The sequence below is a fragment of the Streptomyces naganishii JCM 4654 genome (genome assembly GCF_014650575.1).
Lineage (GTDB): Bacteria > Actinomycetota > Actinomycetes > Streptomycetales > Streptomycetaceae > Streptomyces > Streptomyces naganishii.
Map to the genome: position 1 here is coordinate 55,404 of NZ_BMVF01000015.1, position 57,451 is coordinate 112,854.

52 protein-coding genes and 1 pseudogene (1 of these 53 running past the window's edge) are annotated in these 57,451 nt (G+C 71.9%); 38 read left to right on the plus strand and 15 right to left on the minus strand.

Annotated features, from left to right (window positions below):
• From ilvA to IE217_RS24965, 3 genes are all read left to right on the plus strand, one after another.
• Positions 1–184, plus strand: the 3' portion of a protein-coding gene (ilvA, locus tag IE217_RS24955) for a threonine ammonia-lyase (protein ID WP_190180187.1). The gene continues 1,046 nt to the left of window position 1, outside the view; only the last 184 of its 1,230 coding nucleotides appear in the window; its start codon lies off the left edge, out of view; it ends in the stop codon at positions 182–184.
• Between the two features lie 236 nt (positions 185–420).
• Positions 421–1,440, plus strand: a complete 1,020-nt coding sequence (locus IE217_RS24960; protein WP_190180188.1) for an ATP-binding cassette domain-containing protein — start codon at positions 421–423, stop codon at positions 1,438–1,440.
• On the plus strand, positions 1,437–2,237 hold the full coding sequence (locus IE217_RS24965; RefSeq protein WP_190180189.1) for an ABC transporter permease: 801 nt from the start codon (positions 1,437–1,439) through the stop codon (positions 2,235–2,237). The genes IE217_RS24960 and IE217_RS24965 overlap by 4 nt, the downstream gene beginning before the upstream one ends.
• Positions 2,238–2,317: 80 nt before the next feature.
• On the opposite strand, the gene greA is transcribed toward IE217_RS24965, so the two are convergent.
• Together greA and IE217_RS24975 are read right to left on the minus strand one after the other, a co-directional pair.
• Positions 2,318–2,818 (minus strand): transcription elongation factor GreA, encoded by a 501-nt coding sequence (gene greA / locus IE217_RS24970; RefSeq protein ID WP_190180190.1) that lies wholly within the window; start codon positions 2,816–2,818, stop codon positions 2,318–2,320.
• A 175-nt stretch (positions 2,819–2,993) separates the two neighbouring features.
• Positions 2,994–3,392: a DUF4307 domain-containing protein gene (locus IE217_RS24975; RefSeq protein WP_190180191.1), complete on the minus strand. Its 399-nt coding sequence runs from the start codon at positions 3,390–3,392 to the stop codon at positions 2,994–2,996.
• A gap of 202 nt (positions 3,393–3,594) precedes the next feature.
• Here IE217_RS24975 and mca point away from each other — a divergent pair, with 202 nt between their 5' ends.
• Together mca and IE217_RS24985 are read left to right on the plus strand one after the other, a co-directional pair.
• The gene (gene mca, locus IE217_RS24980; RefSeq protein ID WP_190180192.1) at positions 3,595–4,473 is read left to right on the plus strand and encodes a mycothiol conjugate amidase Mca; all 879 of its coding nucleotides are present in this window, start codon (positions 3,595–3,597) and stop codon (positions 4,471–4,473) included.
• Between the two features lie 14 nt (positions 4,474–4,487).
• Positions 4,488–4,724, plus strand: coding sequence for a hypothetical protein (locus IE217_RS24985; RefSeq protein WP_190180193.1), 237 nt, complete (start codon positions 4,488–4,490; stop codon positions 4,722–4,724).
• Positions 4,725–4,754: 30 nt separating this feature from the next.
• Here the strand turns inward: IE217_RS24985 and IE217_RS24990 are convergent, their stop codons facing one another.
• The gene (locus tag IE217_RS24990) at positions 4,755–7,955 is read right to left on the minus strand and encodes a tetratricopeptide repeat protein (RefSeq protein WP_190180194.1); all 3,201 of its coding nucleotides are present in this window, start codon (positions 7,953–7,955) and stop codon (positions 4,755–4,757) included.
• Between the two features lie 184 nt (positions 7,956–8,139).
• Here IE217_RS24990 and IE217_RS24995 point away from each other — a divergent pair, with 184 nt between their 5' ends.
• A complete protein-coding gene (locus tag IE217_RS24995) occupies positions 8,140–10,173 on the plus strand; it encodes a thioredoxin domain-containing protein (protein ID WP_190180195.1) in 2,034 nt (677 codons plus the stop codon).
• Between the two features lie 18 nt (positions 10,174–10,191).
• Here the strand turns inward: IE217_RS24995 and IE217_RS25000 are convergent, their stop codons facing one another.
• The 4 genes and pseudogenes from IE217_RS25000 to trhA form a co-directional block, all read right to left on the minus strand.
• Entirely contained in the window at positions 10,192–10,923 is a 732-nt protein-coding gene (locus IE217_RS25000) for a Mut7-C RNAse domain-containing protein (protein ID WP_190180196.1), read from the minus strand.
• A gap of 34 nt (positions 10,924–10,957) precedes the next feature.
• On the minus strand, positions 10,958–11,590 hold the full coding sequence (locus IE217_RS25005) for a TetR/AcrR family transcriptional regulator (protein WP_444545573.1): 633 nt from the start codon (positions 11,588–11,590) through the stop codon (positions 10,958–10,960).
• A 5-nt stretch (positions 11,591–11,595) separates the two neighbouring features.
• A pseudogene (locus IE217_RS25010) lies at positions 11,596–13,191 on the minus strand (DHA2 family efflux MFS transporter permease subunit).
• A 114-nt stretch (positions 13,192–13,305) separates the two neighbouring features.
• The gene (gene trhA, locus IE217_RS25015; protein WP_190180198.1) at positions 13,306–14,019 is read right to left on the minus strand and encodes a PAQR family membrane homeostasis protein TrhA; all 714 of its coding nucleotides are present in this window, start codon (positions 14,017–14,019) and stop codon (positions 13,306–13,308) included.
• A 289-nt stretch (positions 14,020–14,308) separates the two neighbouring features.
• Here trhA and IE217_RS25020 point away from each other — a divergent pair, with 289 nt between their 5' ends.
• Positions 14,309–16,132: a phosphoenolpyruvate carboxykinase (GTP) gene (locus IE217_RS25020; RefSeq protein ID WP_190180199.1), complete on the plus strand. Its 1,824-nt coding sequence runs from the start codon at positions 14,309–14,311 to the stop codon at positions 16,130–16,132.
• A 253-nt stretch (positions 16,133–16,385) separates the two neighbouring features.
• The gene (locus IE217_RS25025; protein ID WP_190180200.1) at positions 16,386–16,562 is read left to right on the plus strand and encodes a hypothetical protein; all 177 of its coding nucleotides are present in this window, start codon (positions 16,386–16,388) and stop codon (positions 16,560–16,562) included.
• A 10-nt stretch (positions 16,563–16,572) separates the two neighbouring features.
• Here IE217_RS25025 and IE217_RS25030 read toward each other — a convergent pair whose 3' ends face one another.
• The 3 genes from IE217_RS25030 to IE217_RS25040 form a co-directional block, all read right to left on the minus strand.
• Positions 16,573–17,166 carry a GNAT family N-acetyltransferase gene (locus tag IE217_RS25030; protein WP_190180201.1) on the minus strand — a complete coding sequence of 198 codons (594 nt, stop codon included), beginning with the start codon at positions 17,164–17,166 and terminating at the stop codon, positions 16,573–16,575.
• Between the two features lie 131 nt (positions 17,167–17,297).
• Positions 17,298–17,726 (minus strand): SCO4983 family protein, encoded by a 429-nt coding sequence (locus IE217_RS25035; protein ID WP_190180202.1) that lies wholly within the window; start codon positions 17,724–17,726, stop codon positions 17,298–17,300.
• Between the two features lie 126 nt (positions 17,727–17,852).
• Entirely contained in the window at positions 17,853–19,064 is a 1,212-nt protein-coding gene (locus IE217_RS25040; protein WP_190180203.1) for a pyridoxal phosphate-dependent aminotransferase, read from the minus strand.
• Positions 19,065–19,189: 125 nt separating this feature from the next.
• Between IE217_RS25040 and IE217_RS25045 the strand changes: the two genes are divergently transcribed.
• A complete protein-coding gene (locus tag IE217_RS25045; protein WP_190180204.1) occupies positions 19,190–20,077 on the plus strand; it encodes a hypothetical protein in 888 nt (295 codons plus the stop codon).
• A 108-nt stretch (positions 20,078–20,185) separates the two neighbouring features.
• Complete coding sequence (locus IE217_RS25050; RefSeq protein ID WP_190180205.1) at positions 20,186–21,082, plus strand: S1 family peptidase; 897 nt, start codon at positions 20,186–20,188, stop codon at positions 21,080–21,082.
• 89 nt (positions 21,083–21,171) lie between these two features.
• Here the strand turns inward: IE217_RS25050 and IE217_RS25055 are convergent, their stop codons facing one another.
• On the minus strand, positions 21,172–22,806 hold the full coding sequence (locus IE217_RS25055; protein WP_190180299.1) for an N-acyl-D-amino-acid deacylase family protein: 1,635 nt from the start codon (positions 22,804–22,806) through the stop codon (positions 21,172–21,174).
• A gap of 17 nt (positions 22,807–22,823) precedes the next feature.
• Positions 22,824–24,089, minus strand: coding sequence for an amino acid deaminase (locus tag IE217_RS25060; RefSeq protein ID WP_190180206.1), 1,266 nt, complete (start codon positions 24,087–24,089; stop codon positions 22,824–22,826).
• Positions 24,090–24,249: 160 nt separating this feature from the next.
• Between IE217_RS25060 and IE217_RS25065 the strand changes: the two genes are divergently transcribed.
• From IE217_RS25065 to IE217_RS25085, 5 genes are all read left to right on the plus strand, one after another.
• Positions 24,250–25,308 carry a sugar kinase gene (locus IE217_RS25065; RefSeq protein ID WP_190180207.1) on the plus strand — a complete coding sequence of 353 codons (1,059 nt, stop codon included), beginning with the start codon at positions 24,250–24,252 and terminating at the stop codon, positions 25,306–25,308.
• A complete protein-coding gene (locus IE217_RS25070) occupies positions 25,305–26,063 on the plus strand; it encodes an IclR family transcriptional regulator (protein WP_190180208.1) in 759 nt (252 codons plus the stop codon). Before IE217_RS25065 ends, IE217_RS25070 begins: the two co-directional genes overlap by 4 nt.
• 31 nt (positions 26,064–26,094) lie before the next feature.
• The gene (locus IE217_RS25075; RefSeq protein ID WP_190180209.1) at positions 26,095–26,532 is read left to right on the plus strand and encodes a RidA family protein; all 438 of its coding nucleotides are present in this window, start codon (positions 26,095–26,097) and stop codon (positions 26,530–26,532) included.
• Between the two features lie 120 nt (positions 26,533–26,652).
• Positions 26,653–28,128 carry a GntP family permease gene (locus IE217_RS25080; protein ID WP_190180210.1) on the plus strand — a complete coding sequence of 492 codons (1,476 nt, stop codon included), beginning with the start codon at positions 26,653–26,655 and terminating at the stop codon, positions 28,126–28,128.
• Between the two features lie 100 nt (positions 28,129–28,228).
• Complete coding sequence (locus IE217_RS25085; protein WP_190180211.1) at positions 28,229–28,795, plus strand: hypothetical protein; 567 nt, start codon at positions 28,229–28,231, stop codon at positions 28,793–28,795.
• An 83-nt stretch (positions 28,796–28,878) separates the two neighbouring features.
• On the opposite strand, the gene IE217_RS25090 is transcribed toward IE217_RS25085, so the two are convergent.
• Together IE217_RS25090 and IE217_RS25095 are read right to left on the minus strand one after the other, a co-directional pair.
• On the minus strand, positions 28,879–29,097 hold the full coding sequence (locus IE217_RS25090) for a hypothetical protein (RefSeq protein WP_190180212.1): 219 nt from the start codon (positions 29,095–29,097) through the stop codon (positions 28,879–28,881).
• A 478-nt stretch (positions 29,098–29,575) separates the two neighbouring features.
• Positions 29,576–31,300 carry a chitinase gene (locus IE217_RS25095; protein ID WP_190180213.1) on the minus strand — a complete coding sequence of 575 codons (1,725 nt, stop codon included), beginning with the start codon at positions 31,298–31,300 and terminating at the stop codon, positions 29,576–29,578.
• A gap of 431 nt (positions 31,301–31,731) precedes the next feature.
• Here IE217_RS25095 and IE217_RS25100 point away from each other — a divergent pair, with 431 nt between their 5' ends.
• The 16 genes from IE217_RS25100 (at position 31,732) to IE217_RS25175 (ending at position 47,814) form a co-directional block, all read left to right on the plus strand.
• A complete protein-coding gene (locus IE217_RS25100) occupies positions 31,732–32,544 on the plus strand; it encodes a hypothetical protein (RefSeq protein WP_190180300.1) in 813 nt (270 codons plus the stop codon).
• An 87-nt stretch (positions 32,545–32,631) separates the two neighbouring features.
• Positions 32,632–33,339 carry a Flp pilus assembly protein CpaB gene (cpaB, locus tag IE217_RS25105; RefSeq protein WP_190180214.1) on the plus strand — a complete coding sequence of 236 codons (708 nt, stop codon included), beginning with the start codon at positions 32,632–32,634 and terminating at the stop codon, positions 33,337–33,339.
• Positions 33,340–33,351: 12 nt separating this feature from the next.
• Positions 33,352–34,614: a CpaE/TadZ family protein gene (locus IE217_RS25110; protein ID WP_190180215.1), complete on the plus strand. Its 1,263-nt coding sequence runs from the start codon at positions 33,352–33,354 to the stop codon at positions 34,612–34,614.
• Positions 34,611–35,057, plus strand: a complete 447-nt coding sequence (locus tag IE217_RS25115; protein WP_190180216.1) for a TadE/TadG family type IV pilus assembly protein — start codon at positions 34,611–34,613, stop codon at positions 35,055–35,057. Before IE217_RS25110 ends, IE217_RS25115 begins: the two co-directional genes overlap by 4 nt.
• Positions 35,058–35,139: 82 nt before the next feature.
• Positions 35,140–35,526 carry a TadE/TadG family type IV pilus assembly protein gene (locus IE217_RS25120; RefSeq protein ID WP_229865609.1) on the plus strand — a complete coding sequence of 129 codons (387 nt, stop codon included), beginning with the start codon at positions 35,140–35,142 and terminating at the stop codon, positions 35,524–35,526.
• A 23-nt stretch (positions 35,527–35,549) separates the two neighbouring features.
• Positions 35,550–36,887: a TadA family conjugal transfer-associated ATPase gene (locus IE217_RS25125; protein WP_190180218.1), complete on the plus strand. Its 1,338-nt coding sequence runs from the start codon at positions 35,550–35,552 to the stop codon at positions 36,885–36,887.
• 35 nt (positions 36,888–36,922) lie between these two features.
• Entirely contained in the window at positions 36,923–37,864 is a 942-nt protein-coding gene (locus tag IE217_RS25130) for a type II secretion system F family protein (protein ID WP_190180219.1), read from the plus strand.
• A 34-nt stretch (positions 37,865–37,898) separates the two neighbouring features.
• Positions 37,899–38,786, plus strand: a complete 888-nt coding sequence (locus IE217_RS25135; RefSeq protein WP_190180220.1) for a DUF5936 domain-containing protein — start codon at positions 37,899–37,901, stop codon at positions 38,784–38,786.
• A 13-nt stretch (positions 38,787–38,799) separates the two neighbouring features.
• Entirely contained in the window at positions 38,800–40,458 is a 1,659-nt protein-coding gene (locus IE217_RS25140) for a sensor histidine kinase (protein ID WP_229865592.1), read from the plus strand.
• A 53-nt stretch (positions 40,459–40,511) separates the two neighbouring features.
• A complete protein-coding gene (locus IE217_RS25145) occupies positions 40,512–41,426 on the plus strand; it encodes a response regulator transcription factor (RefSeq protein ID WP_190180221.1) in 915 nt (304 codons plus the stop codon).
• A 148-nt stretch (positions 41,427–41,574) separates the two neighbouring features.
• The gene (locus tag IE217_RS25150) at positions 41,575–41,808 is read left to right on the plus strand and encodes a Flp family type IVb pilin (RefSeq protein ID WP_190180222.1); all 234 of its coding nucleotides are present in this window, start codon (positions 41,575–41,577) and stop codon (positions 41,806–41,808) included.
• Complete coding sequence (locus tag IE217_RS25155) at positions 41,805–42,407, plus strand: pilus assembly protein TadG-related protein (RefSeq protein ID WP_190180223.1); 603 nt, start codon at positions 41,805–41,807, stop codon at positions 42,405–42,407. Before IE217_RS25150 ends, IE217_RS25155 begins: the two co-directional genes overlap by 4 nt.
• A 31-nt stretch (positions 42,408–42,438) precedes the next feature.
• Positions 42,439–43,020, plus strand: a complete 582-nt coding sequence (locus tag IE217_RS25160) for a hypothetical protein (RefSeq protein ID WP_190180224.1) — start codon at positions 42,439–42,441, stop codon at positions 43,018–43,020.
• A gap of 10 nt (positions 43,021–43,030) precedes the next feature.
• Complete coding sequence (locus IE217_RS25165) at positions 43,031–43,672, plus strand: OmpA family protein (RefSeq protein WP_190180225.1); 642 nt, start codon at positions 43,031–43,033, stop codon at positions 43,670–43,672.
• Positions 43,673–43,991: 319 nt separating this feature from the next.
• Positions 43,992–46,523 carry an AI-2E family transporter gene (locus IE217_RS25170; RefSeq protein ID WP_190180226.1) on the plus strand — a complete coding sequence of 844 codons (2,532 nt, stop codon included), beginning with the start codon at positions 43,992–43,994 and terminating at the stop codon, positions 46,521–46,523.
• Positions 46,513–47,814: a hypothetical protein gene (locus IE217_RS25175; protein ID WP_190180227.1), complete on the plus strand. Its 1,302-nt coding sequence runs from the start codon at positions 46,513–46,515 to the stop codon at positions 47,812–47,814. Before IE217_RS25170 ends, IE217_RS25175 begins: the two co-directional genes overlap by 11 nt.
• Before the next feature lie 448 nt (positions 47,815–48,262).
• Here the strand turns inward: IE217_RS25175 and IE217_RS25180 are convergent, their stop codons facing one another.
• On the minus strand, positions 48,263–48,628 hold the full coding sequence (locus IE217_RS25180) for a DUF192 domain-containing protein (RefSeq protein ID WP_190180228.1): 366 nt from the start codon (positions 48,626–48,628) through the stop codon (positions 48,263–48,265).
• Positions 48,629–48,754: 126 nt separating this feature from the next.
• Between IE217_RS25180 and IE217_RS25185 the strand changes: the two genes are divergently transcribed.
• The 7 genes from IE217_RS25185 to IE217_RS25215 all read left to right on the plus strand — a co-directional run bounded on the left by IE217_RS25185 (position 48,755) and on the right by IE217_RS25215 (position 57,223).
• Complete coding sequence (locus tag IE217_RS25185) at positions 48,755–49,498, plus strand: prepilin peptidase (protein ID WP_190180229.1); 744 nt, start codon at positions 48,755–48,757, stop codon at positions 49,496–49,498.
• A gap of 67 nt (positions 49,499–49,565) precedes the next feature.
• Positions 49,566–50,441: an LLM class flavin-dependent oxidoreductase gene (locus IE217_RS25190; protein ID WP_190180230.1), complete on the plus strand. Its 876-nt coding sequence runs from the start codon at positions 49,566–49,568 to the stop codon at positions 50,439–50,441.
• Between the two features lie 78 nt (positions 50,442–50,519).
• Positions 50,520–51,338, plus strand: a complete 819-nt coding sequence (locus IE217_RS25195) for a methyltransferase domain-containing protein (protein WP_190180231.1) — start codon at positions 50,520–50,522, stop codon at positions 51,336–51,338.
• 842 nt (positions 51,339–52,180) lie between these two features.
• Positions 52,181–52,954, plus strand: coding sequence for an isoprenyl transferase (locus tag IE217_RS25200; RefSeq protein WP_190180232.1), 774 nt, complete (start codon positions 52,181–52,183; stop codon positions 52,952–52,954).
• A gap of 407 nt (positions 52,955–53,361) precedes the next feature.
• Positions 53,362–54,687, plus strand: coding sequence for an RNA 5'-3' helicase PhoH2 (phoH2, locus tag IE217_RS25205; protein WP_190180233.1), 1,326 nt, complete (start codon positions 53,362–53,364; stop codon positions 54,685–54,687).
• 430 nt (positions 54,688–55,117) lie between these two features.
• Positions 55,118–55,813, plus strand: a complete 696-nt coding sequence (locus IE217_RS25210) for an aggregation-promoting factor C-terminal-like domain-containing protein (protein ID WP_190180234.1) — start codon at positions 55,118–55,120, stop codon at positions 55,811–55,813.
• 129 nt (positions 55,814–55,942) lie between these two features.
• On the plus strand, positions 55,943–57,223 hold the full coding sequence (locus IE217_RS25215) for an AI-2E family transporter (RefSeq protein ID WP_229865593.1): 1,281 nt from the start codon (positions 55,943–55,945) through the stop codon (positions 57,221–57,223).
• The last annotated feature ends 228 nt before the right edge of the window (positions 57,224–57,451 follow it).

Here is a 57,451-nt window from a genome sequence, read left to right on the forward strand (position 1 = left end):
CACGCTTCTGGGGGTGTTGTCAGTGGCCGACGCTAACGTCCTCGATGTGAGCCACGTACGGACCGACCCGCGGCTCGGGCTCACGGAGGCGGAGGTGGAGCTGCACCTGGAGACGAAGGGACCGGCGCACTGCGCCGAGGTCGGCCAGGCACTGCGCGACGCCGGCTACACGGTCATCGACTGAGGCGCCGCGGCGCGAGCCGCCGGCGACTCCGGCGGCCCGAGTCGCGGGCCGGAAAGCCCTTCGTCACCCGTTCGGGCAAATCCATTGAGAGACGCGATACATCGCGTTATGGTGTGTCGCGTGGCCGCACCGCTCGCGGTGCACTGCGCGAGCGCTGCCGCAGGCGAAATTCGCAGGCGGAACAGCGCCTGCATACCTAGGCTTTTCCGACAATCCCCGACGACGTGGAGACTCACATGCCAGGCGCCATCTATGCCGAAGGCCTGGTGAAGACCTTCGGTGACGTAAGGGCTCTGGACGGCGTCGACCTCGATGTCCCCGAGGGCACCGTGCTGGGCCTGCTCGGGCCGAACGGCGCGGGCAAGACCACCGCCGTCCGCTGTCTGACCACCCTGCTGCGACCCGACTCCGGCAAGGCCGTGGTCGCCGGCGTCGACGTGCTCAGGCAGCCCGACCAGGTCCGGCGCTCGATCGGCCTGTCCGGCCAGTTCGCCGCGGTCGACGAGTACCTGACCGGACGCGAGAACCTCCAGATGGTCGGCCGGCTGTACCAGATGCCGGGCAGGGCCGCGAAGGCCAGGGCCGCGGAGCTGCTGGAGCAGTTCCACCTCGCGGACGCCGCCGACCGCCCCGCCAAGACCTACTCCGGAGGCATGCGCCGCCGGCTCGACCTGGCGGCGGCGCTCGTCGTCTCGCCGCCGGTGATGTTCATGGACGAGCCGACGACCGGGCTCGACCCCCGCAACCGCCAGCAGCTGTGGGAGGTCATCAAGCAGCTCGTCTCCGGTGGTACGACGCTGCTGCTGACCACGCAGTATCTGGAGGAGGCCGACCATCTCGCGCACGAGATAGCGGTGGTCGACCACGGCCGTGTCATCGCCCGCGGCACCTCCGACCAGCTCAAGGCCCGCACCGGCGGCGAGCGCGTCGAGGTCGTCGTGCACGAGCGCGGCCACATCGCCACCGCCTCCCAGGTGCTGCGCGGCTTCGGCAAGGGCGAGACCACGGTCGAGGACCACACCCGCAAGCTCACCGTGCCCGTCACCGGCGGCGCCAAGCTGCTGGCCGAGGTCATCCGTGAGCTGGACTCCCGCGGCATCGAGATCGACGACATCGGACTGCGCCGCCCGACCCTCGACGACGTGTTCCTGTCCCTGACGGGTCACGCGGCCGAGACCGAGGAGCAGACCGGAGCGGACGGCGAGGGCGACGCCGGCCCCAAGGACCGCAGGCCCAAGAAGGAGACCGTCAAGTGAGTGCCGTGAGCGATTCCCTGGTCATCGCCCAGCGGAACCTGATCCGCATGGGCCGCATCCCCGAGATGATCATCTTCGGGCTGATCCAGCCCATCATGTTCGTGGTGCTGTTCACCTACGTGTTCGGCGGCTCGATCCAGGTCGGCTCGTCCAGCTCCACCCAGGACTACCGCGAGTTCCTGATGGCCGGCATCTTCGCCCAGACGGTCACGTTCGCCACGGCGGGCGCGGGCGCGGGCATAGCCGACGACATGCACAAGGGCCTCATCGACCGGTTCCGCTCGCTGCCCATGGCGCGCGGTGCGGTGCTGACCGGCCGCACCATGGCCGACCTGGTGCAGACGACGCTCACCCTCGTCGTCCTCGCGGTCGTCGCCCTGATCGTCGGCTGGCGCACGCACGAGAACTTCGCCAAGGTCCTCGCCGGGTTCGCCGTGCTCCTGCTGCTCGGGTACGCGTTCTCGTGGATCGGCGCGCTGATCGGCCTCTCCGTGCGCACGCCGGAAGCGGCGACCTCGGGCGGTCTGATCTGGCTCTTCCCGCTGACCTTCATCTCGAACGCGTTCGTGGACGCCAACCAGATGCCCGCCTTCCTCCGTCACATAGCGGAGTGGAACCCGTTCAGCGCCACCGTCCAGGCCTGTCGCGAGCTGTTCGGCAACCTCCCCCCGGGCTTCAAGACCCCCGACGCCTGGCCCATGCAGCACCCGGTGTGGGCGTCGCTGATCTGGTCGGTCCTGATCATCGCGGTCTTCCGCACCCTGGCGGTCCGCAAGTACCGCTCGGCCACCGCGTGAGCGTGAGGGCGGGCGGAACGGCATGAAGAAGCCCCCGGTGCTCGAGGGCGCCGGGGGCTCGTTCGTCGAACGGGGCCGGGTCAGCCCGAGTAGGGCTCGGCCTTGAGGATCTTGACCGAGGCCTTCTTGCCGTTCGGGAGTTCGTACTCCGCGTCCTCGCCGACCTTGTGGCCCATCACGCCGGAGCCCAGGGGGGACTGCGGCGAGTAGGTCTCGATGTCGGCGCTCGCGTACTCACGCGAAGCCAGAAGGAAGCTCAGCGTGTCGTCCTCGTCACCGTCGAAGGCGATCGTCACGACCATGCCGGGGGCCACGGTGCCGTCCGCGGAGGTCGGAGCCTCGCCCACCTGGGCGTTCTCCAGGAGCTGGGTCAGCTGGCGCACACGGAGCTCCTGCTTGCCCTGCTCCTCCTTGGCCGCGTGGTACCCGCCGTTCTCCCGCAGGTCGCCCTCCTCGCGCGCGGCCGCGATCTTGGCGGCGATCTCCGTGCGCGCAGGACCAGTAAGGTACTCAAGCTCGTCCTTGAGCTTGTTGTACGCCTCCTGGGTCAGCCAGGTGACGTTCTCGCTGGTCTGGGTCACAGGTGCTCCTCGTCGGTACTGGGAATACAAAGCATCGCCCTACCCAGAAGAATGGTCCCTCTTGGAAGGGCGAAACCACGAGCCTAACAATTCAGGGCCCAAAGGGGGAGGACATAAGCCGTCACTTTGGCGTCAACGCAGGTCAGGGCCTACGTATTCCGGGCGAAGTGGGCCCTCACCCGGCGTGGCAGCCGAGCAGCTCGGCCGTCGTGCCCCGGGACGTCGTACGCAGCGTGACCACCTTGTCGATACGCGTGGCGTGCTGGTCGAAGCGGAAGTCGGCCCGGCCCACCTCGTCGCCGTTGGCCGCCTGCGAGCGCAGGGTGCAGTAGCCGCGGACCCCGGCGTCCTTGCGGACCTCCAGATGGACCTGCACGGAGTCGTCGGCGGCCTGGAATGCGATGACCTGCCCGCTGATCTCGTTCTGGCCGACGTAGTGGTAGGCGAAGTAGCCGACCAGGGCGAGGAGCACGGCGCCCAGGACACCGCCCGCGACCCTGAGCTTGCGGTCGGCGCGCTCGTCCGCGGAGCGGCCGTAGCGGCCCTCGGGGAGCCGGGTGCTCGCCGTACTCATGATCGTCCTCTCGGCAGGAGCGGGACGGCGGTCCCGCGGGGGGCTCCCAGGGCGGGCCCCGGAATTATTCGTCCCCCGATTCGGTCACTATAGAAGGCCCCGCCCGCAGACCGGCCGCCACCCCGCAGCGACGTCCCCGCGGTACGGCACACGGTGACTGCCCGGGACGCCGGGCACCGACTTGACCAATGAGGATTGAGCCTTGACTGACCAGTTGCGACTGATGGCCGTGCACGCGCATCCCGACGACGAGTCGAGCAAGGGTGCGGCCACCATGGCGAAGTACGTGTCCGAGGGGGTGGACGTGCTGGTGGTGACCTGCACGGGCGGAGAGCGCGGCTCCATCCTCAACCCCAAGCTCCAGGGCGACAAGTACGTCGAGGAGCACATTCACGAGGTCCGCAAGAAGGAGATGGACGAGGCCCGGGAGATCCTCGGCGTCAAGCAGGAGTGGCTCGGCTTCGTCGACTCCGGCCTGCCCGAGGGCGATCCGCTGCCGCCGCTGCCCGAGGGCTGCTTCGCCCTGGAGGACGTGGACAAGGCGGCCGGTGAACTGGTGCGCAAGATCCGCTCCTTCCGTCCCCAGGTGATCACCACCTACGACGAGAACGGCGGCTATCCGCACCCCGACCACATCATGACCCACAAGATCTCGATGGTGGCCTTCGAGGGCGCGGCCGACGCCGAGAAGTACCCGGAGGGCGAGTACGGCCCGGTCCACCAGCCGCTCAAGCTGTACTACAACCAGGGCTTCAACCGGCTGCGCACCGAGGCGCTGCACAAGGCCCTGCTCGACCGCGGCCTCGAGTCGCCCTACGGGGAGTGGCTCAAGCGCTGGGAGAACTCCGGCCGCGAGGAACGCACCCTCACCACGCACGTGCCGTGCGCGGACTTCTTCGAGGTCCGTGACAAGGCGCTGATCGCCCACGCCACGCAGATCGACCCCGACGGCGGCTGGTTCCGGGTGCCGATGGAGATCCAGAAGGAGGTCTGGCCGACCGAGGAGTACGAGCTCGCGAAGTCCCTCGTCGGCACCTCGCTGCCGGAGGACGACCTCTTTGCGGGCGTCCGGCAGGTCTGAGGGACAATGCTGGCATGAGCGCAAGCGCGAGCCTCGCAGTGACGCATCTGGTCCCCCTCGCCGAGGTCGACCAGAACAAGGTCACCCCCGGCGTCCTCGGCTTCATCGTCTTCGCGGTGATGGCCGTGGCGGTGTGGGGTCTGATGAAGTCCATGAGCCGGCACATGGGCAAGGTCGACTTCAAGGAGGCCCCGGACTCCAAGGCGGAGTCCGGCGCCCCCGCAGCCGACCCCAAGCCCCACCACGGCTGACCTCGGGCCCACCCCGGCCGGCCCGGCCGTTCACGGCCGGGCCGGCACCGGCACACCCATGACCTCCCGCGCGTGGCGGTCGGGGACCATGCCCAGGCGCCAGGCCTGCCAGCCCGCCTCCAACTGGACACCGCGTTCGAGCAGCAGCTGGTAGGCCTCGACGTAGTCGTCGAGCTTGCCGTCGCGCAGCGGGTGGCCCGCGCGGGAGAGCGCGGCGAGTTCCTCCTGCGCCACCGCCGTGCCGACCTCCACGCCCCCGGGGGCCGCGTACGGCAGGAGGGTGCAGCGCAGGAAGCGCGCCCAGTCCTCGCCGCGGAGGTCGCCGTAGGAGGCGAACAGGGTCAGCGCCTCGTCGCACAGGGCGAGCGCCTGCTGGGTGCGGGCGTTGCCCGCGTCCACCACGGCCAGCTCCAGGCACGTCCAGGCCTCGCCGTGGGCGACCCCGATGCGCTGGAAGTCCGCGCGGGCGTCCACCAGGAGTTGGCGGGCGAAACCGGAGTTCCTCAGCGAGCCGGTCTGCGCCGCCCGCTGGTCGCGGGTCGCGCGGGCCGAGTGGTGGCGGGCGCAGGCCAGGCCGTAGACGTCCCGCATCCGGGAGAACAGCGTGCGCGCGCGCTCCAGCTCGCGCACCGCCTGGTCGAGGCCGCCGGTCTCCTCCAGCGCCTGCCCGAGGTAGTACAGCGTCCACGCCTCGCCGCGTGCGTCCTCGTTGTCCCGGTGCCGCGCGAACGCCCCGCGCAGCGCCTCCACCGCCTCCGCCGCCTCGCCCGCCACCAGCCGGGCCCGGGCCAGCTGGGTCAGCGCCCACGCCTCGCCGCGGGCGTCGCGGGTACGGCCGTAGCGCTCCAGGGCCTGGCGCAGGTCCGCCTCCGCGCCCTCCACGTCCCCGAGCCGCAGCGCGAGCTGGCCCAGCTGGAAGTGGGCCCACGCCTCGCCGTGCACCGAGTCGCCCCGCCGGTGCAGCACCAGGGAGCCCGTCAGCAGTTCCAGCGCCTCCGCCAGCCGCCCCCGGTCCCGCTCGACGGCCGCGAGCGCGTGCATCGTCCAGGCGCGGTCGGTCTCCAGCTCGGGCACCGACTGGAGCTGGAGCGCCTCCCTCAGCCGGGCCGCCGCCTCGGCGAGGTTGCCCTGGTGGTGGAGGGTGATGCCGAGCGAGTTCAGGGCGCGCGCCGCGCCCGCGTCGTGGTGGGCCTCGCGGTAGAGGTCGACCACCGACGTCAGGGTGGCGCGCGCCTTGTCCAGCTCGCCCAGCTGCCGGGCCGCGATGCCGGTGCGCCACTGCACCGACCGCACCAGCAGGCCCTGGTCCACGGCCTGGGTGAGCTCGCTGATCTCGCCGAGCCGGTACAGGTCGCCGCGCAGCAGGCAGTAGTCGCACAGCGCGCCCAGCAGGTTCAGCACGGCCGCCTGGTCGACGCCCTCCGAGTGCCGCAGGGCGGCGGTGATGAAGCTGGACTCGTCGTCCAGCCAGCGCAGCGCCTCGTCCAGGGAGGTGAAGCCGTGCGGGCTGAAGCGGTCGGAGCGGGTGGAGTTGTTGCCGTCGACGAGCCGCAGCACGGAGTCGGCCAGCTCGGCGTAGTTGACGATCAGCCGCTCCTGGGCGGCCGTCCGCTCGGCCGGGTCCTCCTCGTCGAGCAGGCGGGCGGCCGCGAAGGCGCGCACCAGGTCGTGCATCCGGTAGCGGCTGCCGCGCACGTGGTCGATCAGGCCGGCCCGGGCGAGCGCGTCCAGGTGGCGGCCGGCCTCCGCCTCGTCGGTGGCCAGCAGCGCGGCCGCGGCGGCGGTGCCCAGCGAGGCGCGTCCGGCCAGCGCCAGCCGCCGCAGCAGCCGCCGGGCCGGCTCGGACTGGTCGGTGTAGCGCAGCCACAGCACGCGTTCGACCGGCTCCACCGGGCCGTACGCCCCCAGGTCGGCGGCCAGGGCGCGCGGTGAGCGCGGGCCGAGCGCGGAGCCCGCGATGCGCAGCGCCAGCGGCAGGCCCCCGCACAGTTCGCCGATCCGCTCGGCGGAGTCGGCGTCGTACGGACCGGAGGCGTCCTGGGCGGCCGCGCCCAGCAGCTCCTCGGCGCCCGCCGTGTCCAGCGCCTCCACGGGCAGCTGGTACACCCAGGCCGGCAGGTCGGCGGGCAGTTCGAGCGGCTTGCGGGAGGTGACCAGCACGAGGCTGTCGGACCGCTCGGGCACCAGGGCCCGTACCTGCTCGGGGTCCGAGGCGTCGTCGAGCACGATCGTCACCGGCAGCCCGGTCAGGTGCTGGTGGTACAGCTCGCCGAGCCGTTTGAGCTGCTGGTCGGGGGAGGAGCGCTCACGGAACAGCAGCTGCTCGCGGGGGGCGCCGAGCCGGTTCAGCAGGTGCAGCAGGGCGTCCCGGGTGGGCAGCGGCGGCTCCTCGGGGCTGTCGCCGCGCAGGTCGACCACGACCGCGCCCCGGAACTGGTCCTTCAGATCGTGGGCCGCCCGCACCGCGAGGGTGCTGCGGCCGGAGCCGGGCGGCCCGTGCAGCACGACCACGGTGGGCCGGGTCTGGGTGCTGGCGCGGGCCGCCTGCACCCACTGCCGGATCCGCGCCATCTCCTGCCGTCGCCCCGCGAACACCCCGACGGCCTCGGGCAGTTGCCCGAACGACTGCTCCAGCACGCTGCGTCTGCGGGCCGCCGCGCTCTTGTCCGTGCCGCGCAGCCGGGGGGCCGCCTTCTTCGGCCCGGTGGACGCGCTGAGCACCCGCTGCTGGTCCAGGAAGGGGCGGATGCCCCGCACCTCCAGCGCGGTGAGCCACTGCAGCCGCAGCTGTTCCGTACCGCCCGGCTGGCCGGCCGCGCCCGCGCGGTGGTGGGCCGCGGGCAGATGCGCCGCCGTCACCTTCGCCACGGTCGTGGCGGCGCCCACCGCGCCCACGGTGACGCCTGCCCCGACGGCCGTTCCCGTGCCCGTGCCGAGAGCGATGTCGGCCACCACCGCGGTCAGTGCCGCAACGGCCGCGACCAGCAGGGGAGTTCCGGCGCCCTCACGGGCGTAGCGCTGGGCGAAGGTGAGCTGTCCGGCGGACGCCTCGTCCAGGGCGCGCGTGTACGCCTCGTACTCCTCCGCCGCCGGTGCGGCCAGGGTGTCCAGCGCGCCACGCGCCCGGGACAGCAGCACGGCGCCGTCCACCCGTCCGCCGGAGCGCCGCACCTCCTCCTCCACGGCCCGGGCCAGCAACCGCTCGGCTTCCGCCCGATGCGCGTCCCGCATGTTCCGTCCCCCTCTGACGCCAACTCCGTTGCCTACGAGTGTCCTTCGCCGGGGCCCCGAGCGCGAGGGGGCGACGATCAACGTCCGCGCGCGCCGGGGGCGCGCGGGCCTCCCGGCGAGCCGGCGAGGCGGGCCTGTGGTGACGTTCCGTGCCCGGCCGGAGCGGGTGAGGCAGGATGGGGGTATGCCGAACCGACTGGCTCACGAGACGTCCCCGTACCTGCTCCAGCACGCCGACAACCCGGTCGACTGGTGGCCCTGGTCGGACGAGGCCTTCGCCGAGGCGCGGCGGCGGGACGTGCCGGTGCTGCTGAGCGTCGGGTACAGCAGCTGCCACTGGTGCCACGTCATGGCGCACGAGTCCTTCGAGGACGAGGCGACGGCCCGGTACCTCAACGAGCACTTCGTGAGCGTCAAGGTGGACCGCGAGGAGCGTCCCGACGTGGACGCGGTCTACATGGAGGCCGTGCAGGCGGCCACCGGTCAGGGCGGCTGGCCGATGACCGTGTTCCTGACGGCGGACGCCGAGCCGTTCTACTTCGGTACGTACTTCCCGCCCGCGCCCCGCCACGGCATGCCGTCCTTCCGGCAGGTCCTGGAGGGGGTGCGGCAGGCGTGGGACACGCGGCGCGAGGAGGTCACCGACGTCGCCGGGAAGATCGTGCGCGACCTCGCCCACCGGGAGATCGGCTACGGCGGCACCGAGGTCCCCGGCGAGGAGGAGCTGGCGCAGGCGCTGCTCGGGCTGACCCGGGAGTACGACGCGCAGCGCGGCGGGTTCGGCACGGCGCCCAAGTTCCCCCCGGCCATGGCGATCGAGTTCCTGCTGCGGCACCACGCGCGCACCGGCTCCGAGGGCGCCCTCCAGATGGCGCGGGACACCTGCGAGCGGATGGCCCGCGGCGGCATCTACGACCAGCTCGGCGGCGGCTTCGCCCGCTACTCCGTCGACCGCGACTGGGTGGTGCCGCACTTCGAGAAGATGCTCTACGACAACGCGCTGCTGTGCCGGGTCTACGCCCATCTGTGGCGGGCCACCGGCTCCGAACTGGCCCGGCGGGTCGCGCTGGAGACGGCCGACTTCATGGTGCGCGAACTGCGCACAAAAGAGGGCGGTTTCGCCTCGGCGCTGGACGCCGACAGTGACGACGGCACCGGCCGGCACGTCGAGGGCGCGTACTACGTGTGGACGCCGGAGCAGCTGACGGAGGTCCTCGGCGAGCGGGACGCCGAACTCGCCGCCCGCTGCTTCAAGGTGACCGAGGAGGGCACCTTCGAGCAGGGCGCTTCGGTGCTGCAACTGCCTCAGCAGGACAGTGTGTTCGACGCGGAGCAGGTGGCGTCGGTCAGGTCCCGGCTGCTGCGCGCCCGGTCCGCCCGCCCCGCACCCGGCCGGGACGACAAGGTGGTCGCGGCCTGGAACGGGCTGGCGATCGCCGCACTGGCCGAGACCGGCGCCTACTTCGGCCGCCCGGACCTGGTGGACGCCGCGGCCGGCGCCGCCGACCTGCTCGTACGGCTGCACATGGACGAGCACGCCGGGCTGTCCCGCACCAGCAGGGACGGCCGCGCCGGGGCGAACGCCGGGGTTCTGGAGGACTACGCCGACGTCGCCGAGGGCTTCCTCGCGCTGGCGTCCGTCACCGGCGAGGGCGTCTGGCTCGACTTCGCGGGACTGCTCCTCGGCCACGTCCTGACCCGGTTCACCGACCCGGCCTCCGGCACGCTCTACGACACCGCGGTGGACGCCGAGAAGCTGATCCGCCGCCCCCAGGACCCCACCGACAACGCCACCCCCTCCGGCTGGTCGGCCGCCGCGGGCGCGCTGCTCTCCTACGCCGCCCACACGGGCTCCGCGGAGCACCGCACCGCCGCCGAGAAGGCGCTGGGCGTGGTCCGGGCGCTCGGTCCGCGCGTGCCGCGCTTCATCGGCTGGGGACTCGCCGTCGCCGAGGCCGCACTCGACGGGCCGCGCGAGGTCGCCGTGGTGGGCGCCTCCCCGGACGACGAGGCCGCGAAGGCCCTGCACCACACGGCACTTCTGGGCACCGCGCCGGGAGCCGTGGTCGCCTTCGGGGCGGCGGGCGGCGAGGAGTTCCCGCTGCTCGAGGGCCGTCCGCTCGTCGGCGGCGAACCCACCGCCTACGTCTGCCGCAACTTCGCCTGCGACGCCCCGACCACCGACCCGGACCGGCTGCGCGCCGCCCTCGGCGGCTGAAGGGGCCCCGTCCGCAGGTCAGCCGCGGTCGGCGTATCCGGCCAGGGCGCGCTCCACGATCGCCTCCAGTTGGTCGTGGTGGGCGCCCTTCCAGTAGGCGCGGCCGCAGTCGGCGCACCGGGCGAAGACGTCGTAGGTGCGGTGCGTGCCGTGTTCGAGCTGGTCGGCCACCTCGTCCTTGGTGGCCTCCCGCAGCAGGCCGTTGCAGGCGGTGCAGCGGGTCCAGGGGTCGAGCGCGGGCCGGAACCGGTCGAGGACGTCGTGCAGTTGCTCGTCGGGGCGGGTGCTGTAGACGTAGGCGCCGGCCCACAGTTCGCGGCGGCGCAGCAGGCCCCGGTCGCGGCTGAGCATGACCCGCTTCTCGGCGGCGGAGCGCGCGGCCAGCGCCGGGTCGCCGATGTCCGTGGACTCGTAGGCCGCGTCGACGCCCAGCAGGCGCAGGCGGCGGGCGAGGGTGCCCAGGTGCACGTCGAGCAGGAAGCGCAGCGGAGCGCCGGGCACCCGCTGGGGGCGCTCCACCGCCCGCACCTCGACCCGCTCCCCGGCGCTCGGGACGTGGGAGACGGGCACCTCGTGGCCGTCGACGAGCAGGGCGCCGGCCTCGGTGAGCGGCACGCCGAGGGACTCCACGACGTGGCCGAGGGTCGAGACGCCGTCGGTGGCGACCGCGGTGGCGCCCGAGCGCCGGGAGTGCGGGACGAAAAGGCGCAGGCCGGGGGCGAACTCGACGTGGATCTCGGGACCGTTCACCCGGTCAGGATGTCACGGAAGGGACGGGGACGGCTCAGGGTTTCGCGGCGGGAAGGCCGTGCTCCAGGACGTCCAGGGCGCGGTCCACGAGGCCGCGCAGGTCGTCCTGGAAGCCGTTCTCCGCCCAGTGCAGGTAGGCCTCCAGCAGACCGCCGGTGAGGGACATCGCGTGGACGCGCGCCTCCAGGCTGTCCGGGGCGAGGCCCGAGCGCTCGGCGATGGCCTCGCGCAGCATCCGCCCGTTCTCCGACATGCTCTCCGCCATGCGGGAGCGGACGGCCGGCACCTGGACCGCGAGCTGCGCCCGCGTCCGGACCGTCTCGGGGTCCTCCTCCGTCAGCAGGTCCAGGGCCATGTGGATCACGTGCCGCACCGAGTCGATCCACGGCTCGCCCGCGGGCCGCGCGCGCAGCTCCTCCAGCATCAGCGGGTCGTACTCGTCCGTGAGGACGATGTCCTCCTTGGTCGGGAAGTACCGGAAGACGGTCGACGGCGACACCTCGGCCCGGTCGGCGATCTGCTCGATCGTCGTGGCGTCGTACCCCTGCTCCTTGATCAGCGCGTAGGTCGCCTCGCGGATCGCCTCGCGGGTCTTGATCTTCTTGCGCTCACGAAGTCCCAGCTGGGGGCGGTCGGCGGGGGAGAAATGGGAACGTGCGGCCGTCATGGCGTTCATTGTCGGGCATCGGCGGCCGGGGCAGCCATGCCGGGGACGGGCACCTCCCCGGCGGGCGCGGGCTCTCCCTTCGGCAGGAAGGCCGCCGCCAGCAGCGCGGAGACCAGCGCGGCGGCACCGCAGACGACGAGGACCACGCCCATGCCGTGGACGTAGGCGCTGTCCGCGGAGGCCACCAGACGGGCCGAGCCCAGCCGCTCGCCGACCAGATGGGCGGCGACCACGGAGTCCCCGGCGGTGCCGGCGGCCCGCGGGGGCAGCCCCGTGACGTCGAGCCGGTCGCGGAAGACGCCCGCGAGCAGGCTGCCGAGCAGGGCGATGCCGATGGCCGCGCCGACCTGGCGCAGCGTCATGAGCAGCCCCGAGCCGCTGCCGGCCCGGTCGCGGGGCAGGGTGCCGCGAGCGGCGTCCATGGCGGGCACCACGGCGAACCCGAAGCCGACGCCGGCGACGGAGAGCCACAGCGCGGTGAAGCCGTAGCCGGAGTGGACCGTCGTACGGCTGCCGAGCAGCGCGGCGAAGGCCGGCACCACCAGGCCCGCGCTCACCACCGCGCGGGAGCCGAACCGCGCGACGACCGGCTGGGCGCCCCGCGTGGCGAGCATCAGGCCGCCCGTCATCGGCAGCAGCCGCAGACCGGTGCCGAAGGCGTCCTGGCCGAGGACGGCCTGGAGGTACGGGGGCAGCACGAACAGCAGCCCGGACAGGACGAACATCACCAGGGTCGCGGCGAGCGTGTTGAACAGGAAGCCGCGCCGGGCCAGCAGCGTCATGTCGAGCATCGGGCGCACGGCCCGCCGCTCGCGCAGCACCAGCACGGTGAGCAGCACCGCGGCCGCGCCGCACATGGCCACCACCAGGCCGTCGCCCCAGCCGCGGCCGGGCGCCTCGATGATCGCGTAGACGAGGGCGCCGAGGCCGGTCGCGGTGAGCGCCGTGGACAGGGCGTCGACCCTGGGGGAGGCGGGGTCCCTGGTCTCCGGGAGCAGGAAGGCGCAGGCGGCGATGCCGAGCGCGGCCATCGGCACGTTGACGAGGAAGACCGAGCCCCACCAGAAGTGGTCCAGCAGCCAGCCGCCGATGATCGGGCCGAGCGGCAGGCCGAGCGCGGAGGCGGCCGAGATGACGCCGACGGCCTTGGTGCGCTCCTCGGGTCCGAAGAGCGAGGCCAGCACGGACAGCGCGAGCGGGGTGACCAGGGCCCCGCCGACGCCCATGAACGCGCGGGCCGCGATCACCCAGTTCACGTCCCCGGCCAGCGCGCCGGCAAGCGAACCGGCGAGGAAGACCGCGAGTCCGGCCATCAGCACCCGCCGCCGTCCGAACCGGTCGCCGAGCAGTCCGGCGGGCAGCATCAGCGCGGCGAAGACGACCACGTACGCGTCCGCCATCCTCCCCCCGTGCTAAACGCCTGGGGGGACCCCCAGCTGCTGGCCGGTGGTGGCGCCCAGTTCGCCGGCCATGGTCGGCAGCGCCACGTTGAGGATCGTCATGTCGAAGCCGAGCGTGAGCATGCTCGCGACCAGGGCGCCGAGGGCCCACCAGCGGCGGGGGTCGCGCCGGGTGTCCTGGAGCTCAGTGAGAGTAACCATGAAATGAAAGTAGCTCTCAAAATCTAGAGACTGTCAATCACTATGGACTACCGGCACATGAAAAATGGCCACGGCTCGTGCGAGCCGTGGCCACCGGGAGGCGGTCGGGGGGCGTTACGCGTGCTGGTATGCCACCAGGGAGATGCCGACGTAGTGCACGACGAAGGCCGCCAGCGTCAAGGAGTGGAAGACCTCGTGGAAGCCGAACCAGCGCGGGGAGGGGTTGGGTCGCTTGATGCCGTAGACGACGCCGCCCGCGCTGTAGAGCAGGCCGCCGACGACCACCAGGACCAGCACCGCGATGCCGCCGGCGTGCATGAAGTCCGGCAGGAAGAAGACGGCCGCCCAGCCCATCGCGATGTAGCAGGGGGTGTAGAGCCAGCGGGGCGCGCCGACCCAGAAGACCCGGAAGACGATGCCCGCGGCCGCGGCGGCCCAGATGCCCCACAGGAGCCACTGGCCCTTCGCGCCGGGCAGGAGCAGCAGGGTGAGCGGGGTGTAGGTGCCCGCGATGATCAGGAAGATGTTCGCGTGGTCGAGCCTGCGCAGCAGTCCGCCGGCCCGCGGGCCCCAGTTCCCGCGGTGGTACAGCGCGCTGACGCCGAACAGCAGGCAGGCGGTGAGGACGTAGATCCCGCAGGCGACCCGCCCGCGGGTGGAGTCGGCGAGCGCGGTGAGCACCAGACCCGCGACGAGCACGGCCGGGAACATTCCGAGGTGCAGCCAGCCGCGCAGCTTCGGCTTGATGGGGTGCGGCAGGGAGAGCGCCTCCGGACCGCGGCCGGCGGCCGGCGTGTCCAAGGGCGCGTCGGAGGCGGACGCAGTCATGGCCGCATGGTACCTACGCGTCCGTAAGTCGGCTGTGAGTACCTCCCGATGATCGTTGCCGACGCGGCCGAACGCAAAAAGTCCTTCAGTCGAACTCAACGTGGACGCAAAGAATCACGGAAACCGTGGGATTCCTCACGCTGCTCACCTGTGCGGCCCTCTGGACAGATGCGCACAGGAGTCGGATGATCAAATGAGTGCGGTCGGCACCGGATGAGCGGCTACGAAGCATCCGGGTCGCAGCCCCCACGGGGCGACAAGACAAGAAACCCCTCATTTAGGAGCAATCGTGGCGCGCGACATCGCGGCTCCCCCCGTCATCCCCACCAACCATCAGGACCTGATCTCGTGGGTGAACGAGATCGCCGAACTGACGCAGCCGGACAACGTGGTCTGGTGTGACGGATCCGAGGCCGAGTACGAGCGACTGTGCGAGGAGCTCGTCGCGAAGGGCACCTTCAAGAAGCTCGACCCGATCAAGCGCCCCAACTCCTACTACGCGGCCTCCGACCCCTCGGACGTGGCCCGCGTGGAGGACCGGACGTTCATCTGCTCCGAGAAGGAGGAGGACGCCGGCCCCACCAACAACTGGAAGGCGCCCGCCGAGATGCGGGAGATCTTCTCCGGTGACAAAGGCCTGTTCCGCGGCTCCATGAAGGGCCGCACGATGTACGTCGTCCCGTTCTGCATGGGCCCCCTCGGCTCCCCGCTGTCCGCGATCGGCGTGGAGATCACCGACTCCGCCTACGTCGCCGTCTCCATGCGCACCATGACCCGCATGGGACAGCCGGTCCTGGACGAGCTCGGCGACAGCGGCTTCTTCGTCAAGGCCGTCCACACCCTCGGCGCCCCGCTGGAGCCGGGCCAGGAGGACGTGCCCTGGCCGTGCAACTCCACCAAGTACATCTCGCACTTCCCCGAGGACCGCGAGATCTGGTCCTACGGCTCCGGCTACGGCGGCAACGCCCTGCTCGGCAAGAAGTGCTACGCCCTGCGCATCGCCTCCGTCATGGCCCGCGACGAGGGCTGGCTGGCCGAGCACATGCTGATCCTCAAGCTCACCCCGCCCACCGGCGAGTCCAAGTACGTCGCCGCCGCCTTCCCGAGCGCCTGCGGCAAGACCAACCTCGCCATGCTGGAGCCGACGATCTCCGGCTGGACGGTGGAGACCATCGGCGACGACATCGCGTGGATGCGGTTCGGCGAGGACGGCCGCCTGTACGCGATCAACCCCGAGGCCGGCTTCTTCGGCGTCGCCCCCGGCACCGGCGAGCACACCAACGCCAACGCCATGAAGACCCTGTGGGGCAACTCGGTCTTCACCAACGTCGCGCTCACCGACGACAACGACGTCTGGTGGGAGGGCATGACGCAGGAGACCCCGGCCCACCTGACCGACTGGAAGGGCAACTCCTGGACCCCCGAGTCCGGTACGCCCGCCGCGCACCCCAACGCCCGCTTCACCACGCCCGCTTCGCAGTGCCCGATCATCGCGCCGGAGTGGGAGAGCCCGAAGGGCGTGCCGATCTCGGCGATCCTCTTCGGCGGCCGCCGGGCCAGCGCGGTGCCCCTGGTGACCGAGTCCTTCGACTGGAACCACGGCGTCTTCCTGGGCGCCAACGTCGCCTCCGAGAAGACCGCGGCCGCCGAGGGCAAGGTCGGCGAGCTGCGCCGCGACCCCTTCGCCATGCTGCCGTTCTGCGGCTACAACATGGGCGACTACATGGGTCACTGGATCGAGGTCGGCAAGGACAAGGACCAGTCCAAGCTGCCGAAGATCTACTACGTCAACTGGTTCCGCAAGAACGACGAGGGCAAGTTCGTCTGGCCCGGGTTCGGCGAGAACAGCCGCGTGCTGAAGTGGATCGTCGAGCGCCTGGACGGCAAGGCGGAGGGCGTGGAGACCCCGATCGGCGTGCTGCCGACCCGGGAGGCCCTGGACACCGACGGACTGGACCTGTCCGAGTCCGACCTGGACTTCCTGCTCACCGTCGACAAGGACGTGTGGCGCGAGGAGGCCGCCCTGGTCCCCGAGCACCTCAACACCTTCGGCGACCACACGCCCAAGGAGCTGTGGGACCAGTACCACGCGCTCGTCGAGCGCCTGGGCTGACCCTCAGGGCCCCGTCCCGCCCCGGGCCCCGTCCCGCCCAGGGCCCCGTCCTGACCCGCCCCGGGCCCGGACGGGCCCGCTCCAGCTCCGCGGCCGGCCGCGACTTGCCCTGACCTGCGACGTCGCTCCGGCCGGCCGCGGCGTCAACCCAGGAGGCCGGGTGCGCACAACGGCGTGCGCACCCGGCCTCTTCGGTGTGGCCGGCCCGGCTCCGGGTACCCGGGGGTCCTCCAGGTGAAGGAGTGATGAGGGCATGGCTGGAGACGGTGACTTCTACACCCGGGACCGCCCGGACCGGACGGACCTGACCGAGGACCGCCCACGCGGCGGCGGCCCGGATGAGCCGCACAGCCGGGGCACATGGCCCGTATGGCTGATCGTCCTGCTGGTCGTGGTGGTGTTCGTGGTCGTGGTGGTGCTGCTCGGCTGACGGCCGCCGGTCAGCGGGCGCAGGTCCCGTTGCCGGCCAGCGCCCGTTCCAGCAGCAGCGTGTCGAGCCAGCGGCCGTGCTTGTATCCGACGGCGGTCAGCCGTCCCGCGTCCGCGAAGCCGAAGCGGCGGTGCAGGGCGAGCGAGGCCGCACCTGAGGCTCCCGGGGCCGAAGCGCCGGGGCGCTCCTCGGAGGGCCCGGAGCCGGAGTCGTCCTCGGCGGGCAGCGCGACGACCGCGATCATCCGCCGCGCCCCCGCCCGCTCGCACCCCTCGATCAGCCCGCCCAGCAGCGCGCCGCCGAGCCCGCGCCCGGTGGCCCCCGGGGCGAGGTACACGGTGTCCTCCACGGTGTGCCGGTACGCCGGCTTGGGCCGCCATGGCCCGGCGTACGCGAACCCGAGCACCTGCCCGGCCTCCTCGGCGACGAGGAACGGCAGCCCGCGCGCGGTGAGTTCGCCGTGACGCAGCTCCCAGTCCTCCAGGGAGCGCGGCACCTCGTCGAACGTGGCGACGCTGTGCAGGACGTAGTGCCGGTATATGGCGGCGACGGCGGTGAGGTCGGCGCGGGCCGCGGGGCGCACCGTGGCGGTGGAGTCGGTCACGGCTCCATCCTCGCCGGGACGGCCGGGCCGCGGGCGGCGGGGTCCATGGCGCCCGGTCCGCGCGTCGCTGCGGGTGCACGCGGACCGGGGCCGTTTTAGGGGTCGCTCCCTGATCGGGGGTGGATCAGGGGCTAATGGGCGGCGCCACTCAGCTCCTGCCGCTCCTCGGGCGCGGCGGCCGCGTGCGCGTCCATCCGCTCGGCCGCGAGGATCGCCGCCGCCGTGTCCGCCCGGGAGGCGGCGACGACGAGAGCGCGCCCGGCGAGCGCGTGCGCCCGCCGGTGCAGCTCCGGCGTCCCGGTGACGGCGGGCGCCGACGAGCGGGCGGGAGCCCGTCCTCCCCGCAGCCGGGCCACCTGCCCGGCGAGCCGTTCGGCCGCCGCGTCCAGGTCGGCGGAGGGGGCCAGCGCGCGCAGCTCGTCGGTGACGGCGAGCAGCGCCGCGAGGTGGCCCGCGAGCTGGATGTCCAGCTCCTCCTCGCGGGAGCGGTGGGGGAAGTCGGGGGTGGTGGTGCCGGCCATCGTGGTGTGGACCGACTTGGTGCGGATCGGTTCGTACATGGGATGGCCTCCTGTGCGCTGACAGAAGGCATCCTAGCTTAGAACTCGTCTAAAGTTGAGCCGGTTCGCGGAACCGGTCCGTAGGCGCACTCTCGGTGAGCCGTACGGGTCCGGACGGGCCGCGGTTCAGGCCTGGCTGTAACCGTCCAGGAAGTTGCCGATGCGGCCCACCGCGTCGCGCAGGTCCCCGACGGTGGGCAGGGTGACGACACGGAAGTGGTCCGGCTCGGGCCAGTTGAAGCCGGTGCCCTGCACCACCATGATCTTCTCGCGGCGCAGCAGGTCGAGCACCATCCGGCGATCGTCCTTGATCTTGAAGACCTTGGGGTCGAGCCGCGGGAAGAGGTACAACGCCCCCCGGGGGCGTACGCAGGTCACGCCCGGGATCTGCGTCAGCAGCTCGTAGGCGACGTCCAGCTGCTCCTTCAGCCGCCCGCCGGGCAGCACCAGGTCGTTGATGGTCTGCCGCCCGCTGAGCGCGGCGACCACGCCGTGCTGGCCCGGCATGTTGGCGCACAGGCGCATGTTGGCCAGGATCGTCAGGCCCTCGATGTAGGAGTCGGCGTGCGCGCGGGGGCCGGAGATCGACATCCAGCCGACGCGGTAGCCGGCCACCCGGTACGCCTTGGACATCCCGTTGAAGGTCAGGGTCAGCAGATCGGGGGCGACGGCCGCGGTCGGGGTGTGCGTGGCGTCGTCGTAGAGGATCTTGTCGTAGATCTCGTCGGAGCAGACCAGCAGGTTGTGCCGGCGGGCGATGTCGGTCATCCCCTTGATGACGGCCGGGTCGTAGACCGCGCCCGTGGGGTTGTTGGGGTTGATGATGACGATCGCCTTGGTGCGGTCGGTGACCTTGCGTTCCACGTCGGCGAGGTCGGGCATCCAGTCGGACTGCTCGTCGCAGCGGTAGTGCACGGCGGTGCCGCCGGACAGGGAGACGGCGGCGGTCCACAGCGGGTAGTCCGGCGCGGGCACGAGGACCTCGTCGCCGTCGTCGAGCAGGCCCTGCATGGCCATCACGATGAGTTCGGAGACGCCGTTGCCGATGAAGACGTGCTCCACGTCGGTCTCGATGCCGAGGGTCTGGTTGTGCATCACCACCGCGCGGCGCGCGGCCAGCAGGCCCTTGGCGTCACCGTAGCCGTGGGCCGACGAGACGTTGCGGAGGATGTCCTCCAGGATCTCGGGCGGGCACTCGAAGCCGAACGCGGCGGGGTTGCCGGTGTTCAGCTTGAGGATGCGGTGACCGGCCGCCTCGAGCCGCATCGCCTCCTCGAGCACCGGGCCCCGGATCTCGTAACAGACGTTGGCGAGCTTCGTCGACTGGATCACCTGCATGCCTGGGAGCTTACGGCCCGGTAACGCCAGGTGCCGCGTGTTTCCCGCCACGTGAGACACGGCGGGTCGCGCGGTCGGGCAGGCGGCTGTCCGGGCGGTGGCGGCAGTCCCTATGCTTTTCGGCCATGTCCATGCCTCCCGACTTCCACGGCCTGCCGCGCCCGGACGGCGAGTCCTCCATGCCGCCGAACGTGTACCAGCCGCGGCCCGCCCCCGTGGAGTACGCCGAGTACGCCGACCCGGCGACGGCGCACGGCTGGCAGAACGCCTACGACGAGACCCGTGAGTTGCCTCGCGTCCCGCTCGAGGCCGCCGGTCCGGCGGGTGCCGCGGGCGCCGCGGGTCCGGCGGGCGTGGGGTACGGAAACGGCGCCGCCGAGTACGGCCCGGCCGGCGCGGGAGACGGGCCGGGTGCGGTCGGCGACGGAACGGTCCCCGCCGGGACGGACCCGGAGGCCGCCGAGGACCGCTTCCCTCCCGCCGTGTACGGGACGGACGCCCCCGCGTACGACCTCGGCCCGCGGCCCGGGGCGCGGGCGCGGCGCGGCAAGGAGCGGGCGTCCGCGCGGCGTTCCCGGCGGGCGGTGGCCGCCGCCGGGGCCGCGGGGGTGGTCTCCCTGGCCGCGGTGGTCGCCGGGGTGATGGCGCTGGGGTCCTCGTCGGGCGGGTCGCCGGGGCGGGCGGAGTCCGGCCGGCCGGCGGCCGGCGCCGATGACGCCGTCTCGCCGGCGGACGACGGCACCACCGCGGGGGTGAGGTCCTCCGGGCCGGCGGCGACGAGCGCGGTGCCCGGCACCGCCCGTGCCTCCGGCGGCCCCGCTTCCTCCACCGCGCCCGGCGCGGGCCCCACCGCGTCCGCCGCGGGGACGAGCGCCGCGCCCTCGCAGCCCGCCCCCACCTCCAGCGCCCCCGCGGCCGCTCCCACCCCGACCCCTTCGGCCGCCACCACGACCCCGCAGTACCCGGGCCGTGGCCACGGCAGGGGCGGCGGTCACTGGCGTCCCCGAGGGTGACCTGACGGCTTCTTGTGGCGATCCCCTCGCGCCATCACAATGCCCATGACAAGAAGGCAGGCGACCGGAAGATCTCCGGTCGCTCACTTCTGCAGAGGGGACCCCCACATGAACAAGCCTCTCCTCGCCGCGCTCGCCACCCTGGTGATCACCGGGGCGGGCATGGCACCCGCGGCCGCCGCCACCGCGGAACGGGCCACGGACGCCAAGGCGACCGGAACGGCCACGGCCCGGACGGCCGGCCGCACCACGGGCGCGGCCCCCGCGCTCAAGGCCGTCGACTTCGCCGGCACCGTCTCGCTCAGCAACTGCTCCGGCTCGGTCATCCGGTTCCCCAGCTCAGCGGACACCGACCCGGCGCTCGTGCTCACCAACGGCCACTGCCTGGAGACCGGCTTCCCGGCCCCCGGCGAGGTCGTCGTCGACCAGGCGTCCAGCCGCTCCTTCGGCCTGCTCAACTCCTCCGGCAGCCGCGTCGCCACGCTCCGCGCGAGCAAGGTCGCCTACTCGACCATGACCGACACGGACGTGACGATCTACCAGCTCACCCGCACGTACGCCCAGATCAGAAGCTCCTACGGCATCAGCGCGCTGACCGTGAGCGACACCCACCCGGTCGCCGGCACCGCCATCAAGGTCGTCTCCGGCTACTGGAAGCGCATCTACAGCTGCAACATCGACGGCTTCGTCTACCGCCTCAAGGAGGGCGACTGGACCTGGAAGGACTCCGTCCGCTACACCTCCGCCTGCGACACCATCGGCGGCACCTCCGGCTCGCCGGTCGTGGACACCGCCACCGGCAAGGTCGTCGCCGTCAACAACACCGGCAACGAGGACGGCGAGCGCTGCACCGTGAACAACCCCTGCGAGGTGGACGCGAGCGGCAACGTCACCGTCCGCCAGGGCATCAACTACGCCGAGGAGATCTACCAGATCCCCGCCTGCTTCGGCGCGGGCAACAAGCTCGATCTGAATGCGAGCGGCTGCGTCCTGCCCAAGCCGTAGAGCCACAGCCGTGGAGCCACAGCCGTAGATCGCAGCCGTAGACCACGGCCTCGGGCCACCTCTCGCGGGGCCCTCGCGGGGCGGTGCGGTCACAGGGGAGTCCTGCGCACCGCCCGCCCCGCGAGCACGTCCGTCCTGCGGCCGTCCTCGATCACGAACCTGCCGTCGATCAGGACGTACGGGATGCCCGTGGGCGGCGTGCGCGGCCGCTCGAAGGTGGCGCCCGCCGCGACCGTGGCCGGGTCGAAGAGCACCAGGTCGGCGCGGTGGCCCTCGCGCACCAGGCCGCGGTCCGGCAGCCGCAGCCGCGCCGCCGGCCTGCCGGTCAGGTGCGCCACGCACTCCTCCAGCGACAGCACCCCCAACTCCCGTACGTAGTGGCCGAGGTAGTGCGGGAAGGTCCCGTACGCCCGAGGGTGCGGCTTGTCGCCCTGGAGGATGCCGTCCGAACCGCCGGTGTGCACGCGGTGCCGCATGATCGCGCGCACGTTCTCCTCGTGCCCCACGTGCTGGAGGATGGACGAGCCCAGCCGGTCCTCCCGCAGCAGGCGCCGGGCGACGGTCCACGGCGTCTCGCCGCGCAGCACGGCCGACTCCCGCACGGTCCGGCCGACGTAGGGGGCGAGCTCCGGGTCGGTGACGCCCGAGACCTCCACGGTGTCCCACTCGACGGGCACGCCGTGGCAGCCGTCGGAGCCGGTGACCTCCATCTCGTACCGGATCCGCTCCGCCGTCGTCTCGTCGGCGAGCCGCGCGAGCACCTCGGCCGGCCCGCCCTCGCCCGCCCAGCCCGGCAGCAGCGCCGCCAGCGTGGTGGCGCCGGGGGTGTAGGGGTAGGTGTCCAGCGTGATGTCGGCGCCGGCCGCGAGGGCGTCGTCGAGCAGGGCCAGCAACTCAGGCGCGCGGCCCTTGTTCACGCCGAAGTTCATGGTCGCGTGGGCCAGGTGCAGCGGGCAGCCCGCCTCCCGGGCCAGGTTCACCATCTCCTCGTACGCCTCCAGGGCGCCCGCGCCGTAACTGCGATGGTGGGGGCAGTAGTAGCCGCCGTAGGAGGCCACCACCCGGCACAGCTCGGTGAGTTCGGAGCCGGTGGCGTACATGCCGGGGGTGTAGGTGAGCCCGGAGGACATGCCGACGGCGCCCTGCTCCATGCCCTCGGCGACCAGCCGCCGCATCCGGTCCAGTTCCTCCGGCGTCGCCTCCCGGTCCTCCCAGCCGACCGCCAGCATGCGGACCGTGCCCTGCGGGACGAGGTACGCCGCGTTGACCGCGATGCCCTCGTCCAGCCGGTCCAGGTACTCGCCCACGGACCGCCAGGTGAAGTCGGCGTCGTCGCCGTACCCGTTCCAGCCGGTGACAGCGCGGCGCACCTCCTCCAGCGTGCGGTCGTCGACCGGGGCGTACGACAGCCCGTCCTGCCCGATCACCTCGAGCGTGACGCCCTGCGCCGCCTTGGCGCTGTGGTCCGGGTCGCGCAGGAGGGCGAGGTCGCTGTGGGCGTGCATGTCGATGAAGCCGGGGGCCAGGACCAGGCCCCCGGCGTCCAGCTCCCGTACGGCCCGCGGCCGCTGGCAGCCGGCCAGGGCGGCCTCCTTGACGATGGAGACGATCCTGCCGTCCTTGACCACCACATCGGCGCGGTACGAGGGCTCGCCCGTGCCGTCCACGACGTCGGCGTCCCGGATGGCGAGATCGGGGAGGCCGGTGAAGTCCACCGGATCCATGCCGTGCACGTGCCCTCCTAGAAGAACGTACGGATGTACTCGACGACCGTGCCGTCGGCCCGCGCCACCGGGATCAGCGGCCACTTGTCGAACGACGTGCACGGGTGGGACAGCCCGAGGCCGACCCAGTCGCCCACCCGAAGGTCCGCGCCGGGCCCGGTGCGCAGCCAGGCGTGCTGGTCGGACAGGCCCGTGACCTCGATGCCGGTGGCCGGGCGCTCGGCGCCGTCCCGGCGCACCACCTGGGCCACCGGCAGATCGAGGTCGTAGGCCGCGTCCCGCTTGCCCGCGTTGACGAAGGCCTGCTCGGCGGAGGGGCGGGAGACGACCTGCGTCCACAGCCGGAACGCGGGCTCCAGCGCGCCCTCCTCCGGCACCCGGTTGAACGGGGTGAGCCTGCGGTAGTGCCCGTCGTCGTGCGAGACGTACGCCCCCGAGCGCAGCAACTTCAGCACCGGCGCGGACAGTTCGGGGATCTCCCCGAACACCTGGGCCACCGCGTCGAACCAGGCGCTGCCGCCCGCGCTGACGACGATCTCCTCCACCCCGGCGAACCGCCCGGCCTTGTCGAAGTCCACGGCCAGCGCGACCAGCCGGCGCAGCCAGGCCCGCACCCGCTCCGGGTCCGCGCTCGGCACCTCGCCCTCGTAGCCCGCGACCCCGACCAGCCGCAGCGTGCGGGTGGCCGCGACCGCGTCGGCGACCGCCGCGCACTCCGCCTCCGAGCGCACCCCGGTCCGCGCGCCCTCGCCCGCCGCCAGCTCCACGACCACGTCCACCGGGCGGTCGCCGCCGGCCAGGGCCGCGTCCATCAGCTCCACCCCGCGCACGGAGTCGACGTAGGTGACCAGGCGGAAGGACGGATCGGCGGCTAGCCGGGCCGCGACCCAGCGCAGGGCGGCCGGGTCCACCAGCTCGTTGGCCAGGAACACCCGGCGCACGCCGAAGGCGACCGCCACCCGCACCTGGTGCGGCACCGCGAGCGTGATGCCCCACGCGCCGTGCTCGATCTGCCGCTGGAACAGCCGCGGCGCCATGGAGGTCTTGCCGTGCGGGGCGAAGGCGAGGCCGTGCCGGGCCGCGTACGTCTCCATCAGTCCCAGGTTGTGCTCCAGGCGCTCGGCGGACAGCGCCAGGACGGGCGTGGTGAAGCCGCCGGTGAACAGGTCGCGGCGCTGGGCGGCCAGCTCGCCCACGGTCAGCCCGTCCGCGTCCGGCGGGAGGCCCTTGAAGCGGTGGTCGACGCGTTCCTCGTCCAGTCGGGCGAGCGCCTCGATGCTCATGCGACCTCCTGATCAGCTACGTTGCGTGTACTGCAACACTCATTGCGTATGTCGCTCACCGCTGTCTAACATCTCGGCCGACGCGGGTCAACGAAAGCCGCGAGCCGGGACGGACGACCGGCGCCGGTACCCGCGCGACCGACGAGGAGCCACCACCATCGTGACCGCACCCGGACGCACCCCCGCCCCCGGCGACATACCCGTCGTGGACGTCGTCGCCCTCGGCGAGTCCATGGTCACCTTCCTGCCCACCCGGCCCGGCCGCCTCGCCGACGTGCCGTCCTTCGAGCGGGCCATCGGCGGCGCCGAGTCCAACGTCGCCTGCGTCCTCGCCGCCGCCGGGCACTCCGCGCGCTGGGTGAGCCGGGTCGGCGCGGACGGCTTCGGCGACCACCTCGTCGAGGCGATCGGCTCGTACGGCGTCGACGTCTCCCACGTACGGCGCGATGCCGCCCGCCCGACCGGCGTCTACTTCCGCACGGCCGGCGACCGCGCCACCGACGCCCACGAGGTCGCCTACTACCGGGCCGGCTCGGCGGCCTCCGCCATGACGGCGGACAACCTGGACCTCGCGGCGGTGCGCGCGGGCCGCGTGCTGCACCTGTCCGGCATCACCGCCGCGCTCTCCGCCGGCTGCCTGGAACTGACCCGCGAGCTCACCGCGCCCCGCCCCGGCCGCCCGCTCGTCTCCTTCGACGTCAACCACCGGCCGGGACTCTGGCGCGAGGCGGCGGACGCCGGCCGGGCGCTGCTCGCACCCGCGCGCCGCGCCGACCTGGTGCTCGTCGGGGAGGACGAGGCCGCCGAGGCCTGGGGCGTCACCGGCGGCCCGGACGCCATCCGGGAACTCCTGCCGCAGCCGACCGTCCTGGTGGTCAAACAGGGCGGCCGGGGAGCCGTCGCCTTCCACCCCGGCGGCCGCACCTTCGTCCCCGCCCTCCACGTCGCCGTCGTCTCCCCGATCGGCGCCGGCGACGCCTTCGCCGCGGGGTTCCTCTCCGCCACCCTGCGCGGCCTGCCCGTACGCGACCGCCTGCGGCACGGCCACCTCATGGCCGCCGCCGCCCTCACCGTCCCCGGCGACCTCGCCGTACCCCCGGCCCGCCACCACGCCGACCGGCTGGCCGCCCTGGACGAGGCCGCGTGGGGGAGACTTCGACTCGGCCCCGGCTGGACGCGCACCGCCGAGGGCGCCGAGGAGGAGGTACGTACGCCATGAGCCAGACCGTCGACCGCGCGCTGAGCATCCTGCCGCTGCTCGCCGAGGGACCCGCCGACCTCGGGCAGGTCGCCGACCGCCTCGGCGTCCACAAGTCCACCGCCCTGCGCCTGCTGCGCACCCTGCACGAACACGGCCTGGTCTACCGCCAGTCCGACCAGCGCTACCGCCTCGGCGCCCGCCTCTTCGCCCTCGCCCAGGAGGCCATGGAGAACCTCGACATCCGCGAGATCGCCCACCCGCACCTGACCCGGCTCAACGACAGCTGCGGCCACACCGTGCACCTCGCCGTGTACGAGGAGGGCGAGGTCCTCTACATCGACAAGGTGGACAGCCGCTATCCGGTGCGCATGTACTCGCGGATCGGCAAGCCGGTCGCCATCACCGTGGCCGCCGTGGCCAAACTGCTCCTCGCCGACCTGCCCGAGGCCGAGCGGCGCGCGGTCGCGGAGAAGCTCGACTACCCGGCGTACACGCCCCGTTCGACCCCCAACGCGCCCGCCTTCCTCACCGAGCTGGAGAAGGTGCGCGAACAGGGCTGGGCCACCGACCTCGGCGGCCACGAGGAGTCCATCAACTGCGTCGCCGCGCCGATCCGCGGCGCGGACGGCCGGGTGGTGGCCGCGATGTCGGTCTCCGCGCCGAACGTCGTCGTCTCCGCCGACGAACTCCTCACCCTGCTCCCGCTGGTCCGCCGCACCGCGGACACCATCAGCGGCGAGTACTCCGGCAGAAACCCCGTGACCGCCCAGTGACACCCGCGACCACCCCGGACAGGAACCCCGCATGACGGACAGCACCGACAAGACCGCACGGACCGCGAAGACCGCGCTCACCCCCAGCACGCACACCACCCCGCCCGCGAAGTTCTCCCACGGGGTGCGCAAGGGCAACATCCTCCAGGTCGCCGGCCAGGTCGGCTTCCTGCCCGCCGAGGAGGGCAAGCCCCCCACGCCCGCCGGCCCCACCCTGCGCGAACAGACCCTCCAGACCCTCGCCAACGTCAAGGCGATCCTGGAGGAGGGCGGCGCGAGCTGGGACGACGTGATGATGATCCGCGTCTACCTCACCGACACGGCGCACTTCGCCGAGATGAACGACCTCTACAACACCTACTTCGAGGAGCAGGGCCTCACCCAGCCGCCCGCCGCGCGCACGACGGTCTACGTCGGCCTGCCCGCGGGGCTCCTCATCGAGGTCGACGCGCTCGCCGTACTCGACTGACTGCCCGTCAACTCACTTCACCCGTAAGTCCGTCACGGCACGGCGCCCGCAACCCCCTGGGCGCCGTGCCGCGATCCCCCCTGCCCGAAAGCTCCATGTACTTAACCCGAGGCCCCCCGTATGTCCTTCTCGCTCGCCGCCACCGCCCCGCCCGCGCCCCCGCACACCGGAGGCCTGCTCCTCCTCGTCGGCGGCACCACCGGCCTGCTCCTGGTCGCCGCCTTGGGCATCGCCCTGCTGCTGTTCCTGATCATGAAGGCGAGACTCCAGCCGTTCGTGGCGCTGCTCGCCGTCTCCATAGCCGTCGGCCTGCTGGCCGGCCTGTCGGTCACCGAACTCTTCGGCACGGTCCAGCGCTCGGACGCCGTCTCCACCATCGAGTCCGGCATGGGCGGCATCCTCGGACACGTCGCCATCATCATCGGCCTGGGCACGATGCTCGGCGCGATCCTCGAGGTCAGCGGCGGCGCGGAAGTGCTCGCCTCCCGGCTGCTCGGCCTGTTCGGCGAACGGCGGGCGCCCCTGGCCATGGGCCTGACCGGCCTGATCTTCGGCATCCCGGTCTTCTTCGACGTGGGCATCTTCGTCCTCGCGCCCCTCGTCTACGCGGCCGCCAAGCGCGGCGGCAGGTCCATCCTGCTGTACTGCCTGCCCCTGCTCGCCGGCCTGTCGATGACCCACGCCTTCCTGCCGCCGCACCCCGGCCCGGTGGCCGCGGCCGGCCTGCTGCACGTCCAGCTCGGCTGGATCATCCTGATGGGCGTCGTCTGCGGCATCCCGGCGGTGCTCGCTGCGTGGGCGTACTCGGCCTGGGTCGGCGCGCGGATCTTCGTCGAGGTCCCGCAGGACATGGTGGAGGCGACGGCCGAGGCCAGGCAGGCGGTCCTGCGCGAGCAACTCGCCTCCGGCGCAAGGCCGCAGGAGAAGCCGGTCCCGCTCGGCACCGTCCTCGGCATCATCGGCACCCCGCTGGTCCTCATCCTGGCCGCGACCTTCTCCTCCATCGCGCTGGACCCCTCCACGGGCCGCTCGGTGATCGAGTTCTTCGGCCACCCCTTCGTGGCCCTCACGATCGCCCTGGTGCTCGCGTACTACTTCCTCGGCATCCGCCGAGGCTGGTCCCGCAAGTCCCTGGAGACCGTCTCGACGGCCTCGCTGAAGCCGGTGGGCAACATCCTGCTGGTGGTCGGCGCGGGCGGGGTCTTCGGCGCGGTCCTCAAGGCGAGCGGGGTCGCGCAGGCGCTGTCGGACACCTTCAACGGCGTGGGCCTGCCGGTGATCGTGCTGGCGTACCTCATCTCGCTGGTGCTGCGCGTGGCCCAGGGCTCGGCGACGGTGGCGATCGTGACGACCGCCGGCATCGTGGCCCCGCTGCTGTCCGAGGGCCACCACTCCCAGGCCTTCGTCGCCCTCGTCATCATGGCGATCTCGGCCGGGTCGATCTTCGCCTCGCACGTCAACGACGGCGGCTTCTGGATGGTGGCCAAGTACTTCGGCATCAGCGAACGCGACACCCTGCGCACCTGGACCGTGCTGGAGAGCGTGCTGTCGGTGGGCGGGTTCGCCGTGGCGGCGGCGGTGAGCGTGTTCGTATAGGAGCGATTTCCGCGCAGGGCCCCCGATTTGGTGTAGGGCTCTGATAACGATGCGGGGGCTGGCTGTGTGCGGCACAGGATCGTCGACCATACTGCCCGCTGTGGAGCAGCGCATAGGACCGAGCAGCCAGCCCCTGAAGAGCGACCCCGTCAAGGGCGCCGGATTCGACCCGGCCTTCATCCCGGGCCTCACGACGCCGGCACCGGCGGAACGGGAGGACGAGGCGGCGCCCGCGGACGCGGAGACACCGGCGGACGCGGCGACGCGGGACGAGCCGGGAGCCCCGGCCGAGCGGACCGCCCCCGCGGAACCGACCGAGGCCTCCGCCGAGGGCGACGAGCCGGCCCCGGAGGCCTCCGAGGGACCCGTCTTCGAGGCCGCCGACCGCCGCGCCCGCATCGTCGCCGACCACAAGGGCGTACGCCTGAGCCTGGACGACCAGGAGTGCGAGTTCCGCTGGGACGAGATCGGCGCCGTCGAGACGGAGACCCCCCGCTTCGGCAAGCGCTTCACGGTCACCGTCCACACCCCCGACCGCCGCTGGTACCCCATCGAGATCGAGGCCACCTCCAGGTCCGCCTTCCCCACCTGGGAATCGGAACTGGACGCGGTACTGGACGCCTACTTCGAGGAATCCACAGCCGAACCGGCCAAGGACGAGGACTGACGGACGCGGGGCGCTCCGCGGGGCGCCTCCGGCCCCGCCCGGCGTATGAGACCGTTCCGAGCCTGTGAGTGCACGAGGGGTTCTCACCCTGGGATCGGAATCTGCTGCAGGTGCTGGATGATGGCTTCAAAATCCGCCAGGGCATCGCGGCAGAAATCCTGATCCTGAGTATTGAGAGAGTCGACCACGTCTGCGAACGCGGGATTGGTGAGCCCGTGAGATTCGCCATCCCATGTACGGAATCTGCAGGTATCCGTGAACAGGGTGAACTTCTGCCGGGAGCGAGAACCATGCGAGCTCACCAAAGCGGCTGAGGGTACGCATTGCTCGCGTACTTCGAGTCGACACGTTAGATCCCCTCAGTTACGCAATCACCAAAGGGCGCCTGAGTAGCCGCCATTGGTGGTGACGAGGTTCTTGCCCGGGTTCAACAGCCTGATGGCTCGCTCGTAGTCCCCGTAGGTAAGGCCGTCATCCCGGTCCGGTGGCCGGTCAGCCGGCCCCACTCGTCCTAGTCGTCCACTCCGTCGCCTTCGCTCCCCACGTCCAGCGCCACCCCGCACGGCACGCCCGCGGCGGGTGCGGCGGCGTCGAGGAGCCGTGCGCCGAGGACCCTGCGATACGGCCACTCGCGCGAAGCGCCGGCCCTCGCGAGCGCGAACCGGGCGAGCGCGGCCTCGTCGGAGAGGGCGTAGATCCAGCGGACGCCGCCGTAGTCCCCTGCAAGCAGTGCGGCGCCCGGTCGGCGGGCGCCGCACTGGTCTTGCGTTCACATGCTGGTTACGGGAGGGCGTGGACGTGGGGTCCCACCGTGTTGGACCAGGCGTTGCCCGCCGCCGCGTCCCAGTTGGTCGACCAGGTCATCGCGCCGCGCAGGTCCTGGTAGGTCTTGGACGGCTTGAACGAGCCGCAGCCGGTCAGCTTGGTGAGGCAGTCGAGGGCGTTGTTCACCACCGTCGGCGAGACGTAGCCGCTGCCGGCGCCGCTCGGGGAGGCGGGGACGCCGAGGCCCACCTGGGACGGGGAGAGGCCGCCCTCCAGCTGGATGCAGGCCAGGGCCGTCAGGAAGTCCACCGAGCCCTGCGAGTACACCTTGCCGTCGCAGCCCAGCATGGAACCGCTGTTGTAGTACTGGGTGTTGACGACCGTGAGGATGTCCTTGATGTTCAGGGCCGTCTGGAAGTAGCCCGCGGACGTGGACTGCATGTCGATGGTCTGCGGGGCCATCGTGATGATCAGCGACGGGCCGGCCTTCTGCGAGAGGGCCCGCAGCGCCTGCGACATGTACGTCGCGTTGATGCCGTTCTCCAGGTCGATGTCGACGCCGTCGAAGCCGTACGTCTGCATCAGCGAGTAGACCGAGTCGGCGAAGTTCGCCGCCGAGGTCGGGTCGCTGACCGAGACCGTGCCGTTCTGGCCGCCGACCGAGACGACGACCTTCTTGCCGGCCGCCTGCTTGGCCCTGATGTCCGCCTTGAACTGGTCGGCGGTGTAGCCGCCGAGGCCCGCCGAGTCGAGGTTGAAGGTCACCGCGCCCGGAGTGGTCGTGGCGTCCGCGAAGGCCACCGCGATGATGTCGTACTGGGAGGGGACGTCGGAGATCTTCTGGACGGTCGCGCCGTTGTTGAAGTTCTGCCAGTAGCCCGTCACCGCGTGCTTGGGCAGGCCCGAACCGGAGCCGCCGCCACCACCGCCGGTCCCGGCGGTCGTGGCCGTCACCGTCGCCGACTTCACCGACTCGCCCGCCGCGTTCACCGCCGTGACCTGGAAGGCGTACGAGGTGGAGGCCGCCAGCCCGGTCACCGTCGCCGAGGTGCCGGTCACCGACGTCACCTTGGTGCCGTCCCGGTAGACGTTGTAGCCGGTCGCGTTGGACACCGTGTTCCAGGCCAGGGACACCGAGGACGACGTCGTGCCCGTGGCCGACAGGCCGGTCGGGGCCGCCGGGACGGTGGGGGCCGGGTCACCGCCGCCGCCCCCGTCGGGGCCGTAGACGGAGACGTCGTCGGCGTAGTACGCGGCCTGGCCGTACCAGCCGTGCAGGTAGACCGTGACGGACGTGGTGGACGAGCCCGTGGTGAACGTCGTCGACAGCTGCTTCCAGCCCGGGCTGTCCGGCGTCCACGTGGACACGTCCGTCGTGCCCGTGCCCGTCGCGCCCAGGTAGGTGTAGCCGCCCTGGACCCACGCGGTCAGCGTGTACGTCGAGTTGGGTTTGACCGCCACCGACTGGGTGCACTGGGCGTTGTCCTGCCCGGCCGGCGTGGCCTTCAGCGCGGCCGAACCGCTGTGCACGGGCGAGGAGACGGTCGTACCGCTGCCCGCCGAACAGGTCCAACTGCCCAGACCGGCCTCGAAACCGGCGTTCTTGGCGTTGTTGACGTCCGCCGCCGACGCCTGGCCCGTGCCGGCGAAGGACAGGGCGAGTGCCGCGGTGACGGCTCCCGACCAGATGCGCAGCGGCCGCAGCCGTCCGGGTCTGGGTATGCCTGATACGCGGTCCACTGGGGCCTCCGGTGGGGGAGAGGGGAGGGGAGCAACTCGTGGGTTGATTCAGGGGGATCGACGTGCGGTCGGTCTGGAGAGCGACTGCCGGGACGGTGGCCACCGTCAGGCGTAACAAGTTGGTCCAGACCAATTGACTTGTCAAGAGGTCCAGACCAACTTCGCCGGTCAACGGGCGGCGCCGAATCCACGCTTCCGGGTCCGGCCGGCCGGACGGGCCTGCTCAACCCGTCCCGTTTTGCCGTGACTTGCGACAGGCAGTTGCCACTCAGCTACAGAATCGCTGTTCTCCGGTCACAGAGGCGTGGATACAGTGCTGAGGTAGTCACGCAGTGAAGTCAACTCGGCGTGCCGGAGGAACGACGGCGGGCCGAACGGCGTGAAACGGGGAGCTGCGCGTGTCAACTGCCATTGCTGTGACCAGCGCCGACATGGCGCTGCCCGCGCACGACGAGCGGACCTTGCCGGCCGTCGTCCTGCGCGACCTGGACCGACAGCCGCTGGAGCGGTCGCTGGACGCCGTGCAGACGCTGATCGACCAGCACGGACACGTGATCGTCGTGTGCTCGCACGCGGCTCCCAGCGGGGTCGAGAGGCGGCTGCACACCGTGCGCTCGCTGCTGGAGAGCGACCGTATAGCCCTCTTCCGGCCGGCCCTGCCCCCGCTCGGACTGGCCGTCCTGGCCCGCCAGTTGAGGCAGCTGGCCTCCTGCGACCTCAGCCCCGGCGTGCTCGCCTCGGCCGGCCGCCTCCTCACGCACTACATCCACGCCGGCGCCGTCCTCGGCTCCGTCACCCGCCTCGACCGCGTCCCCGTGGGACTCAAGGCGCACGCCAAGTCCTGGGTGCCCGGCAGCCAGTTCGGCGTGGTCGCCCACCCCGAACCCCAGCTCGTCCGCATCGGACCCGAAGCCAGCCTCGCCGGGCCCGAGTTCGGCACCTGGATGCTCGTCGCCAAGGGCCAGCTCCAGTCCGACTGGGCCGCCACCACCCTCGCCCCCGCCTGGAACGTGCAGGGGCTGCGCGAGGCCCCGCTCCCCGCCGAGTCCGCGCAGTGGTGGGGGACGGGAAAGCTCGTCGAGTTCTGCACCTACCTGCCCGACCTGTCGGTCCTCTACCAGCTGGTGACCTCGGTCCGCCAGAGCGTCTGCCACTGGTGCGGCATCGACGTCATCGGCGACCGCTGCGTCTTCTGCTCCGCCACCCCGCCCGTGCAGCACGAGAGCCACACCCCGACCGGGTAGTCCCCGGCCGGACGGTCCCGTACCGCCACCACCGCTCAGGCCATTCGATCCCGCTCGACCGATATCCCCAACGAGGTTGTACGGTTCATGAACTCCCGTCAGCGCCGCGGCGTGATACTCCTGATTCTGTCCGTCATCTGCGCCCTGGGCGCGTTCGCGGGCGTGCTCTCCGTCATCAGCGACGTCAAGTCCAAGGTCGGGCCCGAGGTGACGGCCTACCGGCTGCGGACCAACGTGCAGCCCTACACGACGCTGAACACGAGCCAGTTCGAGAAGATCAAGATGCCCAAGCGGTGGCTGTCCGACAACGCCGTCACCGACCTCGCGCAGATCCAGGGCAAGATCGCGGTCACCACCCTGCGCGCCGGCTCCCTGCTCCAGAGCGACATGATCGTCAACCAGCCCGCCCTCCAGCCGGGCCAGCAGGAGGTCGCCATCATGATCGACGCGGCGACCGGCGTGGCCGGCAAGATCACCCCGGGCTCCACGGTCAACGTGTACGCCACCTTCGCCGGCCAGCGCCAGGGCGACCCCGCCCAGTCGAAGATCATCGTCACCAACGCCAGGGTGCTCGACGTGGGCCGGATCACCGCACTGGACCCCAACGCCGACAACAGGAACCAGCAGCCCACCGAGGCGGTCCCCATCACCTTCGCGCTGTCCACCATCGACGCCCAGCGCATCACGTACGCCGAGTCGTTCGCCCAGCGGGTCCGGCTCGCCCTGGTCGCGCCCGGCAGCGACACCAGCGTCCCGGCCAAGGACCGCACCTACGAACTCGCGAACGACAAGTGAGAGGCCGCGCGCATGCCCACCAGGATCCTCCCGGCAGTCGGCGACGCGGACGCGGTCCGTTCCATCACCACGCTGCTCAGCCAGCTCCCCGACGCCGAACCCGTCGGCCCGGTCGCCGACTCGACCCAGCTCATCGACACCCTCGCGCGCCTGGCCGCCGAGTCCGTCGACGAGCTGCCCGAGGTCGTGCTGGTGCACGAGCGGATCGGCCCCGTCCCGGCCCTCGAGTTGGTCCGCGAGGTCGCGCTGCGCTTCCCGGCGGTCGGCGTCATCCTCATCAGCTCCGACGCCAGCCCCGGCCTGTTCTCCGCCGCCATGGACTCCGGCGCCCGCGGCCTGGTCGCGCTGCCCCTCAGCTACGAGGAACTCGTCAGCCGCGTCCAGGCGGTGGCCCAGTGGTCGGTGGGCGTACGCCGCCATCTCGGCCACGGCGGCGACGTGTTCACCGGGGCCGGCGGTCGCGTCGTCACCGTGAGCGGCGCCAAGGGAGGCGTGGGCGCCACCCTCGCGGCCATCCAGCTCGCCCTGGCCGCGCAGGCCTCCGGCCACGCCACGGCCCTGGTCGACATGGACCTCCAGACCGGCGACGTCGCCTCCTACCTCGACGTCCAGTTCCGCCGCTCCGTGGCCGACCTCGCCGCCATCACCGACATCTCCCCGCGCGTCCTGGCCGACGCCGTCTTCCGCCACGACACCGGCGTCGCCCTGCTCCTCGCCCCCGGCGAGGGCGAGCGCGGCGAGGAGGTCACCGACCGCGCCGCCCGCCAGATCGTCAGCGCCCTGCGCTCCCGTTACGAGGTCGTCGTACTGGACTGCGGCGCCCAGCTGAGCGGGGCCAGCGCGGCGGCCGTGGAGATGGCCGACACCGCTCTGCTGGTGACCACCCCGGACGTGGTCGCGGTGCGCGCCGCCAAGCGCACGGTGCGGATGTGGGACCGGCTCCAGATCCGCAAGGCCGAGGAGACGACGATCGTCGTCAACCGGCACACCCGCGCCACGGAGATCCAGCCGCCGCTCATCCAGAAGATCACCGGCACGGCGGTCGCGGGCACGGCCGTACCCGCCAACTTCAAGGAACTCCAGGGCGCGGTGGACGCCGGCCGCGTGCACGAACTGGACAACCGCAGCACGGTCAAGCAGGCCCTGTGGGGCCTCGCGGGCGAACTCGGCATCGTCAGGACGCCGGACGCCGCCGCCCACAGGAGCGGCGGCCGCCTGCGGGGCGGCGACCGGGGCTCGGTGCGCTTCGGGCGCAGAAGGGAGACCGGGGGATGAGAGGCGGGGGGACGGGAGCCGGCGCAACGCCGGTCAGCGGAGCGCGAGTTCGCAAGGCCGGCCCGGTGCGGCTCAGGTCGGACGACGGCCAGGTCGCCATCGAGTTCCTCGGCATGGCGCCGACGATCATCATCACGCTGGTGCTGCTGTGGCAGTGCGTGCTGCTGGGGTACACGTACACGCTCGCGGGGAATGCTGCCGACGAGGCCGTACGGGCGGGGACGGCGGCCACGGGGGACCGTCAGGGGGCGTGCGTGCGGGCGGGGCTGAAGGATCTGCCGAGTGCCTGGCAGGGCGACGCGACCATCGACTGCGCGCCCGGAGCGCCCGGTTACCTGCGGGCCGAGGTCCAGCTGAAGGTCCCGGTCCTTCTCCCCGGCGTGATCGGCTTCCCGATCCCGGTGACGGGCCACGCCGGCGCCGTCGAGGAGGTGAAGGACTGAGATGCCGTACGTCCTGCGAAGCAGCCGGCCCGGACGCCGCCGCGCCCCCGACCGCCACCTCGGCCACCGCCGCGCCCGCGACCTGGGATTCGGCCACCGCCGAGCCCATGCCCATGCCCGCGTCCGAGCCCGCGACCGCGGCCAGGTCGCCATCGAGTACCTCGGATTCATCCCGGTCCTGATGCTGGTCGCCGTCGCGGTCATCCAGATCGGCCTCGTCGCCTGGGCCGCCCAGCAGGCGGGCACCGCCGCCCGTGCGGGAGCGCGCGCCGCCTCGCTCGGCATGAGCGCCCAGCAGGGCTGCCAGCAGGCGGTCGCCGACTCGCTGAGCGGCCGTACGAGCTGTTCGCAGGCCCCGGGCAACGACACGGTCACCGTCACCGCGACCGTCCACATCCCCTCGATCATCCCGCTCTGGGATCCCATCGGGGACGCCCACAAGACCGCCACCATGCCGCTCGACCACTGAACGAGGAGCCGAGGGAAGCAGCCATGAGTCTCCGCGCACGCATCAACTCCCCCGAGGAGCAGGGCAGCCGGGGCGAGGACGGCCACCTCGTCGCGTCCTACCGCGCCAAGCTGCTGGAGGAGATCGACCTCGCGGAGATGAGCTCGCTGGCCGCGGCCGAGCGCAGGGTGCGGCTCGAGCGGGTGCTCGGGCACATCATCAGCCGCGAGGGGCCGGTCCTGTCGACCGTGGAGCGCTCGCAGCTGATCCGCAGGGTGGTCGACGAGGCGCTGGGCCTCGGCATCCTCGAACCCCTCCTGGAGGACGCCTCCATCACCGAGATCATGGTGAACGGCCCCGACGCGATCTTCGTGGAGCGCGGCGGCCGGGTCGAGCAGCTCCCGCTGCGCTTCGCCTCCAACGACCAGCTGATGCAGACCATCGAGCGGATCGTCTCGACCGTCAACCGCCGTGTGGACGAGTCGAATCCGATGGTCGACGCCCGCCTGCCCTCGGGCGAGCGCGTCAACGTGATCATCCCGCCGCTCTCCCTGACCGGCCCCACCCTCACCATCCGCCGCTTCCCGCGCTCGTTCACCCTCCAGGAGCTGATCGGCTTCGGCTCGCTGGACGAGCACATGCTGTTCCTGCTGGCCGGTCTCGTGCAGGCCAAGTTCAACATCATCGTCTCGGGAGCCACCGGAACCGGAAAGACGACCCTGCTCAACGCCCTGTCCGGCCTGATCCCCGAGGGCGAGCGCATCATCACCATCGAGGACTCCGCCGAACTCCAGCTCCAGCAGAGCCATGTGATCCGCCTGGAGTCCCGCCCGCCGAACGTGGAGGGCAGCGGCCAGATCACCATCCGCGACCTGGTGCGCAACTCGCTGCGCATGCGCCCCGACCGCATCGTCGTCGGCGAGGTCCGCGGCGGCGAGTCACTGGACATGCTCCAGGCGATGTCGACCGGCCACGACGGCTCGCTCGCCACCGTGCACGCCAACAGCGCCGAGGACGCGCTGATGCGCCTGCAGACCCTGGCCTCCATGTCCGACGTCGAGGTGCCCTTCGTCGCCCTGCACGACCAGATCAACAGCGCCGTCGACGTGATCGTCCAGCTCACCCGCTTCGCGGACGGCGCCCGCCGGGTCACCGAGATCGCCGTGCTCGACAGCCACGGCAGCGAGCCGTACCGGCTGGCGACCGTCGCCCGCTTCGCCGCGCTGCCGATGACGCACGACGGCCGGATCTACGGCGCCTTCGAGTACCACCCGCTGCCCCGCCGCACCGCCGACCGCCTCTACATGGCGAGCCAGCCCATCCCCCAGGCCTTCGGCGTCGCCCAGTCCGCAGACCAGCTGGCCACCCGGGAAGCCAGGTAGACAGGCCAGGTAGACAGGCAGGAAGAAGCGTCCCCATGGAACTGAGCACCCTCGTCACCTTCACCACCGGCGTCACCCTGCTGACCTGCCTCCTGGCCGTCATGGGCCTGCACGCCTACTCCTCGGGCCGGGCCCAGCGGGCCGCCCTGGTCGACCGGCTCTCGCAGACCGGGCAGATCACGGTGGGCCGCAGGCGCCGCTTCCGCAACCTCGACCGCCGCCTGCGCAGCACCAAGCTCGGCCGCAAGCTGGAGCTGAAACTCGCGGCGACCGGCCTGGACATCACCCCCGGCGAGTTCTTCGTCTACATGCTCGCCACCGTGGCCGCGCTCTGGCTGATCGGCCAGGCCGCCCTCGCGCCCTTCTTCGGCCCGCTCGCCGGACTGCTCGGCGTGTGGGCGGCGATGCAGTTCCTCAGCTGGCAGCGGCAGAAGCGCATCGAGAAGTTCATCAACCAACTCCCCGAACTGGCCCGCATCCTCGCCAACGCCACCCAGGCCGGCCTCGCCCTGCGCACCGCGATCGGCATGGCGGCCGAGGAGCTGGAGGCCCCGGCGGGCGAGGAACTGGGCAAGGTCGCCCACCAACTCGCCCTCGGCGCCTCGATGGACGACGCGCTCGGCGAACTCGCCGACCGCCTGCCCTCGCGCGAACTGGTCGTCCTGGTCACCACCCTGGTCCTGTCCAACCGGGCCGGCGGCCAGGTGGTCAGCGCCCTGCGCAACCTCACCGAGACCCTGGAGGAACGCAAGGAGACCCGCCGCGAGATCCGCACCCAGCTCTCCCAGGTCAACATGACGTCGTACGCGGTCCCCGTCCTCGGCGTCGGCGCGTTGTTCCTGATGAACGGGGTGAAGGCGGGCGCGCTCGACCGTATGACGGGCTCCCCGGTCGGCCAGGCGGCGGTGATCATCGCCTTCGCGCTCTACGCCGTCGGCTTCGTCCTCATCCGCCGCATGTCCCGCATCGACGTCTGAGCGCCGGCCACTCACGGAGGGAGGGGAACAAGCAATGGCACTGCTGCTCGCACTGGTGATGGGCCTGAGCGTGTGGGGGGTCTTCGCCGGCATCCGCATGTACCGCGCGGACGCCCGGCTGCCCAGCGACCTCGTACTGGCCCTGGAGGTCGGCTCCACCCGCACCGGCGCCGTCGACTCCGTCGTCGACCGCCTCGGCATGCGCTACGCCCCCGCCGTGCTGCGGCTGATGGGCCCCAAGCTGGTCGCCAAGTACCGCCGCAAGATCGACCTGGCGGGCAACCCCGGCGGCCTCACCATCGACCGCTACGCGGCCCGGCGGGCGGTCTACGGCTTCCTCGGCGGCGTGGGCTGCCTGGTCTTCCTGCTGCGCGGCCAGTACGTGGTGGCGCTGATCCTGCTGGCCTTCGGCGCCTTCTGGACCGAGGTCGGCATCTGGTCGGCGATCCGGATCCGCAGGGAGGTGATCGAGCGGACCCTGCCGGACTTCCTCGACGTGCTCGCCGTCGTGGTGAGCGCGGGCCTGGGCTTCCGCCAGGCCATGGACCGGGTGGCCACGAAGTACGAGGGCCCCTGGGCGGACGAACTGCGCATCACCCTGCGCCAGATGGACCTCGGCATGAGCCGCCGCCAGGCCTTCGCGGAACTGCGCCGGCGCAACGACTCCGAACAGGTCGCCATGTTCGTGACCGCACTCCAGCAGGGCGAGGAACTGGGCGCGCCCATCGTCGACACCCTGGTCTCCCTGGCCAAGGACATGCGCCGCACCGACGCCCAGAACGCCCGCCGCAAGGCCGCCCGGGCGGTCCCCAAGGCCACCATGATGATCACCACGTTCATGGTCCCGGGCACCCTGATCCTCCTCGGCGCGGGCCTGATCCTCGGCTCCGGCGTGGACTTCGGCTCGGTGACGGGGAAGTAGGGGGGAGGGACGGATGCCGACCACGGAAGAACGTACGGAACGCACGGAACGCACGGGGCTGCTGCGCCGCCGCCCCAGGGCTCCGGAGATCACGACCCCGCCGGCCGGCACGGTCCTGCCGGCCCACGTCCGCACCGGGGCGCCGGACATCCCGGTGACGTCGGTGACCCCGGCACTGCCGCCGGGCTGGGAGCCGGCGCGGGAGGACGGGGGCTCGTTGGGGGCGGTGCTGCGGCAGGGGCGTACGCCTTCGGGCGGTCCGGCGGCGCAGGAGAGCCCGGCGGCAGGGGCCGAAGTGGAGCGCCCCGCGGCAGGGGCCGAAGTGGAGCGCTCCACAGGGGAACCGGCCGAACCGGCTGGATTGGCCGAACCGGTCGCGCATGTCGGGGCTACGGCCCCCGGCGCCGCTGATGCCCCGCGCCCGCCCGGCGGCGAGACGGTCGCCTCCGAACGCATCCAGATCAGCGCGCTCCAGGCGATGTGCCGCTACGTCTTCGCCTTCCGCCTGGCGATGATCGCGCTGTCCGCCCCCTCCGCCCTGGTGAACGCGGCGCCGGGCCTGGCCACCCGCCTGGTGAGCGCGGCGGTGGTCGTCACGTTCATGGGCTCCTACGTCCTGTTCCGCGACTGGGAGCGCTTCGGCCCCCTCCTGCTGCGCCACCCCACCCTGCTGGCCCTGGACACCCTCTTCGGCGCCCTGCTGCTGATCGCGGCGGGCCCGGACAGCACGCTGGCCTACGTCTGCGTGTGCACGCCCCTGCTGGCCGGCCTGGTCTACGGCTGGCGCGGCGCGGCTCTCTTCGCCTCCCTCCAGTCGCTGATCCTGCTGGTCGTCTACGCCGCCTCGAAGGAACTGTCCGCGAACCTCGCCCAGTCCACCCTCTTCCCCGGCCTGTGCGTGATCGCGGGCGCGGCCGGCGTCACACTGCGCAACCTGCTCCTGCGCTTCGGCGAGGCGACCCAGGCGCTGACGACGGTCCAGGCCCGCCTCGCCGTCACGGAGGCGGTCGGCGCCGAACGCGCGCGTCTGGCACGAGAGATGCACGACTCGGTGGCCAAGACCCTGCACGGCGTGGCCCTCGCGGCGGACGGCCTGGCGGGCTCGGCGGGCGCCGACCGCATGGACCCGGCCCTGGTGAAGCAGCAGGCGGAACTGGTCGCCCGCTCGGCCCGCAGGGCGGCGGCGGAGGCGAGGGAACTCCTGGCGGACCTGCGCCGCGAGAACGACCCGGCCCACGGCACGGACGTACTCGTCGAACTGGCCGCCCGCACCCGCGACTTCGGCGGCCGAACGGGCGTACCGGCGACGTACCGCCCCACGGGCGAGCACGGCGTCCCGCCGATACCGCCCGCGGTGGCCCGCCAGTTGCTCACCATCGCGTCGGAGGCGATGGAGAACGCCCACCGCCACGCGGAGGCGACCAAGGTCGACGTGAGGGCGGGCGTCCACGGCGACCTGCTGCGGATCAGCGTGTACGACGACGGCCGGGGCCTGCCGCCCGGCACGACGCTGGAACAACTGCGCCGCACGGGCCACTTCGGCCTGGTCGGCATGGTGGAACGCGCCGCCTCGGTGGGCGCCCGCATCCGCATCGGCCGCGGCGCCCACCCGAAGGGCACGGAGGTCCGCCTGGAACTGCCGCTGGGGGCGCTGACGACACCGACACCCTGACGTCCGTACTCCTGCTGCCCTGATCCGCACCCAGACCCGAGAGGAGGCCGCCGATGCCGGACCAGCCGACGTCGTATCCCGGCTTGCCGCAATCCCCACCCCCGAGCCCCCTGGGGCACTTCCCCCAGCCACCCCCGCCCGCGCCGCTCCGCGTGGTCGTGGCGGACGACAACCCGGTGGTGCGCGCCGGCCTCACGGCGCTGCTCTCCGGCCGCGCGGACATCGAGGTGGCCGCGGAGGCCTCGGACGGCCGCGAGGCGTGGGAGGCGGCCCAGCGGCACCGCCCGGACGTGGTCCTGCTGGACGTGCGCATGCCGGGCGTGGACGGCATCTCGGCGCTGCCGTACCTCGTCCAGATCTGCCCGGTGGTGATGCTGACCTACAGCCGCGAGTCGGAGATCGTCCAGGAGGCGCTGCGCCGGGGTGCGGGCGGCTATCTTGTGCACGGCGAGTTCACGGCCGACCAACTGGTCGCGGCGGTACGGGACATCAAGGAGGGCAGGGCCCACTTCACGCCCACGGCGGCGGGCGCGCTGCTGGAACAGCTGCGCCAGGCGCAGCCGCAGCAGGCGGCCAGGGGCGGTGTCGACCGCCTGCCGGACGACCTGGGAAATGCAAACGCACACGCAGGTGGGCTGCCAACGGCCAGTCGGGTGAACGCTTACGCAGAAAACCTTTCGCAAGTGCAACCGGATGTGGGACAGTCGTCGTCTGGATGGACAGGTGGCCGTCCGGCCGCCGTAGACAGGTCGAGGTTCCAACTCAGCGTGAGGGAGGCGGAGATCATGGACCTCATCGCGTCCGGCATGACCAACCAGCAGATCGCCGCCACCTGCTTCATCAGCGAGAAGACGGTGAAGAATCACATCAACCGCATCTTCGCCAAGCTCCACAGCACCAGCCGCTCCGAGGCGGCCGCGAAGTGGCTGGGCACGGCCCCTTCGGACACGGCACGAGGGCTGAGGTGACCTGAGATGAGGACGAGCCGACCGAAGCGGCCCTGGGCCTCCCTTTGGGCCCGGGATTGGGCCCAGGGACCCTCTGGCGAAGGGGCTGTCCCCGCCTACCTTTCCGGTGTCGCAAGCGGCACGAAGACTCGACCCGGAGGGGAACACCATGAGCGACCTGATGCTGAAGACCGCGGTAGCGACCAAGGTCCGCGTGAACGGCTGGAAGAACACCACGGTCGAGGCGATGCAGCGCCGCACCGGCGACAGGGGGCAGACGGCGGTCGAGTACCTGGGGATCATCGCGGTGGTCGTGGCCATCGTGCTGGCGATCACGGGGACGAGCATCGGCTCGACGATCCTCAACAAGATCACCGGACTCATCGGCAAGGTTGGCAATTGACGCAACCGCGACGCTACGGCGACGCCGGGCAGGCCTTCCCCATCTACATCACGGTGGTGGGGGGCCTGCTCTTTCTTGCCCTCGCGTACTTCGCGGTCGGCCAGGCGACGGTGAACCGAAGCGGTGCCCAAACGGCGGCTGACGCTGCCGCACTTGCTGCGGCTCAGGACACCCGGAAACAGCTTGCGGACGAGTGGACGACGAACGTCCTCGATCCGACCAAGTGGCAGGACATCTTGCAGGGCAACGGGCAGGCGCTGCGGTCCTCGTGTCCGCGAGCTAATGAGCTTGCTGGGCAGAACGAGGCCCATGTCCTCAACTGCGGACCGAGCGGCCTGCTGGCCTACACGGTTCGAGTGGAGACGGACAGGCCTATGGGCGATTCGGTCGTCCCGATCACGAGCACCAAGCACTCGAAAGCGTCCGCCACTGCCGTGATCAAGCCTCTCTGCTGGTTCAAGCCCTTGGGGCCGGGCGCCGGTACGGATGTCCTGCCACGCCTCAATTGCAAGCACAGGTACTGGGATCTCGACCCGAAGCGCCTCACGGACCTGCCGAAGCCGCAGGACCTCTTTGACGTCCATCTGGCTGACCAATAAGCGAACGACGAGTGATGAAGGAAGCAGAGCGATGAGCATTCGGTTCACTGCGAAGGCCCGCAGGGGGCTGGTCGCGCTTACCGTGGTGGTCGGGCTGGCCGTTGGGGTGGCCAGCTGCGGGAGTGGTGGTGGGGACGACAAAAAGCCGGATGCGTCAGCCTCCGCGTCGGCGGGCACTGGATCCAAGCCAAACACGCAAGAGGGTTCATCCCCGGCACCGTTGGCGGAGCTGAGGGGCCAGGATGGCCTTTTGCTCCAAATCACCTCTGCCAATCGGGATGCCGGCGGCTTTGTCACAGTGAACGGGACCTTCAAGAACGACGCGGCCAAGTCACTCGTCATTCCGTCCGAGTTGCGCGGGGACGAGACGGAGATCCTGAAACATGGCACCTCGCTAGGCGGAGCCACGCTCGTGGACTCCAAGGGTAGGAAGCGCTACTACGTGCTGCGTGACACAGACGGCCGTCCACTGACGACGATCGGCCTTACGACGATCGACGCCGGCCAGACCATCCCCGTCTTCATGCAGTTTCCCTCACCGCCGGCCGGCACGACCGAGGTCACCATCCAACTGCCGACCTTCTCCAGCGGCGACATCAAGATCTCCGGGTGAGGCAGCCACCATGACGCACACCCGAACCCACCCGCGCCTGGCCGCGGTCCTCGCGGCAGCGACCCTCCTCGTCACCGCCAACCTCTACGGCGCAGTGGCGGCCCACGCGGACGGCACGAGCCCCAGCGTGCCCCCGGGCACCGAACCCTCCGCCTCCGCCCCCGTAAAGATCGACCCGAACGACCCCGACCTCAAACTCCCCGAGGGGGCGACGCTCGCCGCGCCCAAGGTGCTGGACATCAAGTCGGTGGTCGAGGACCAGGGCGGCGAGGAGCGCCGGGAGGACACCAACACGGACGTGACGTTCGCCCTCCAGGCCGAGGTGCTGTTCGCCAAGGACAGCGCCAAGCTGAGCGACGCCGCGAAGTCCCGTATCGACGCGATCGCGCAGGAGATCAAGAAGCAGAAGGCGACCCAGGTCAGGGTCTTCGGCTTCACCGACAACCTGGGCACCCACGAACACGGCGTGGCCCTCTCCAAGCAGCGGGCCAACGCCGTTCAGGACGTGCTCTCCCAGGAGCTGAACGACCCCAACGTCACCTTCGACGTACGCGGCTACGCCGAGCAGTACCCCATCGCGGACAACTCCACGGAGGACGGCCGCAAGAAGAACCGCAGGGTCGAGGTCACCTTCCCCCGCACCCAGAGCTGACCACAGCACCTCGGTCGAGAGGGGCGAGGCCTGCCACCGACAGAGGCAGCCCTCGCCCCGGCCGACGGGGCTGATGCATCTGTGTCATCTGTGTGGATCGCCGCTCGACCGCGGCGGCCTTGAGCTGCTCCCACTCCTCCCACGCCAGGCGTGGCCCCTCCCCGTTCCTCGTCGCACTTGGTGCTGCCGTTGGAGGAGGCTCGCACGTATCTCCGGTGAGCCGACGGTGTTTGGGCGTCGGTTTGGGTCCACGGGCCCATCCTGGGCGGCCTGTTGCTTTCTAGCCTCCCCCTAGTTGTGTCAACACGGGGGAGTGAGCATGGCCTCGATCGGGGGAGTGCCGGAGTTCGAGGGGGCGTGGCCCTCCGGGCGTGGCGGGCGCAAGCGGATGCCGCGGTCGCTGTCCGTGGCGCTGGTGCTCGTGCACGCGCTGTTCGCCGCCACCGTCCTCGGCGGAGTCGGACTGCTGCTCACCGCTTCGTCGTACGACGCCCTCGACGGCGGAGTCGTCGCGCTCACCGCCTGGGCGGCCGCGCCCGGCGTCCTCGGGTGGTGGCTGGCGCGGCGGACGTGGGAGGGCGGCGCCTGGGTCCGGTGGGCGCTGATCGGCGTGCAGGCCTGGCTGATCCTCGGCGGGCTCGCCAACCTCGCCGCCGGGTCAGCGCGCGGGGGCGTCCAGCTCTTCCTGCCGATCCTGATCGTCTACTTCCTGCTCCAGTCCGAGAGCCGGGAGTGGTACGAGCTGCCAACCCTCGACCGGGCCGAGCGCCGGGGCTTCTCCCTCTCCCGGATGATCCGGTGGCGCCGGGGGAGCGGGGACGAGGGGCAGACCGCGATCGAGTACGCCGGGATGGTCGCGATCGTCGTGGCCATCGTGACCGCGCTCGTCGTCAGCGGGCTGGGCACACAGATATTGGGGGGCATACAGACCCAGGTCTGCAAGGTCGTGGGCGCGGGCTGCGCGGCCCCGGCCGGCGGTGCCGGTGGCACGGACACCAACGCCAAGGGCAAGGGCGCGGGCGACAACGGCACCGGCACGGGAACCGGCAACACCGGCACGGGCAACGACAACACCGGCACCGGCAGCACCGGCGGCACCACCACCGACGGCGGCAAGAACGACAACAACCCCCCGCCCAAGCAGCCCGACGACAAGAAGAACCAGGGCGGCAAGAAGAAGGACGACGGCTGCTTCTCCGGCGTGGGCGCCTTCTTCGGTTGTGCCGGCAACCAGGTCAAGCAGGTCGGTCAGGGGCTGTTCGTGGACGGCGTCTGGGGCGACCTCAAGGGGATCTGGGGCCTGGTCAGCCACCCCATCGACACCGTCAAGGGCATCGGCGACTACGGCAAGCAGCTCGGCGAGGACTGGTGGAAGAACTCCAAGGGCGCCCGCGACAAGTGGTCCAAGGGCGACTACTTCGGAGCCCTGTGGGGCTGGGGCGGCGCCTCGCTGAAGACGGGCGGGACGGTCCTCTACGACCTGTTCATCGGCGACGACGTGGCCAACGACTGGAAGAACGGTGACAAGACCCGCGCCGTCACCCACGTCATCTGGAACGTCGGCTCGCTCTTCATCCCCGGCTACGACGGCGCCAAGGTCGTCGAGAAGTTCAGCGAGCTGGGCAAACTCGGCAAGCTCGGAAAGCTGGGCGAACTCGCGGAGAAGGCCGGCAAGGCGGCCGAGGACGCGAAGAGGGCCGCCAAGGCCGGGGACGTGGAGGGCGCCGAGAAGGCGGCCAAGAAGGCCGACGAGGCGGCGGACGAGGCCGAGAAGAAGGCCGAGAAGACCGGCTGCACCATCTCCGCCCCGGCGCGCAGGGTCCCGTACGGCGACGGCCCGCACGACGACCCCGCCGCCCCCCTCACCGGCTCCGCCGGCACCGGCACCACCGTCCTCGCCGCCGGCGCCTCCTCCCCCTACGTGATCCTCGCCGAGGACGGCTGCGACGAGAAGGCCAAGAAGGAGGCCGAGGAGGCCCGCAAACAGGCCGACGAGGCCGACCGGGCGGCTCACGGCGCCGACCTGGCGCACAGCAAGGAAGCCGCCAAGAAGGCGCTCGGGGACGAAGGCATCCCGCACTCCGCCAAGAACGTGGACGACTTCGCCGGCCGGGCGAAGGACAATCCCGACCCGGCCAAGAAGGAAATAGGCACCGAGGACGCGGCCCAGGCGCTCGATCAGATCGAAAAACTGGCGAAGACGCCGAACGTCTCGAAGGAGGCCCGGTCGACCCTCACCAGCAAGATCCTCAACGCGAAGAACGCGGACGAACTCGCCCAGGCCCAGGCCGAACTCAACGCCGTCCAGCATGCGGCTGACGTGGAAGCCGCGGCCGGCAGCACGGTGCACACCGCTGTCGGCAAGGACTTCAACAAGACGGAGGTCGACCTCGGCAACGGTGAGAGCGTCGACATCTCCGACATCAACGACGCGGACGTGCTCTACAAGGGCAACGACGGCAAGGTCCATGTCGTCGAGGTCAAGAACACCGGTAACGCCACCATCAAGGCCGACTTCGAGCGCCAGGTCGAGGACATGGCCCGCTGGCAGGCCAAGGACGGAGGTGGTCGCGCCGCCAGGGTCGACATCGCCACCAACGACAAGTGGAGCAACATCTTCAGTGGTTACAAGAGCGGCAAGCGCGACGGAGTGAAATACAAGCCCGAGGGCACACCGGCGACCACACTGGCCAAGAACAACGTGCCGGTGCGGATCGCCGGACAGGACATCTCCCCGGGTCAGCTGGCGAAAGTGCAGTCGGAGATCGACGCCCGCAGGGCCGCGGGGACGATGGACTGGTCGAGGATGAAGACCCCGAAGGAAGCAATGGAGTACCTGGGTGTCTCGTGACGAATACCTGCTGCCCGCCGCGATGCGCGAGCTCCCGGCGCCGTGGAACGACCTCACCCACCGCAGGTCAGCCGCGCTGGCGGAGCTGTCGCCCGAGGGGGCGGCGCAGGCGCTCGAGGTGCTGCGGGCGTCCCTGCCGCGTCACCGGCACAGCATGCACGGCTGGGACGAGGAACTGCGTGACGCCTACGACGACCGGGACGACCACACCCTCGACGAGGCCGACGCCTGGCTGACCCGGCTCATGCCGACCACCGCCGACGTCACCCGGGAGCGGGTGGCCGAGGTCCTGGTGAAGTGGTCCGAGCTGGGTGTTCCCACGGTGTCCTCGCCGCCGACGCGGCAGCAGATCGACCTCACGGCCGCGGAGTGGGCCACCTCGGTGCGCCAGGCCCTGGCCTCCGACGCCTTCGCCCACCTCGGGCGCGGAGCCTTCACCGGGCATGAGGCGGAGGCAGCCGGCCTCGCCGCGGCCTACGTGCGTGTCGGCCTCGCCGTGGAGTCCGCAGTCCGGCTGCTCATGGCCCTCGGCCGGCCGCACGGCGAGGACGCGCTGCTGGAGCTCGTGCACGACGACGAGGTCGGGGACTTCCGGCAGTACGTCCGTTCCCGGCTCCTCGTACTGCGCCGTCCCGGCCACGAGGCCCGCGGGCGGCAGCCGGTGCGGGGAGAGGAACCCCTGCTTCCCGCCGCCGTACGGGAGATCCCCTACGGCTGGGCCACCGGCTTCCAGTGGCCTCCGACTCTGCCCGTGACCGAGGAGAACGTCGCCCGCGCCCGCGCCGTTCTCCTGGCCGGCGCACCGGCCGGACCCGTGCCCGAACCCGTCCCCTCGCCCGCCTGGAGCGGAAGGGGGGGAGAGGAACCGCCGCCCGCCTGGCTCGAGACACGGCAGGTCATGCGGGAGCTGATGCCCTATGCCTCCCACGTCACCAGGGAACGCATGACCGAGGCCATGCGCGAGTGCGCGCTGCTCGGCATCCCGGGCGTTCCACGCGACCCCGCCGGCGAGGAGGGCACGCGGTTCGTCAGGCGGTGGGTGACATGGATCGGCGGCTGGATCGCGGGCGAGGTGTTCAACTGGCTGGGCACGTACGTCGGCGACGGCGCTCTGCTCACACCGTGGGCGACCGAGCTCGCCGAGCGGTACGCCCGCTGCGGCGTGGCCGCGGACCAGGCCGTGAGCATGCTCCGGCAGCATCACACCACGGCCGGTGCCCTCGCGGCCCTTGGCCGTATCGCAGCCGACGACACCCTCCCGCCCCTGGTGCGCAAGGAGGCCACGCTCTGACGTTCGGCAACCTCTCCACGGTCGCCGATCCGGCACCGGCCGCCCTGCGAGTGGCCCTGGCCGACCTGCTGGCGCTGCCCGAGTCCGCGGTGGACGTGGCCGACGCCGACGGGGCGCAGGCGCAGGAAGGGCGGGACTGGGACGCGCGTGCTGTGCACCTACCGGCGGCTGCCGCCGGGTGATCTCCTGCCGGAACTGGACGTCACGGTGGAGGACCGGACGGCCGGACGCCTCACGGAAGGATCACTCGCCCGAGGGCCGGCGGTCAGGACGGGTGGTTCGGTGCTGCACCCTTCGGCGGTCGAACTGCCGAGCGCCTACTGGGTCGCCACGGTGGACGGCCGCTCGGTCAGGTGCCGTCCGGAGGCGGTGGACCGGGACGAGGACACCGCCTACCGGGTCGACGCGGCCGGTCGTCGAGTTGGAGGACGGCTGACGCACGCCCGCGTCACGCCGTCACCCGTACCAGCACCCCCGCCCGCAGCCCCCACCCCGCCATCGCGCCCGCCTCCGACTCCAGGACGTGGCGGGAGCGGAGGCGGGGGAGGCCCAGGCGGCCCGGGGGCATGGTGACCACCGTGAGGACGCGCAGGTCGCGGTCGAGGTAGGCGACGTCGATCGGGATGCGCATGCGGAAGGTGTGCACGCTGTTCGCGGGGGACAGCAGGATCGCGCCGTCGACGGACGTACGGCCGAGCAGCCCCTTGGTGCGGGCGCGGTACGAGGTCGCCAGCTCCAGCGGGACCGTCACCGGGTCCCCCGCCCCGTGCACGGTGAGCTGCCCCCGCCCGTCCTGCCAGCGCCGCCGCCCCATGTCCCGCCGCCTCCCCGGTACTTCGCCGTCCGCCCTGGTGGGCATCGACCGTAACCCCACCGCGGTGGGCCCCGCATGGGTCCACGGACCCATGCCACGTCCGCCCGGACGGACTAGGGTCCCGGCGTGCGCGTAACTCTGACGCTCCTCGCCGCCCTGTGGGGCGCCGGCGCCGGGCTGCTGCTGCCCCGCGCGGCGCACCGGCTCTCGGTCGAGGCGGAGCAGCCGTGGCGCGGGCAGTGCCACGGAGGGCATCCGCTGGACGGGTCGTTCGGCGGGTGGGTGGGCCGCGCCCGCTGCACGGCCGCGCCCGCCTGCGGGACGTACGGGCCGGCTACCCCCGCCGTCGTGACGGTGACCGTCCTCGTCTGCGCCGCGCTCGCCGCCGCCACCGGGCCGCGCCCCGAGGCCGTGGTCTGGCTGTCGGCGGCCCCGGTGGGCGTGCTGCTGGCGCTCGTCGACCACCGTGTGCACCGGCTCCCCGACGTGCTGACCCTTCCCCTCGCCGCCGCCACCGCCGCGCTTCTCGGACTCGCCGCCCTGCTGCCGGCCTCCGCGGGTTCCTGGCCCACGGCCCTGCTCGGTGGACTCGCCCTCGGCGCCGCGTACTTCGTCCTCCACCTCGTCAATCCGTCCGGCATGGGCTTCGGCGACGTCAAGCTGGCGCTGGGGCTGGGCGCGGCCCTCGGGTGGTACGGGTGGCCGGTGCTGATCCTGGGCGGCTTCGCCGGACTGCTCTACGGCTCCGTCTACGGGCTCGGCCTGGTCCTGCTGCGGCGGGCCGGGCGCAAGTCGGCCATTCCGCTGGGGCCGTTCATGCTCGGCGGCGCGCTCACGGGGCTGCTGCTGGGGGCCGCCACCGCGACCTGATCCACTTCTCCCGGCCACCGCCCCGCCAGGAGAGTGAGCGCCCCCGCCGGTGGGGAGGACATCCCCCGTGACCGGACTCGGTGCTGTCTTCCGCCCCCAACTCCCGCCCGAACGGCTGCGATCCCTCGCCCGGCTCGCCGACGACACCGGGTTGGAGGAGCTGTGGCTCTGGGAGGACTGCTTTCTCGAGGGCGGCATCTCCACGGCCGCCGCCGCGCTCGCCTGGACCGAACGGCTGCGCGTCGGCGTCGGACTGCTGCCCGTGCCGCTGCGCAACGTCGCCGTCACCGCCATGGAGACGGCCGCCCTGCACCGGATGTTCCCGGGGCGCGCCGCCATTGGGGTGGGACACGGCGGGCAGAACTGGATGGGCCAGGTCGGCGCGCGGGCCGAGTCCCCGCTGACCCTGCTGCGCGAGCATCTCGCCGCCCTGCGCGCCCTGTTGAGCGGCGAACGGGTCACCACGCACGGCCGTTACGTCCACCTCGACGACGTCGCCCTCGACTGGCCCCCGCCCGCCCCCGCGCCCGTCCTCGCCGGCGCCACCGGGCCCCGTACCCTCCGGCTCTCCGGCGAGGCGGCGGACGGGACGATCCTGACCATGGCCACCTCACCCGAGGGCGTACGAAGGGCCCGCCGGCTCATCGACGAGGGACGGAGGTCGGCCGCACGCACCGCCGAACCGCACCGCGTCGTCGTCCACCTCCTCGCCGCCACCGGACCCGGCGCCGAGTCCCGGCTGCGCGCCGAGCTGACGGCCGAGGGACTGGCCGAGGTGCCGGGGCTCGGCGCGGCCGGAGACGCGCCCACCGTCGCCAAGGCCGTGCGGGACCTCGCGGACGCCGGCGCCGACGCGGTGATCCTCCAGCCCACCGCCGACGAACCCGACCCCGAGGGCTTCGTCCGCTTCACCGCGCGGGAGGTACGGCCACTCGTGACGTGAGAGCCTGCCGCGGGAGAACCGGAGGCAGCGGAGGAAAACCAGGGGCGGCCGCGGGGCCCTCACTGCGATGATCGGCTCATGGCCCACCCCGACCAGGAATCGCGTACCTTCGGCGAACTCGTCGCCGAGGGCGCCGCCGTCCCCACCGACGGGTGGGACTTCTCGTGGTTCGAGGGGCGGGCCAGTGAGGAGCGGCCCTCCTGGGGGTACGCCGTGTCGCTGGCCGGGCGGCTCGCCGGCGCGCGTGCCGTGCTGGACGTGCAGACCGGCGGCGGGGAGGTCCTCGCCTTCGCCCTCGACCGCGCCGACCGCGCCGACCGACACCGGGCGGCGCCCACCGTCCTCGCCGCCACCGAGGGCTGGCCGCCCAACCTGGCCAAGGCCTCCGCGCTGCTGCGTCCCCACGGCGTCCTGGTGGTCGCCTCCCCGGAGGACGCGCCGCTGCCCTTCGCCGACGGCGCCTTCGACCTGGTCGCCAGCCGCCATCCCGTACGGCCGCACTGGGCGGAGATCGCCCGCGTACTGGAGCCGGGTGGCACCTACTTCGCCCAGCACGTCGGACCCGCCAGCGTCTTCGAGCTCGTGGAGTTCTTCCTCGGGACACAGCCGGACGCCACGAAGAACGCCCGGCACCCCGACCGGGAGCGGGCGGACGCCGAGGCGGCCGGGCTGGAGATCGTGCGGCTGCGGGCCGAGCGCCTGCGCGTGGAGTTCCACGACGTCGCCGCCGTGGTCCACTTCCTGCGCAAGGTGATCTGGATGGTCCCCGGCTTCACCGTGGAGGCGTACGAGGAGCGGCTGCGCGCGCTGCACCAAGGGATCCAGGAGCGGGGGCCGTTCGTCGCCCACAGCACCCGCCACCTCTTCGAGGCGCGCAAGCCGGGCCCGGGGAAGTGAGCCCGGGAAGCGTGGGCCGAGTGCGCCGGGCCGTGGGCGGCGGGCCGTGGGCCGCGAGGGGCCGGTGCCGCGGTGGTGGCCGGGAATCGCCGTGTCCGCGCCCGCTTCCGGCCCCGCCACCCGTACTCACGGTTTCCACATCGTTATCGGCTGCCTCTCGCGTCACCCGTTCGCCTGGGCATAAGTTCAGACCAAGGTGATTCGCGTCAGCAAAGCTGCGCTGCGGCATCGCGCAGTGGAGGGGGCTGCGCGGCGCCGCGTCCCCAGGCCGGGCGTCAAGCGGACGTTCGCGGCGGGGTCGCCCGCAGGGGGTATGCGGGGGCGGACACGGGGGCGACCCGCAGAAAGGCCCCGGATGGCTCAAACCCTCGGAATTTGGCCACATTCCGTCTCTTTTTCCTGGGAATCAGCTGTGAACCGGCCAAGATCCGGCGCGGAATGACAGCTTCCACCGCTTTCGACGCGTCGCCGGATGACTCCGGAGAGTAGTTGTGGCACGCCGATGCACGCAGCATCACTTACGAAGGGTTATGGTGGAAACCCCCCCTCGGGCCGGTCCGTCTCCCCCCCCACGGACCGGCCCGTTTTCTTTTACGAGTCAGGGCGCGCCCCGCTGATACAGGCGCCGCCGCGGCCACCGCCTCCCGCCCGCCAAGGGCACCGCCCCTCACCCGGCCCGTTGGGGCGCCCCGGGAAGTCGGGGGTAGGCTTCGCCCCCCGGGGACCGCCATACGGACAGGCCGCCACGAGCGGACAGGGAAGCACCCCCGGAATCCCGCACGCGGACAGGGGCACCGCCCCGGCCGCGCCTGTCCGATCCGTACGGAGGGGCTGACGAACACGTGAACCTGCGCGACAAGCTGCGCGGCCTGCTGGTCAGGCTGTACGCACGCCGGGTGGAAGGCCACCTGGACCACGCTCAGGTGCCCAAGCACATCGGCGTCATCATGGACGGCAACCGGCGCTGGGCGAAGGCCGCGGGTTCCACCACCGCCCAGGGCCACCGGGCCGGCGCGGACAAGATCGAGGAGTTCCTCGGCTGGTGCTCCGAGACGGACGTCAAGGTGGTCACCCTGTGGCTGCTGTCGACCGACAACTTCGACCGCCCCCAGGAGGAGCTCGGCCCCCTCCTCGGCATCATCGAGGACGTCGTGCGCTCGCTGGCCGCCGACGGCCGCTGGCGGGTGCACCACGTCGGCACCATGGACCTGCTCCCGGCGGGCATGCAGGCCACCCTCAAGGAGGCCGAGGAGACCACCGCCCACGTCGAGGGAATACTGGTCAACGTCGCCATCGGCTACGGCGGCCGCCAGGAGATCGCCGACGCCGTGCGCTCCATGCTCCTGGACGCCCACGACAAGGGCACCCCGCTGGAGGACCTCGCCGAGGCCGTCGACGTCGACATGATCGGCCGCCACCTCTACACCAAGGCCCAGCCCGACCCGGACCTCGTCATCCGCACCAGCGGGGAGCAGCGGCTGTCCGGCTTCATGCTCTGGCAGACCGCGCACTCCGAGTACTACTTCTGCGAGGTCTTCTGGCCGGCCTTCCGCAAGGTCGACTTCCTGCGGGCGCTGCGCGACTACGCCGCCCGCCACCGCCGCTACGGCGGCTGAGGACCCGCCTACGGCGGCTGAGGACCTACGGCGGCTGAGGGCCCGCCGGCCACCACGGCCGCCCCTTTCCGGGGAGGGCCCGGCGGAGGGCATAACCCCTCTTCACGAGGAGTTCACCCGCGCGCCGTTCCGCGCATTTGCATGGCCGCGCGTGTTCGAGGGCATAAGCCAGACAGGTCGACTCCCGAACCACGGGTGTCGGATCTCAGCGGGCGGCTCGGGGCCGTCCGCCCGGGAGGCCCTTTGCACCAGCCCGACCGTGCGGTCCCAGCACGGACGAAGACGCGGAGGGCCGGTCTGCGGCCCGCCGCGTGCGGGGCCGTGAACCGGCCTCACTGGTTCCCGCCCGCCCGGCCCAGTCTCCATCTCGTCGCTCCCCGACCTCATCCGAGGGGGTACGTCCTTCCGTGGTGACCAGCACAAAGCGCCACAAGCCAGACCGGCGCACCTATGTTCTCGACACCAGCGTCCTGCTGGCGGACCCGAACGCCCTGACCCGCTTCGACGAGCACGAGGTAGTGCTCCCCATCGTCGTGGTCACGGAACTGGAGGCCAAGCGGCACCATCCCGAACTCGGCTACTTCGCCCGGCAGGCCCTGCGACTGCTGGACGACTACCGGGTCCGGTACGGCCGCCTCGACGCCCCCATTCCGACCGGGGACCTCGGCGGGACGGTCCGGGTCGAGCTCAACCACTCGGACCCCAGCGTGCTGCCCACCGGCTACCGCCTGGGGGACAACGACTCCCGCATCCTCGCGGTCGCCCGCAATCTCCAGGCCGAGGGGTACGACGTCACCGTCGTCTCGAAGGACCTGCCGCTCAGGATCAAGGCGTCGTCCGTCGGACTCCTCGCCGAGGAGTACCGCGCCGAACTCGCCATCACGGACTCCTCCGGCTGGACCGGGATGTCCGAACTGACCCTGGCGGGCGAGCAGGTGGACATCCTCTTCGAGGAAGGACGCATCCACGTCCCCGAGGCCGCCTCGCTGCCCGTGCACACCGGTCTGATGATCCAGTCGGAGCGCGGGAAGGCCCTCGGCCGGGTGACGCCCGACGGCAACGTCCGCCTGGTGCGCGGCGACCGGGAGGCGTTCGGCATCAAGGGCAGGAGCGCGGAGCAGCGCATCGCGCTGGACCTGCTGCTCGACCCGGATGTCGGGATCGTGTCGATGGGCGGCCGGGCCGGCACCGGCAAGTCGGCGCTGGCGCTGTGCGCGGGCCTGGAAGCGGTCCTGGAGCGCCGTCAGCACCAGAAGGTGATGGTCTTCCGCCCGCTGTACGCGGTCGGCGGGCAGGAGCTCGGCTATCTGCCCGGCACCGAGGCGGAGAAGATGAGCCCGTGGGCGCAGGCCGTGTTCGACACGCTGTCGGCGGTCACCTCCCGCGAGGTCATCGAGGAGGTCACCGCGCGCGGGATGCTCGAGGTGCTGCCGCTCACCCACATCCGGGGCCGGTCGCTGCACGACGCGTTCGTCATCGTGGACGAGGCGCAGTCGCTCGAGCGGAACGTACTGCTGACCGTTCTGTCCCGGATCGGCGCCGATTCACGGGTCGTTCTGACCCATGACGTGGCGCAGCGGGACAACCTGCGGGTCGGCCGCTACGACGGCGTGGTCGCCGTGGTGGAGAAGCTGAAGGGGCATCCGCTCTTCGCCCATGTGACGCTGACCAGGTCCGAGAGGTCCCAGATCGCGGCCCTTGTGACCGAAATGCTGGAGGAGGGGCACATCTGATCGGTTCCGCCCCGACCCGTCCCACGACGGGGCGGTGACACGGAAGTTGGCGCCGTTCGGCAAAGGCTCAGAGCCTAGCCGGGCGGCGCCTTGGCGTGCGGGGGTTTCAGGAAAACCCGTGGGCCAAACGAGATGTGAGCTTTCACACGCACCTCGGAATTGCCTTGCGGTGTTTGGTTACGGCAGAGTCTCGGTTCTGTCAGGCCCCGCATACGGCACAGCTGTACCTCCAGAGGTACGGCACCACGAGAGCACCACCCCAACTCCATAGCGTCGCCGTATGCCGCCCGAGCACCACGCGGCGCTTCCCACAGGGGAGTTGCCCACCGGGCCCGCGCCTCCCGTGACCCCGCAGTTGGGAGGCCAGTGTTCAGGGGCACGATCGCGTCCGCCAGGGTCACCGAAGCGGACGATGCTGGAAGGAAACCGTGTGAGCCGGATCTCGGTCCGGGGATTCGCAGTGGCCTCCGCCACCGCGGTCACCGCTGTCGGTAGCGTCGTCGGCGTTGCCTCGGGCAGTGTCGCCCAGAACAACGACGCCGAGGCGACCGCAGCCGACGCCACGCTCCTGTCGGACATACCGGTCGGCCAGCAGGCCCAGGTGCAGACCGCGTCCCTCGCGCAGCAGGCCGACGCCCAGGCCATCGCCGCCGACACGACCGCCAAGAAGGACGCGGAGGAAGCGGCGCGCAAGGCCGCCGCCGAGACCGCGATCGCCAAGAAGGCGGCCGCCGAGAAGGCGGAGAAGGAGGCCAAGGATCGCGCCGAGGCCAAGAAGGCCGCGAGCCGCAGCGCCACCCGGGACGCCTCCAGCTTCCCCGTCCAGAGCTCGTACACCGTCGCGCAGGTCCAGGCGATCGCCCGGCAGATCGTGCCGAGCGGCCAGTTCCAGTGCTTCAGCAACATCGTGGACCACGAGTCCACCTGGAACTACCAGGCCGTCAACCCCTCCTCCGGCGCCTACGGGCTCGTGCAGGCGCTGCCCGCCGGCAAGATGGCCTCCGCCGGCGCCGACTGGCGGACCAACCCGGCCACGCAGATCAAGTGGGGCCTGAACTACATGAACCAGCGCTACGGCAGCCCCTGCGACGCCTGGTCGTACTGGCAGGCGAACGGGAACTACTGACCCCGGCCGCAGCTTCTCAACCCAGCGCAGCCCCTCCCCGTCCTAGGGGGAGGGGCTGTTGCCATGTAGCGTCTGACGGAACGACTCCAGGGGGGAGTGGTGGGGAGAGACGGGGGAAAAGGACGGATCATGTCGCGAGTGCCAGGGTGGCTCGGCCGGCTCGGCGCCGGACTGACCGAAATGGGTGAACGGTTGGACGAGCGCCGCGCCGAGGTGGAGAAGGAACACGCCGAGCCGGTGCCGGAGACGGTCCCCGGCGACGCCGTGCCGCTGCCCGACCACGTGACCGTCGTACCGGCCCGCCCCGATCCCGCACAGGCCGTGCCCTGGGGCGTACGGGTCGCGGCCGAGGCGGGCTGGCGGGTGCTGGTGCTCGCGGGCACCGTCTGGGTGCTGATGCGGGTCATCAGCGCCGTCCAGCTGGTGGTGCTCGCCTTCGTGGGGGCGCTGCTCATCACCGCGCTCATGCAGCCGACGGTGGCGCGTCTGCGGCGGTACGGGCTGCCGCGCGGGCCGGCGACCGCGCTCACCGCGATCCTCGGCTTCGTCATCATGGGGCTGATCGGGTGGTTCGTGACCTGGCAGGTCATGGAGAACATCGACACGCTCTCCAACCAGATCCAGGACGGCATCGACGAGCTGCGCAAGTGGCTGCTGCACAGTCCGTTTCACGTCACCGACAAGCAGATCAACCAGATCGCCAAGAACCTGCGGGACGCCATCGGCGCCAACACCGACCAGATAACGTCGGCCGGCCTGGAGGGCGTGACCGTCGTGGTCGAGGCGCTCACCGGCATCCTGCTGACCGTCTTCTCCACGCTGTTCCTGCTCTACGACGGGCGGCGGATCTGGGAGTGGACGCTGAAGCTGGTGCCGGCGGCGGCACGGCCCGGGGTCGCCGGGGCGGGGCCGCGGGCGTGGCGGACGCTGACGGCGTACGTGCGGGGCACGGTGATCGTGGCGCTGATAGACGCGATCTTCATCGGGCTCGGGATCTACTTCCTGAACGTGCCGATGGCTGTGCCGCTGGCCGTGTTCATCTTCCTGTTCGCCTTCATCCCGCTGGTGGGGGCCGTGGTGTCCGGGGCGCTGGCGGTGGTGGTCGCGCTGGTGACGCAGGGTGTGTTCACGGCGGTGATGGTGCTGGTGGTGGTGCTGGCGGTGCAGCAGATCGAGGGGCACGTGCTGCAGCCGTTCATCCTCGGGCGGGCTGTGCGGGTGCATCCGCTGGCCGTCGTGCTCTCGGTGGCCGCGGGCGGCATGATCGCGGGGATCGGGGGAGCGGTGGTGGCTGTGCCGTTGGTGGCGGTCACGAACACCGTGGTGGGGTACTTGCGGGCGTACTCGGTGAGCGCGGCTGCCGCTCGTAGCGAGTCGCCCGCGCCTACGCCCGACTCGGTCGGCCAGTAGGCCCCGAGCCGGGGCTCCGCCCCGGACCCCGGTTTCCCGCCCGCCCGTCTCGGTGGGAGGGGAGGTCCCGCCACGGGGCTCCGCCCCGGAACCCGGCGGGGGCTCCGCCCCCTGCGCCCCCGGCTCGGGCCCGCCCCTGAGCCCCCGGCGGGGGCTGCGCCCGCCGTCGGGGGCTCGGTGGGCTCCGGTCCTGTCTCCGCGGGCCTGGCTCCTTGCGCATGAACAGAT

Coding starts and splice junctions, on each gene's coding strand:
- IE217_RS24960 (WP_190180188.1), top strand. CDS start 421: ATGCCAGGCGCCATCTATGCCGAAGGCCTGGTGAAGACCTTCGGTGAC.
- IE217_RS24975 (WP_190180191.1), bottom strand. CDS start 3,392: ATGAGTACGGCGAGCACCCGGCTCCCCGAGGGCCGCTACGGCCGCTCC.
- IE217_RS24985 (WP_190180193.1), top strand. CDS start 4,488: ATGAGCGCAAGCGCGAGCCTCGCAGTGACGCATCTGGTCCCCCTCGCC.
- IE217_RS24990 (WP_190180194.1), bottom strand. CDS start 7,955: ATGCGGGACGCGCATCGGGCGGAAGCCGAGCGGTTGCTGGCCCGGGCC.
- IE217_RS24995 (WP_190180195.1), top strand. CDS start 8,140: ATGCCGAACCGACTGGCTCACGAGACGTCCCCGTACCTGCTCCAGCAC.
- IE217_RS25005 (WP_444545573.1), bottom strand. CDS start 11,590: ATGACGGCCGCACGTTCCCATTTCTCCCCCGCCGACCGCCCCCAGCTG.
- trhA (WP_190180198.1), bottom strand. CDS start 14,019: ATGACTGCGTCCGCCTCCGACGCGCCCTTGGACACGCCGGCCGCCGGC.
- IE217_RS25025 (WP_190180200.1), top strand. CDS start 16,386: ATGGCTGGAGACGGTGACTTCTACACCCGGGACCGCCCGGACCGGACG.
- IE217_RS25035 (WP_190180202.1), bottom strand. CDS start 17,726: ATGTACGAACCGATCCGCACCAAGTCGGTCCACACCACGATGGCCGGC.
- IE217_RS25040 (WP_190180203.1), bottom strand. CDS start 19,064: ATGCAGGTGATCCAGTCGACGAAGCTCGCCAACGTCTGTTACGAGATC.
- IE217_RS25045 (WP_190180204.1), top strand. CDS start 19,190: ATGTCCATGCCTCCCGACTTCCACGGCCTGCCGCGCCCGGACGGCGAG.
- IE217_RS25050 (WP_190180205.1), top strand. CDS start 20,186: ATGAACAAGCCTCTCCTCGCCGCGCTCGCCACCCTGGTGATCACCGGG.
- IE217_RS25055 (WP_190180299.1), bottom strand. CDS start 22,806: ATGGATCCGGTGGACTTCACCGGCCTCCCCGATCTCGCCATCCGGGAC.
- IE217_RS25060 (WP_190180206.1), bottom strand. CDS start 24,089: ATGAGCATCGAGGCGCTCGCCCGACTGGACGAGGAACGCGTCGACCAC.
- IE217_RS25070 (WP_190180208.1), top strand. CDS start 25,305: ATGAGCCAGACCGTCGACCGCGCGCTGAGCATCCTGCCGCTGCTCGCC.
- IE217_RS25075 (WP_190180209.1), top strand. CDS start 26,095: ATGACGGACAGCACCGACAAGACCGCACGGACCGCGAAGACCGCGCTC.
- IE217_RS25080 (WP_190180210.1), top strand. CDS start 26,653: ATGTCCTTCTCGCTCGCCGCCACCGCCCCGCCCGCGCCCCCGCACACC.
- IE217_RS25100 (WP_190180300.1), top strand. CDS start 31,732: ATGGCGCTGCCCGCGCACGACGAGCGGACCTTGCCGGCCGTCGTCCTG.
- cpaB (WP_190180214.1), top strand. CDS start 32,632: ATGAACTCCCGTCAGCGCCGCGGCGTGATACTCCTGATTCTGTCCGTC.
- IE217_RS25110 (WP_190180215.1), top strand. CDS start 33,352: ATGCCCACCAGGATCCTCCCGGCAGTCGGCGACGCGGACGCGGTCCGT.
- IE217_RS25115 (WP_190180216.1), top strand. CDS start 34,611: ATGAGAGGCGGGGGGACGGGAGCCGGCGCAACGCCGGTCAGCGGAGCG.
- IE217_RS25125 (WP_190180218.1), top strand. CDS start 35,550: ATGAGTCTCCGCGCACGCATCAACTCCCCCGAGGAGCAGGGCAGCCGG.
- IE217_RS25130 (WP_190180219.1), top strand. CDS start 36,923: ATGGAACTGAGCACCCTCGTCACCTTCACCACCGGCGTCACCCTGCTG.
- IE217_RS25135 (WP_190180220.1), top strand. CDS start 37,899: ATGGCACTGCTGCTCGCACTGGTGATGGGCCTGAGCGTGTGGGGGGTC.
- IE217_RS25140 (WP_229865592.1), top strand. CDS start 38,800: ATGCCGACCACGGAAGAACGTACGGAACGCACGGAACGCACGGGGCTG.
- IE217_RS25145 (WP_190180221.1), top strand. CDS start 40,512: ATGCCGGACCAGCCGACGTCGTATCCCGGCTTGCCGCAATCCCCACCC.
- IE217_RS25150 (WP_190180222.1), top strand. CDS start 41,575: ATGAGCGACCTGATGCTGAAGACCGCGGTAGCGACCAAGGTCCGCGTG.
- IE217_RS25160 (WP_190180224.1), top strand. CDS start 42,439: ATGAGCATTCGGTTCACTGCGAAGGCCCGCAGGGGGCTGGTCGCGCTT.
- IE217_RS25165 (WP_190180225.1), top strand. CDS start 43,031: ATGACGCACACCCGAACCCACCCGCGCCTGGCCGCGGTCCTCGCGGCA.
- IE217_RS25170 (WP_190180226.1), top strand. CDS start 43,992: ATGGCCTCGATCGGGGGAGTGCCGGAGTTCGAGGGGGCGTGGCCCTCC.
- IE217_RS25180 (WP_190180228.1), bottom strand. CDS start 48,628: ATGGGGCGGCGGCGCTGGCAGGACGGGCGGGGGCAGCTCACCGTGCAC.
- IE217_RS25195 (WP_190180231.1), top strand. CDS start 50,520: ATGGCCCACCCCGACCAGGAATCGCGTACCTTCGGCGAACTCGTCGCC.
- IE217_RS25215 (WP_229865593.1), top strand. CDS start 55,943: ATGTCGCGAGTGCCAGGGTGGCTCGGCCGGCTCGGCGCCGGACTGACC.